Raw genomic sequence first — 57,671 nt, 5'->3', positions numbered from 1 at the left:
GCGAAGATCATCAGATGCGGCTGCGCCTCGAAATCCAGTACCACCGGCTGCAATTCGGACTCGCCAAGGCCGAACACCACGCGGGTAGGGCCGTCCTGGATCCCGATGCCGTGCGCGGCAGCCAGCACCTGGGAGCGCGGTATCCGTTCGGGCAGCATGCGGACCTGGGCAGCCCGCTGAGCCGGATACAGCTGTGCCATAGCCTCTTTCGCCCCTACGACGCCCTCGGCGAGGGTTGCCGAGTCGCTGTCCGAATCGAGTCGCGGCATCGCCATCAGCATGTGAAGGCCCCCCGGGGTGATGCCGCGGCCCGGACGGCCCGGCGGCACCATGACCGCGGCCCGGCGGTTCATCTCCGAATCACCCGGATCGCCGAGCCGCAGTTCGAGCTTGGTGCCGAGCTGGTCCTTGACGACCGGTCGGATCTCCATCCAGCGCGAGGCCGTCAGCATCAGGTGCACACCATAGGAAAGCCCCTGTGTGGCAATCGCATTGACGACCGGCTCGAGCATCTCGAATTCCTCGCGGAACGCGGCCCAGCCGTCGATGACCAGGAATACGTCGCCGTACACGTCCGCGGACAGCGGATGCGCGGCCCGATCGGCCTCGGGCAGCGCCGCGAGTTGCGCCTTGCGCCTGCGGAACTCCTGCATATTCTCGATTCCGAGGGCCAGGAAGCGTTCCTCGCGACGGCGCATCAGCGAGATCAGCTCGGCGAGCGTCCGGCGCACCCGGTCGGCCTCGAGCCGCCCGGCGGCGGAGCCGACGTGCGGCAGGCCGTTCAACGCCGCGAGCGTGCCGCCGCCGAAATCCAGGCAGTAGAACTGCACCTGGTCCGGTGTGTGCGTGGCGGCCGCGGCCATGATCACCGTTCGCAGTGTGGTGGACTTGCCCGACTGCGGGCCGCCGACCACCGCCACATTGCCCTGCGCCCCGGCCAGGTCCACGACCAGCACGTCGCGCTTCTGCTCGTACGGCTTGTCGATGACACCGATGGGCATCTGCAGGCGCCCGTTGCGATTGACCGGCGCCCGCCAGTCGGGGTCCGGAAGCAGCATGTCCACCGAGGGTGACACGTCCAGCGGAGGCAGCCAGACCTCGTGGGCCGGGCGTCCGTGCCCGCGCAGCCGCCCGACGACCACCTGCAGCAGCGAATCCCCGACCCCACCGGCCTGCGCATCGGCGATCAGCGAATCCAGATCCGGCAGCTCGACCCGGGCCGGCGCTGCCTGCTCGGCGTTCCCGACCGCGGCGGCGGTGAAGCGCCGGGGCGGCTGTCCGGCGATTGCGAGGGTCCCGGCCTGCCGTGCCCCGCGCGGCGGCACATAGAGCCCCGACACATAGGAAGTGTTGAACCGCAACGGATCTGCCGCGTCGGTCTTGAGGTACCCCGCGCCCGGCTGGCTGGGCAGATGATAGGCGTGGGTGATGCCGAGCACCTGGCGGGATTCGTTGGCCGAGAAGGTCCGCAGGCCGATCCGGTACGACAGATGCGAATCCAGCCCGCGCATCCGGTTCTCCTCGAGCCGCTGCGAGGCCAGCAGCAGGTGCACGCGCAGCGACCGGCCCAGCCGCCCGATCATCACGAACAGCTCCGCGAAATCTGGTTTCTGCGAGAGCAACTCGGAGAACTCGTCGACCACGACGAACAGCGCCGGCAACGGATCCAGCGGCGCGCCGACGGACCGGGCCCGCTCGTACTCGGTGACATTGGCGAAATTGCCCGCCGAACGCAGCAGCTCCTGACGACGGTTCAGTTCGCCCGCGAGCGCGTCGCGCATGCGGTCGACCATCGAGAGTTCCTCTTCGAGGTTGGTGATCACCGCAGCCACGTGCGGCAGCGGATCCAGCCCGAGAAACGTTGCGCCACCCTTGAAGTCGACCAGCACCAGGTTCAGCTGATCGGGCGAGTGCGTGGTCGCCAGGGACAGCACCAGGGTGCGCAGGAATTCGGATTTGCCGGAACCCGTTGCGCCGATGCACAGTCCGTGCGGCCCCATGCCGTTCTCGGCCGCCTCCTTGATATCCAGTTCTACTGGTGCGCCGTCCGGTGTCACTCCGATGGGCACGCGCAGACGCTCCTTGGGCGTGCGGACGCGCCACACCTGTCCCGGATCGATCTGCGCGGCGTCCGGAATCCGCAGCAGCGCCATCAATCCCGGATCGGCCCGCGGCTCGTCGCTGAGCTGCACGATCTGCATGCCGGTGGCCACGTGATAGGGCGCGAGCCGGCGGGCCAGATGTCCGGCGAGGGTGACACCGACCTGGTCGGGGGTGGCGAATTCCTCGAGATTGCCCACGGATTTCGCGGCCACCGCGGTCGCGGTCACCACCAGTTGCAGGCCCCGGCGCACGGCCAGTCCGGTCTGCGGCGCGGTGAGGTCCAGGAGCGTGACCGAGTCGAGCCCGGCCTCGGCGACCAGGCGTTCGGAACCGTCGACGTGACCGTCATCGATCACGACCACCAGGTGCCGCCGACCGGGCGTGGCCGGTGCGTTGCGCATGAACCGGCCGCGCTCGAGCAGCTCGTCCTGCAGCGCGTCCTCGAGTTCGGCGAGCGATTCGTACATCATGCGGGCGCTGCCGAGGCTGTCGCGCAGCCGCGGATGTTGCAGCTGCGGAAGCCATTTCGCCCATGCCCAGTCCGGACCGTCGGGATCCTCACAGACGAGGGCCACGGCCATGTCGTCGGGGCCGTGAAAGGTCGCGAGCTCCACCAGCATCGCCCGCACGAGGGCGCGGGTTCGGTCACGGTCGCCCTCGAGGTTCACGGCGGGAAATGCTCGCAGCGACAACGCCGTCGGGAGCTGATGCACCACCGAATGGGTGCGCACGAAACGACGCAGCGCCACGGTCGACACCGGTTCGAGATCCTCCACCGGCGCGGTCTCGGGCCACGACAGCGCGGTGGCGATGCGGTGGCTGCCCATTCCGATGCGCACATGCCCGAAATCCGGGTCGTTGGGGCGGCGCTCCCACATCCGCCGCGTTCCTATCAGCGACGTGAGATCGATCGGTTCGGGATGGCTCCACTCGAGCGACTCGCGTTGCGAGCCACCGGTATCGCGCACATCGTCGCGCAGCTGGTCGAGATAGCGGAAGTAGTCCTTGCGTTCCTCGTTGAGCTCGGCGGCGCTCTTGCGGCCCCCGCCACCGCGATTGAGGACCATGCCACCCATTGACATCAGCATCATCAGGGGGAACATCAACCCGAAGGGGTTGGTCAGAATGCTGCGCCCGCCGGTCAGGAACATCATCGCCATCATGCCCACGACCGCCGCCACCATCACCAGCGGCAGCAGCTTCGGCAGCAGGCCGCCGGGCAGGCTGCGGGCCAGCTCCGGCGGCGGGTTCACCACGACCTCGCCGCCCGGCGGCCGCGGCGGCGCAATCCGCGGCAGACGGACGAAACCCTCACTACCCATTGCATTCACCCTTCCCAATGGTGGGAGCGCCGATCAATAGTCCACACCCTCTGTCATCCGGCGGCGTGCCCGGCGGCGAAAGGGCCCGGTGACCGCGGTTCCCACCGCCACCACGAACAGGCAGATGGACGCACCCGCCAACGCGATTGGGCGCGGGCGCGGATCGACGGCGGACGGCCGCGGCGTGGGTGGCAGCCGTACCCCGATGTCGGAGACCGCGGACACGCCCGGCAGCTGTGCGGTGAGGGCGGCGACCGGATCGACTATGCCGTAACCGATTCGGTCGTCGTGGCCGCCACCCGGGGTGTGGGCGGTGCGCACGATCCGATCCATCACCTCGCGTGCGGACAGGGCCGGAAACCGCGCACGTACCAGCGCCGCCACCCCGGCGACGAAGGCACTGGAGAAGCTGGTCCCGTCGACCGGAGCGGGCCGGCCCTCCTGTCCGGGGATCGCGTTGACCAGACCCGTGCCGCCCGGCGCGCTGTCGAGCGAGTACAGGTCCACGCCCGGCGCCGAGACCGAAACCCACGGTCCGGCAAGGGAAAACTCCGACGGCGAGCCGTCGGCGTCCACCGATCCGACGGTCAGCACGTAGGGGCCGAACCAGGCCGGGCTCGCGACGGTCTGCACTCCGGTCCATCCGGAACCGTTCTGGGTCTTGCAGGCGCCGGCGCTCTCCACGTTGCCCGCCGCGGTCACCACGACGACGTTGCGATCGTAGGCGTACTTCACCGCGGCGCCCAGGGAGCCGTCGCCGAGCTCGGTTCCCGCTGCGGCACAGGAGACTTCGGAGATGTTGATCACGGTGGCGCCCAGATCGACCGCGTGCACGATCGCCGAGGCCAGCGTCCGCACCGTGCCCACTCCGCCGGGGGACATGGCGCCCGCGGCGTCGTGGTTGCTGTAGTCCTTGTTCTCGTACTCCAGGCTGAGCTGCCGGATCGCCAGGATCGTGCTGTCCGGTGCGACGCCGGCGAATCCGTCGGCGGCGCTCGGCTGCGCGGCGATGATACCGGCCACGAGGGTGCCGTGTCCGTCGCAGTCGGTGGTGCCGTCGCCGTCGGACACGTAGTCGCCGCCCGGAATCAGCCGGGGCAGCCGCGGATGGCGGCTCACCCCGGTGTCGATCACGGCCACGCGCTGGCCGCCGCCGCGGCTGAACTGCCAGGCCTGCGGGAGATCCAGCGCCGCCTGTGCGGCGGGCGCGGCGTCCGGTAGGCGGCCGGTAAGCGTCGGGCGCGCGCACTGCGCCCGCTGTTCGGTCGCCTCCGGTGGGTGGGCCGGCAGGCCCGGCCGCGGCGCCAGCACCGGATCGACCGCGGGGGGCGCGACCGCCTGCCGGGTGCGGAAAATCGGCGAATCAGCCACCGCGGGAGCCATATTCATGCCCGTCGCGATCAGTGTCACCGCAATCGCCGCGCACCATCGGTGCACCCGCGATGCGCGCCTTCCAGCTATCGTCCTGCTCGGTCCCGCGCGCCCGGACCAGCTCATACGCTGCGCGCTAGTGCGTAGAGGTCCATGGCCCACAGCGTCAACGGCACGATCGCCACGATGAGCGCGTATTCGACCAGTTCGCCGCCGCGCCGCAGCACCGGGGAGGGGTCGGCCGCACCGAAGGTGAATCCCCCGGCCAGCGCGCCCCCGACCAGCACCAGCAGCGCGATCGCCGCCGCAACGAGGGCTGTCTCGCCGTGCAGGCCCATCCCGATCACCAAGCCGCACAGGGTGATTCCCCCGCCCGCAAGCAACGTCGAGGTCTGCATCAGGTCGGCGAAGGCCCGCGCGCGCAGGCACAGCACCACCCCCGCCACCGCGGCGAGCAGCATACCGGGAAGCCGGTGGTCGGCACCGGAATTCGCGGCGACCAGGGCGCTGGTCGCCGCGACGACGGTGGCGCCGATGACGATTCCGGAGTGGAATTGATTGGCCACCCGCGCGCGGTCGGCCAGGCCGGCCGCCTGGGCGACCGCCGTGGCGCCCACCGCGCCGATGCCCTCGATGGTCGGGCGCGGTTCGTGGTCGGCGGGATCGATACGCCCACCGGCGGTCGGCACCGGCGGCACCGGAAGGCGTGAGGCCGCCGCGGCCAGCCGGGCCGCACCCGACAGCAGGACCAGGCCGATCGGCAGCGCACCGGCGCCGATCGTGCTCGCCGGATCGTGCCACAGCAGCACCACCAGGGCGGCCAGCCCGCCGCACACGGTCACCGTCATGGCCGCGGCGGTCAGTGTGGCGCCCACCCCCGTCACCCGGTAGGCCAGGACCGTGACGACCAGCGCGACGGCACACGCGAGCAGCAGATGCGCGCTGCCGAAGAGGGTCGGCACGAACAACGCGGCGCCCGGTCCGATCAGCAGCAGCGCGCACCACGTCAGCACCGTCGCCGGGAGCGCCTGGGCGTAGGCGCGGGCCACGATCACCGCGGCGACCAGCGCCGCCACCCCGGCGCCGATCGCGACCCCGCCTGCGGTCCAGCCCTGGCCGTGATCCTTGGCGAGTACCAGCAGCACCAGCGCGGCGGGGGTCCCCAGGACCGCGGCGATGGTGGCCGCCCAGCGCGCTGCCGCCGGGGTCCAGGCGCGAAACGTCTGCTCGGTCAACCGAGCCACGGCGTCGATGACGTCGTCGAACAGCGCCGGGGCGGAGCTCGAGCCCATCGCACGCAGCACCAGCAGCTCACCGTCGCGCACCCCGGCCTCGGCGAGGGTTGCCTCCGGCTCGATGGGCTCCTGCCCGATCCGGGCGAGAGTCCAATGCTGGGTGGGAATCGGCGCATCCTCCGGTTCGGCCCAGTTCGCGGTGCGGCCGTCGATCAGCGCCGCAATCTCGTCGATCATGGCGACGATCGGCACCGTCGCGGGTAATGCCAAGTCCACCTGGGTGTTTCCGCCGACCACCGACACCCTGGACAATTCGGGTGCCCCGGCCGGGCGATCTTGTGCAGTTTCGATCAAGGCCGTCCCCGGTGTCGAAGGGTTCTCGAACGCGCCGAGTGTATCGACGGCGGCGGAGCGCGGCCCTCAACTCTCACCACTGCTGGGAAATCACTGTCCCGCAACGACTCCTAGGGTAATCAAGCCGCCCTGTGCCAGTAGACCGACGCATCCCGCGGGTCGGGCGCGCATCACTGGGAGCTGGAATTCGAATGAGCGGAAATCGGCAGGCGCAGAGGGTTTTCGACGCCGGTGTCATGTCGCTGGGGCTCGTCGTGAACGGCCGGCAGACCACGCCCGATCGCGAGTACGCGCGAAAGGCGTTCCAGCATGCCGCCGAATGGGATCCGGCGATGGCCGACGCCTGGCTCGGACGCGCCGCCGCCGGCGACCTTACGCACGACGTGCTGTTCAACCTGTACCGCGCGAGCTCGGCCTTAGGACGCGAGCAGCGGCGTCTCGGGCTCGCACCGCGCCAGCTCGCGGGCCGATTCGTCATCGGCGCGTACGTCGACTACCCGCTGTGCAGCGCGGTGGAGATCGCGGTCGCGTATGCCACCTCGCTGGTCGGCGCGGGCGAATACGACGAGGCCGAGGAGGTGCTCGACCGGCTCGACCTGCAGCGGCGGACCGACGCGGCGACCGAGGATACGGTGTTCGACGACCACATCTGCGCCTATGCGCGGGCGCACCTGCACTACACAACGCAGCGGTGGAGCGACGTGATGACGGTGCTGTCCGGCTCGGCCGACTGGGCCGACAGATACCTGGCGACCGGCGCCCACGTCATGGTCGGCTCGGCGTGCGCACAGCTGGGGTTGTTCGGCGAGGCGATCCGGCGACTGGAGCTGGCCGAGCAGGGACCGATCCCGGGCGCCCGCACCTCGGCCATGTACTGCCGCGGGCTGTGCCTGCGCGAGCAGGGCAACGAGGACCAGGCCCGCGGCCTGTTCGAGAAGGTCTATTCGGAGGCGCCGGACTTCGAGGCCAACGCCGCGGCCCTGCGGGACCCGAAGTTCCGGCTCACGCTGACCTCCCGCGAGCAGATCGCCGCCCGCACCGACCGCTGGGATCCGGCCTCGGCGCCCGACCCGGCCGAATCCGAACGCCTGCGGCAGCGCGACAGCGCCGACGAGACCATGCGGCTCGCGCGGACCGAACTGGACACCCAGGTCGGTCTCGCGGCGGTGAAAACCCAGGTGGCGAAGCTGCAGTCGACGGCGATGCTGGCAAAGATTCGCGCCGACAAGGGATTGGCCAGCGTGCCGCGCGGGCAGCACCTGGCATTCACCGGTCCGCCCGGCACCGGCAAGACCACCGTCGCCCGGGTGGTCGCCAAGATCTATTGCGGCCTGGGAATTTTGAAGACCGACAAGGTTGTCGAGGCCAAGCGGATGGACTTCGTCGGCCAGCATCTGGGCAGCACGGCCATCAAGACCTCCGCGCTGATCGACACCGCGATGGACGGGGTGCTGTTCATCGACGAGGCGTACACCCTGATTCAGACCGGCCTGGCCGGCGGGGACGCATTCGGCCAGGAGGCAATCGACACGCTGCTGGCGCGGATGGAAAACGACCGCGACCGGCTCGTGGTGATCATCGCCGGATACGACGGTGAGATCGAGCGCCTGCTGGCCGCCAATGACGGTCTGGCGTCACGCTTTTCCAAGCGCATTCGCTTCGACTCCTACAACCCCGGTGAGCTCGGCGAGATCGGACGGGTCATTGCCGGTCAGCGTGACTCCACCCTGTCCGAGGAGGCGTTCGCGGTGCTGGTGCAGCGCTGCGAGAGCCTCTACGCACAGCAGCGCACCGATGCCGGTGGGGCCCCGAGGCGTGCCATCGATATCGTGGGCAACGGCCGATTCATCCGCAACGTGATCGAAATGGCCGAGGAGGAACGGGAATTCCGGCTCACCGGCGAGGGTAGCAACCTGGATCTGCACGATCTGGACGAGACCGCGCTGATGCGGATCGAAGCGCAGGACATGCGCCGCGCACTGGACGAAGTGATGGGAGCGCTGGGGCTGTGACCGGCCCCACTACGGACCGATCGGCAAGGGGTCCTGCGCGACCGCGGCGGCATCGTTGGAACGAAGTGATGGGAGCGCTGGGGCTGTGACCGGCCCCACTACGGGCCGGTCGGCAGGGTGTCGTGCGCGACCGCGGCGGCGTCCTTGCTCAACATGGGCCCGCCCGCCAAGCGTCCGATGATCTCCCAGGGCGCCGGTTTCGGGGTCTTTGGCATGCCGAGAATCGCGGCCGTCGCCGGATCCGTTATGCCATACCGGATCCCGGTATCGCTGATGTAGCACAGGCCGTCCTTGCGGACGCTGTCGCTGGCAATTCCGGTGATGCGCACGAACTCTCCGGAAAAGGGCGGCAGGTACACCGCGTCCACGCGGTCGGGGCTGCCGTTGCCGTCGGCCATCTGCACCGGATTCGCGGTAGACGGCAGCGGCCAGGACCGGCCCACCATCAGCGTCAGGGCGGCATCGTGATTGTCGTCCGCACGCGACCAGGACGAGCAGGCCACCGGCGAGGGATCGGTCGGCAGGATCGTCGGTCGCCGCGCCGGGAAGCCGTCGGTCGGAAGTGTGTGCAACACAGGGATACCCGCGAGCAGGTCCGGGGGCAGGGTCACGATCTGGCTGACGCCGAGGGAGTCCGAGTTGCGGATCACCTCCGCCGCGAGCGGTGAAATCCGTTGTACCCCATTCGGCAGCACCACGTACAGCTCGCCCGTGCCGACGTCGCTGACCTGAATCACCTGCCCGATCCTGGTGTTCCGGACCGGGCCCGGTTGTCCCGCATGCGGAATCACCGGCGGGGCGATCGCCGGAACCGGCACGGTGGCATCCAGCAGCGCGGTGCCGATCGGCCGGACCGAGGCGCCCTGCAGTTGCAGCGCCCGCGATACCGCGTCGTTCTCGGGGTCCAATTCCGCACGCTTACCGTCGAACAGCAGATACGTCTTGCCCTGGTTCGACACCAGCAGCGCCTCGTCGTGCCCGAGCGCCCGCGCGCCGTCCGTGAGATCCGGGCGCCCGGCGAAGACCAGGGTCGAGGCGCCCGAAATCGGCGTCATCGCCTGGCACAGTGTCCATTGCGACCCGTCGACCGCCGATCCGGGTAGCGCCGTCGGCGCCCCGGGGATGCCCAGCAGGGGGCCGCGGGGATACGCGGTCAGCTTGGACTCGGCCACCGAATCGGGAGTCTCGGGCGCACCGGCGATCAGCCGTGCGGACGCGAGATTCAGTACCGGGTCGAGCTTTCCGTTCTGGATCACGTACAGCCCGTCGCTGCCCTTGCCGAGGATGATATGCGCGTTCTCGACCGACCCCTGCGGGCGTAGCAGGCCCAGCACGGCGCACGCGCCGAGCGCGAGCATGCCCAGCACCGTGCCGGCGACCAGGGAACGGAACTGCGTGCTCATCGGGTCGTGCAGCATGCGCACGTCGCGGCGGATCAGCGCGTGCTCGAGCCGTTTGATGAGGAACAGGTATCCGTTGACCTGGGCCCTGGTTGTCAACTGGGAGGGCATATTTCTCCGAACCGGCTGGGGAGGTGTGCGACGACCGAAGCGGCGGCCTGCCGGGGCAGACCGCCGCTATATGTGTTGTTCGGGAACTGGGATCAGCAGCCGATCTTGCTGGCGAAGCTGCCGTCGTAGCTGACGAAGTCGTCGTGCGACTTCCGGGCGGCATTGACGCCGTGTCCCGCAGTGGCGATGTGGTTGTTGCAGATATTCGTCAAATGCTGAACCGCGTTGTCACAGGCCTCCCGGGCGGCACCTGTCCACACGTTCTGCAGTTCGCGGTGTGCGCCGTGCACGCCGGACAGGCAACTCTGCAGCTCTCCGATCCATTTGGTCATGGTCGCGTGGTAATCGTCCATACCGCCACTGTCGTAGCGGGTCATCGGCGATGTCATCTCGAAAATCCTTCGGTCGGGTACTAGATCAAGTTGGTGTGAACGTTGTTGAATGTGTGCGCGCTGGCATTCTCGACGTGGGCGGCATTCTGGCCACCGCTGTGCAGTGTCCGGGAAAGCGAGTCGAGGGCCTGCAGGACCTGTGACTTCACGCTCGTTTGCCAGTCCTGTTGAAACTGCTGGTGCGCATTCTGGGCTTGGCCTTGCCAGACCTGCATCGAATCCTGCGAGGTCGTGCCCATTCGCTGGACGACCTGACGCATCGCATCCACCTGATCGGATAGCTTCCTCGTCGCGGCCGCATGGGCATCGACATCAATTTCGCGCATATTGCTGGTAATCACGCTGTTCCTTTCGGTTGTGTTGTGTCTGGTTTCACCCAAGCGACCTCAGAGGGCCAATTCCTTGTCAGTGGGGCCCGATGCGGGCACGGTCGCCCCGACGACCGGACCCATCAGGCCGTCGAGCCTGCCGACGACCTCCTCGCCGTGCTGGGCGTGCACGAGCGAGCTGCGCGACTCGACATCCGCCGCACCGGCCCGCCCGACCATGCCCGGGCCCCCCATCGGGGGCATCATCGGCGTGCCCGACCGCTCGGCCGCGGCCGCCGCCGGGGTGTAATCGGATGCGGCCAGGGCCGCCGGAGCGGTGTGCGCCGCCGGCGCCGGATCGACCGGTGTCTCGATGACGGTCTCCTGCAACGGTGCACCGGCGCCGAGCCCGGGCATGGTGGCCACCCCGGCGAGGCCGCCATCGAATCCCGTGGGAGCCAGGTCCATTTCGGCCGACAACGAATGTGCGGCCGGTGCCGTGATGGGCGCCAGCAGTGAGTTCGGCGACATCGCCCCGAGTTGGCCGAGCTGGGAGATCGGCTGTGCGACATTCTGCAGCGCCTGCGCTCCCTGCGTGGTCCCTGATCCGGCGGTTGTGGCCGAATCGGCGACGCTACCGCCACTCGCCGCGGCATTGGCGGCCGTCGCGGTCGTTGCCTTCGCGGTGGTTGCCGCCGACTTGGCCGTGGTAGCCGCTGTTTTCGCGGTGACCGCCGTCGATTTGGCGGTGGTAGCGGCGGCTTTCGCGGTGGTCGCCGTCGACTTCGCGGTAGTGGCCGCGGTTTTCCCGGCCGCGGGCTGCGGGAGCCGCGGTGGACTGGTGATCGGCACCGGCTGCCCCACCGCGGTCATCTGGGTGGCGAGCACCGCGAGCTCCGCCTTGACATGCGCGATCACGGCGGCCGCCTCGGCCGATGCCTCCGCGGCCGCCGCCGCGGCGAACGGGGCCCCACCCGGCACGGCCACCGCGACAGTGAGCTCGGCGGCGAGTTTCGCCGCGATTGCCGCCAATTCGGCGTTCCCGACCTCGACCACGCCCGCCGCCGCGCCCACCAGAGCCGACATTCCCGTGGCCTGCTCGGATACGGACGCCGTATTAGACTGTGCCGCCGCAGATTTGGCAGCCGCCTGCTGTGCCCCCTGGCCCTGGAGCGATGTCAGCAGGCCCAGGGCCGTAGTGCCCAGCGAGACCACCGACGAGAGCCCATTGGCCACATCCGAGAGCACCTGGGTCGGATCGAGCGGCCCCATCGAGCCGAGATTGCCGCTGCCGAGATGACCGAACGAATCGGTGACCGGCTTCAACAGTGCGACCGGGTTCAGCGTCGGCAGGGGTGGCAGCCCGGGCAGCGGCGGCAACGGGGGCATCTGGGGCAGGGGCGGGATGCCCAGGCCCGCAAGCACCTCACCGACCGGCCGGTGCAGCAGCGGACCAGCGGGACTGCTGTTCAAGATGTCCAGCACCGTGGGTGGCACCGAAGCGGACGCGGGTTGGGTCATGCGAACTCGGCCTCGTCGGATCCCGGTGCGGCGGAGGGCAACTGCATCCTCGGCATCGGCTGTGACCGATCCCCGGCGGCTGTCGGCGCCGGGCCCGCGGTAGCGACACTCCCCCGAACCCCGGCCGGCACGCTCGAGCCCGGGCTTTCGTACTCGCTCGCCATCGCCTGCCGGCTCGCCGATTGCTGGTTCACCGCCGCCACCTCACCACCTGCCGACGCGGCCAGCCCGATCCCCTGGCCCGCCACCTGTAACGCCTCCTGCGCGATGGTGGCGAGCTGGGCGGCCGAGCGAGACGCCGTAGGGGAAACAAGTGACGCCGCAGCCGAATTCGTCTCGAGGCTCGCCGCCGCGAAGGGGGTCGACGATTCCAGCTCGGTCAGGTCGTAGCCAGCGGCACCCGCGTGCGCGGCCGCGCCGGTGGCCTCGTACACCTCGGTCAGCTGCGCCACGGCCCGGCTGTGATTGGCCTGTGCGCCGGCATACGCGGCCAGGAACTCCGACCCGATCGGACCGAACACCGGAACCGCGGCCGCAATGGTGGCAGCCTGATCGATCGCCCCGGCGGTCTGCGTCATCGCCCCCTGGGTGAGGTGCAGATCTCCGAACTGCCGCAGCAGATCGGCATCCATGACTACAGCCATCCCCGCTCCTGTTCATGCTCAGCCCGATCGGCGACGGGCGCCATCGATGTCGGTTCCCCGCCGCCGAATTCGGCGATGAGACCGCCGTGCTCGGCAAAGGCGCGCCGCGCCGCATGTTCGGCGGTGGTGACCAGAGTTCGCTCGAACTCCTTGGGGGACAGCCGCATAATTGCCGTGGACAGCCGCAGATCCACCATCTCGCCGTTGCCGTCGACGGTCACGGTGACCGCCCCGTCGGGCGAGCGCTCCTCGGCGCGGATCGCACGCAACCGGTCCGCCAGTGCGTTCAGGCGCTCGGCATTGTCGCGCAGCTGCTCCACCACGTCAGCGGTGCCCGATTTCACAAGCCCCCCAGCAGGCTTCGCGGCGCGTGATCGTATTCGTTTTCCGCAATCAGTTCCGCCAACGCCACCTGTTCGGTGGTGGGCAGCCCGAGCGCGTCCAGAATCTCCGCGTCCACCCCGGTCGCGGTGAGTTCGGTGCGGCGCGCCAGCCGAGCCCGCGCGGATGCCTGCCGACACAGCCGCAGAATCTCCCCGGCCAACTCGTCCGGATCTCGCCGAAGCTGAGCACGATCCACGGACACCGCTGTCGGCAACCCCATCTCGGTCGTCTTCACCGCAACGCGCCCCGTCCTCGATGTTGCTGCGCCAGTGATGAATTGCCGTTCCGGAACCGACATCATGCGTTCCTCGCTCACCCGGCCGAACACCGGATCCATCTGGTCGAGCACCGAAGATACAGCGATGGCAACCGCCCCGTTCCGAGGCGCCTTCCCGGGTCTGGGGAGCTGGTTGCAGACGAGAAAGCCGCTCCCACACGACGCCTGGCCGAGACGGACGGAGCGGCCGCCGCACAGTGAGATTACGGATTCTCCAGGAAATCGTGCGCATCCAACCCGGCGTCGTGGAGAACATGCGCCAACGCTTCCGGATCCACCGGACGCTCCGCTACCTCGTCCGGCAGCCGGTTCTCTCGAGCCAATGGAAGCAACTCGTCGTAGCCCGGATCGCCTGGCTCGAATATCTCGTAACCGTCGAACGAGATCCCGTCATCGGTCACGCCACCCACCCGTCGCCCGACGGTAACACCGTCCCGAGCCAGTACGGGCCGGCTGAAATTATCCGAATACTCGTTCAAAATATGCCTCCAATTCTCCGGCGATCTCCCGATTCCCGCAAGCAAATTTGCGCAGCGCCTTGGGGCCGGCTATCCATGCCGCGAATGCATCAGCGAACGCCTCGACAGGGTCGTCACAATAATGGTCCCACTTACGGTTTCTACCGACTGCCGCGAGCACTCTTGCATGCAATTCCTGCCACTCCTTTTGGCCGCTCACGCGGTGCCCACCGACGCCGTATGCCCGGTCGGCGGCATGCCCGAACTCGTGCATGACCAGGATTCTGTCGTCGAACAGACCGAGCATTCCGGTATCGACGAACAGCCGCCGTGGTCCGGCACAGAACAGGCCGGCACAGTTTTTCCATTTCACCTTCTCATTTGGCCCCAGAGGATTCTCGCGCACAATGGTTTCGAGTCCGGGCTGCATTTTTACCGAGCGCTTGCCGACAACGATCCCGCCGTGCGGAGCACCGTTGAGATACTCACTGATCCGATGGTATATCTGCGGCCGTTCGGCCCGCAGTCTGGCAATGTCTTCGAGAGCCCGCTTCGTTTCGGGTGTCTGGTCCAGGATGTTGATGAAAGGAGTGCCGTCGATCGGAGGAAATGCGACTGTGAATTCGACACCCTCCGGCGACAGCCGCACGCGATCCCCGGGGCGCACCAGCACCTTGGCACCGGGGTCGATTGCCTTGCCGTTGAGATAGGTGTGGTTCGACGAACCCTCGTCGCGGATCCACACTCGGCCCGATGGATACACCCCGACACTCAGGTGCCGGGCAGAGATTTCTTCACGTTTTGGCAGATCGGCGGGGAGCTCCGGGCTGTTGCGGCCGAGCAGCATCGGCTCGCCGCCGCGCACCGGATCGAGCGATACGTCGCCGTGGGGGCTGTTCAGCCGCACGCGAACGGACATGTCGCGATCGCGTGCATGCTCCGCGGTGAATTGCGCAGACCCGTACCAATGACCGAGACGAAGCGGGTCACCTGGTTCGAGGACAACCGGTCCGGCGTCGGGGTCCACCCGGATACCGCTCCTCCATGTACCGAAGCGGGAATGCACGTCACGCAACCACAGCACCCCGTACGCGTCACGCTCGATTACGGCATGCCGACGGGACACCGTGAGCTCCCCGGCGAAGTAGTCCGACATGGGCGAGCCGTCGTCGCGCCCGATCGACACCGCCTCACCCCGCCCCAGCATCAGCGGCTCGACGTCTTCCTCGTCGGTCAATCGGAGGGCCAAGGGCTGTTCCTCCCCCACGCGCAGATTCGCCTCGACGCTGCCGAAAAGGAGGCTGTCCGCAGGACTGATATACCGCTTCTGGTCCAGCGCGAGCAGCTCCCCGCTCACCTGGATCCTGTCGACCCCTTGCCTATCCGCGTTCTGGACCCACACCCGTCCGTCGAGGTCCCGCCCGACTACCGCCTCCCGCGGTACCCGTGGACTCCCAGCAGCATTCAGAAGGATCGCCCAGCCGTTGATGCTCGCGAGATCTAGTCGGACCTCCCGGCCCGGCTCGAGCCGGATCGGAAGCCGTGACCAATGCTCGAAATGCAGTGCCACGGGCGGAAGTTCAGGATGCTGCTCTTCTCCCAGCCGGACGATGCCGACGAACTCGTGCCCGAGCCCAATCCGATCACCCGCGGTTATGGTCACTCGCTGTCCCGGAGCAATCCGGTCTCCGTTGACCCACACCCCACGCGACCCGCTGCGGTCACGAATCCACACCCGACCGTCATGATCGGCACCGGCCATAGCGTGTATCGAGTCGACACCCGCGATGCCGTTCAACTGCGCGGCGAAGGGCGAGCCCGCCCCGACGCCGACCGGGACCTCCTGGCCAGGCGCAAGCCGCACCGGAATCGCGGCCGGTCCGCTCCCGATCCGTATCTCGATCGACTCCGGAGCGACCGGCGCCTCCAGGGGGCGGAACTGCACTTCGCAGCGGTACTCGTTGAGGTGAACCGTATCGCCCGGTTCGAGGGGGCGCCGCTCCCCCTTGGGCAAGCGCACGCCGTTCACCGAGGTGCCGTACGTCGAGATGTCCTCGATCCATACTCGCCCGTCGTCGTCCATGCCGATTCGCGCATGACGACGAGATACGGTTTGAGCGAGCGCATTCCGCGGCACCATGTCTCGCCCGATTTCGACGAATTGTCCTCGGTACAGGGAATATACGGGCCCGTCGGCTCCGAACAGCCGGAGCTCGGTCAGCTGACGCCGGAAGTCGAGGTCGAGCTCTAGTTCGGGCCCGAGCATGACCGTCTGGCCGTCGTAAACCCGTACCCAACCCTCGCCCGTCAGCTGCTTGCCGTCGACGAATGTGCCGTGCAGCGAACCGTTGTCGCGGATCAGGACATGGCCGAGCTCGTCGACCATGATCATCGCGTGGTTGTGCGAGACCCCCGGCTGGTTTGCGATATCTCGTATCGGAGAACGATCGCCACTACCGAGTGCATATTGCCGTCCCGGAACGAGACGCAGCTCGACACCGGGCCCGCCCGATCCGGTGATAATCACATCGACATGGCCGTCGTCCCCGTGACGATAAACCATGGTGCCACCGGCCGCAGGTGGGTTGGGAGGCCCGGTGATCTCGCCACTGGGCTTGTCTTCGACGACCTCGATGGGCGTGCCGCCGTCGGCGGCCCTGGCCTGCAACAGATCCCGGAGTTCGGCAGGGGTGAACGCAGCCCCGCCCGGACCGCGGTGGGCGATGATCCAGAGGTTGGTGATTCTACGGTGGGGCTGTTGGTTCTCCCATCCGCGTGCTTCCTCGTCGACCTTATGGAACGAGTTGGTGCCCATGGGGACATTCGGGTCGAGTACGTAGACGTCGGGATGCTTGTCGCCGGCGGTGCGCGTGCCCGCGCGCGGGGGCAAATTCGTCAGCAGGGCAACGTGTTTGGTGCCATCGACGTTCTCCATGACAACGGTGACGGAGTCGACTTCATTGTGGTCCTGGACAAGATCCGCCAGGTCGGTGAGGGTGGGGGGTATGGCGCGTCCGGACCGGCCTGGGGTCCGGACACGAGCGAATTCGCCATCGGTGAGTCTCTCGATGTATTCGGCGTCGAGATATTCCCGGCCACCGGCGGCATTCACATCGTCCACCGCATCCGGTCGCCGAACGGCGGGAATCGTCGCCGGGGCACCGGGCGGACCTCGGGCGATGTCCACCGACCGGGCGGCTTCGCTGTACCACCCGACACAATTCCGCGGCCGTCCGGCTCCGATCAGACCGTGCACAAAAGCAATCGCCACCAGCATTTCCCGATTACGGGCGCCGAATATGCCGAGCAAGTCTCGAATGCGGGCGTTCAGCTTGTGCGGTGTACTCCTCCAGCCCACCTCCTCGGCTATGTGGTGATTATTCATTCCGACAGCTATCCGCTCGAGTATTTCCAGGTCTCGATAGGAAAGACTCGACATATCCGCCACCGGGAACGACCGCTTGTCGAGGGTCACTATCTCGGCGCGCAGCGCGTGCACCACCATCGCAGCCTTATCCATCGTGGCCCTGTCGTCGACCCCGAACACGTATGTGATCTCCCGCTTCAACCGCTGCATAATCGCCTTGGTGAATCCGAGCGACGCCGCGATCTCTTGGTCGGTGCGCCCCGTGGCAGCCAGTTCCAGATAAGTGCGGTGGAACACCGTCGGTTCCACGGTTTGCCGCCGGGAGGCAAGCTCGCTGTCCGATATGGCGCGACCGCAATATTCTCGGGCGAAGGCGGTCGCCACCAGTGCCCCATCGTTTTCGATCCCGAACACACTCTCGAGATCCTCGATGCGACGTCCCATCTCCGCGAGACTCAGACCCATATCGGCAGCGATTTCCTTATACGTCCCGCCGGCGGCAATAGCGTCCAGCAGCTCCGTATCGCGCGCCTCGAGTGGCCGCGTCATCAGGACACGCGCACGCAGACTCTCCGGCGGAACGAGTCGATTACTCAGGGCCATCACCATCGTGTCGAACACCCCATCGACACCGAGCCGACCCTGGAGATAGTCGATCTCGTGTGCCATCGCCTCGACGGACACCTCGAGCTTCTCGGCGATCTCGGCAATCGGCAATCCTTCACCGATATACCTGATCAGCAGGGAAGAACGGCCCCTCAGCCCCCGAACGATCGGGGCACGTGTGAGATCGTTCGGTTGCTCGTCGAGCGTGACGACTCCACGCTGAGGTGCACCGGCTCCGGCGGAATCCTCCTGCTCCTGCACCGACGTTACAAACTCGGCGGTACCATCCGATTCGCTGGCGTACCCATTTTCCTCACCATGGAGACCCGGCAGCCGTCCGAGCCACCGCACGAGGGGAACGACACCCAGCGTTGCAGCATTGATCGTCACGAAACCGTCATCTGTGCCAAGGATGCGCTCTCTGTGCTTTTTCCGAATGTTTCGCCCCAGCCGCCTATATCGCTGTGCCGCTCGGGATCTCGCGGACCGAATCCGGTCGCCGGCGGTCGCTCCTCGGAAGAACCGACGACGCCGGTCCTGCAACTCGTCAAGAGTTGTTCCTTGCTCTGCGGCCTGGTAGCCGCCCACGACCAAGGAGTAAACCATTTGCGCCCAGCGCGATTCGAATGTGCCGAGATCTCGGACGTCCGTGAACGATTCGATGAACAGCGACTCTGGGGCCCGTCCCTGAGCAAATGCTTCCGTGTCGAATTGCGTCTCGAGCTCCATCTGGAACGCGCTCTCGAACTCCGCATCGGGCAGTCCCGGCCTGCTACGAGCCAGACTTTCCTTCAGATCTTCCTTCAGCATCGGCTCTATCCGGGCAGCGACATTGCGGCCACCGGCCAACCAGACCGCTTGCGCCAGCCGGCGAAGGAATTGCCTGCGAACGAAACTCAGAAACTCCCTGTTCTCGACAGTGTCTTCGGCGGACAAATTCGACATGCGTCGAATTCCGCTTTCGGTGAACAGCGCCTTATTCACAACAATCCGGCTGGATTCCCGCCACACATCCTGCCTACGAAGACGGCCTCTCGCTGTATATGCACGCAAAGCAAGAGCGGCGACGAGGGAGCCGCTGAATTCGACACCGAATACTGCACCGGGTCCGAACACGGCCCTACCTGCGAGCATCGACAGAAATACTCCGGCACCTGCAGCCAGAGTTCCGGCCCACAGGCGGAGTACCCCGCTACGCGCCATCGGGGTGCGGTCTCGCCACGGCTTGGTATAGCTGAGGTATTCCATATCTTTCGCCCGAATCCGATCCATGCGCAGATTCGAGAAATCCTGTTTCACCATCGCAAGCGCCTTGACAGCCTCGCGGAGAAGGGCCGGATCAGCCTCGACGTCCCACAGCTCCAGCCGCACACCGAACTTGCGGTCCAGCCATTTCAGTATTCGCGGCGTGTCCCACTCGGGATCGAATTGTTCATGATCGTGTAGATGACCCGAGACTTCATAGCTCTCTGCCGAGATGTAGTGGCGCAGTAGGTATTCCGAGTCCACGTCCTCGGGCTGCCAGTCCTCGATCGAATACGCGCCCCGCTCCGTCACCGAGATACGTTTGTACTCGATCTCAGGCCAGTCGCCCATGCCCGGGATGAACCGATCGAGCAGCGGGCGAGGGTCGCGCAGCACCGAAAAGACCAGGATTCTCCCGTCGCGGGTAACCCAGGCCGGTCCATGCTTCCCCGCGCCCAGCCAGGCTGCGTATTGCCGTTCCAGCTCCGTCGCACACGCGGTCCGGACCAGCAGTGCCTTCCAGCAATTCGGCAGCTCGTTCACGACCCAGCTGGCCAAAATCCGCGGTTCCCGCGCGAGCGAGTTCTTATCGTATTGCCGCCCCTGCCTGTCCTCGATCTCGGCAGCGAACAGTTGCTGGACGGCCATTTCGACAAAGTCCAGATTGCCGGGCACTGCTTGCCGTAGGAACATGTCCCTGACCTCTGCCATGCGCTTGTCGGACTTGTGATTGTCCAGATAGGCCATCAGTTCGTCCCACGCACGCCCAGCGAACTCGTCCAGGGCGATCTTCAGTCCACGGGGTAGCTCGACGGCGCTCGCCGGGTCGCCCGGCTGATCCTCATCACGCCCGGGGAACAGATCGACAGATCCGTCCTCGAGTGCACCGTCCATACGCGCCCCACGACCGGCTCGCGGATTCTTCAGCCTCCGGCGTATCCAGTTCCCCACCAACGACAATGTCGCTGCCCCGGCAACCACGCCGACCACAGTCACGGCAGTGTGCCCAGCCCCCGGACTCCCGGCGGCAACCGACGCACCGACCGCAATCTTGCCCACTACGGCGGCCTTTCCGACTGCGGCGGTCTTCCCCGCCACAACTATCGCCGGGATACCACTCCCCGCGCGGCCCACCCGCTTACCCCGATTCCGCCTCGCAGCGCGCCGATTCCGCAAATCACGGCCACGCCGGTCCCGCAACTCCTCGAGGGTTATCCCCTGCTCGGCGGCCTGGTAACCATCCAGGACCAGGGAGTAGACCATTTGTGCCCAGGGTGATTCGAAGGTGCCGAGATCTCGGACATCCATGAACGCCGCCGTGAACAGCGTCTTGGCACTCGTTCTGTCAGCGGCATAATCCGCGTCGAACTGGACTTTCAGCTCCGCCCTGAACGCTCTGTCGAGCTCCACCTCGTCCTCGGCCAGCTCAGGCCGTCTGCGTTTCAGCTCGTCCTTCAGCATCGGCTCTATCAGGGCGTCGACGCTGTGGCCACCGGCGAACCAGACCGCTGAGGCAAGGAGATCGAGAAATTCCCGGCGAACTACACGCTGGGCGCCGACCGCAGGGATTCCGAAATACGACGTCGTGATCAGCCGGTCACTAGTTCCCCGTTCCGTGAAAATCGAACTATTCACCACGATTCGACTCGAATTCTGCTGCCGATTACGACCTCTCGCTGCGTAAGCGGACAGCCCGGAACTAGCCATCAGGAGGCCGCCGGTAAGCAAGCCCTCCGCGATTCCGATCCCGCGGAGTCTCGCGGTTGCGCTCATCAACAGAGACAATCCGGCACCTGCCGACACCGCGCCGGCCAATACGCGGCCGACGGCTTTCCGCGCCACCGGGCTGTAGTCCCACGGCAGCCTTTCGACGGTGCCCCTGAGGCCGAACTCGGGCATGAATTTTGTTCGGATCCGACGGATACGAAGCTTCGGGAAGTCCCGCTTCGCTGCCGCGACCACCCTGGCGGCCTCACCGACAAGCTCCGGCACAGCTTCGGTGCCCGGCACCTCCAGCCGCACACCCGACCTGCGGTACAGCCACTTCAGAATTTCCGGCGTGCTCCACCTGAGATCGATTTTTTCCCGACGGTCCAGATAACCGGCGACGTCATAGCTCTCGGCCGAGATGTAGTGGTGCAGCAGGTATTCCCGGCCCACATTCTCCGGCTGCCAGTCAACGATCGAACACACACCCCGCTCCGTCACCGAAACACGCTTGTATACGATCTCCCGGTCCTGCAGGCCCGGCAGGAAACGATCAACCAACGGTCGCGGGTTGTGCAGCAACGAAAAGAGCAGGACCTTCCCGGCACGGGTCACCCAAACCGGTCCGTGTTTCCGAGCACCGAGCGCCGAGGCGTACTGCCGTTCCGCCTCCGCCGCGCAGGCGGTACGAATCAGCAAAGCCCGCCAGCAATGTGGCAGCACGTTCGCGACCCGGTCGGCCAGGGCCCGAGAGTCACCGCCGAGCGGATCTCCTTCCAGATGCATAAATGCGATCTCGGCAGCGAACAGCTGCTGTACGGCCATTTCGACAAACTCCAGATTGTCGAGATCCGGCTGCTGCTCGCGCATGTCCCTGACCGCGTCCAGGCGCTCGTCCTCCGGGTGATTCTCCAGATAGGCCGTCAGCTCGTCCCACGCAATCCCAGCGAGCCTCATCAGACGGTTCTTCAGCTTGTCAGGTAGCTCAACAGAGTTCGCCGGGTCGTGCGGCTGATTCTCAACACGCCCGCCGACGGCCGGATCATGCTGTTGCACAACCGGATCAGCGGCGACTGCGAGTTCTTCCCTGCGAGCCGAATCGGCACCGTCGGATGGCATCGGATCGGCGGAGCCGTCCTCGGTCTGCTCCCCAGAACTCGCCCCACGGCCGGCACGTGGTCTCTTCAACCGCGCATGTATCCGTTCCGCCGCCATTTGTACCGCGACCACACCTGCGACGACGGCGACCACGGTCAGCGCGGTGTGCCCTGCCCCCGCCGTCGGCGCAGCGACCGCAATTTTCCCAGCCATCGCCGCCTTTGCAGCGGCGACCTTGCCGACTGCCGCAGCCTTTCCGACCGCGCCCGTCTTTCCCGCCGCAACTACCGCTGGGATGGCGCTCGCTGCACGGCCCGGCTGCTTGCCCCCGCGATCCCGCCTCGCGGCGCGCCGATTCCGCCCCACCCCGTCCGGCGCACGCGGTTCCGCGGGCTCCGAATTCGGATCGCGGAGAGCGGCTGCCCGGCGTTCGAAGAGCTCGCCCAGCAATATGCCTTCGCGACGGGCCCGGTAGACGTCCACGATCCGGTCGTGCACCATTCGCTGCCCGGGCGTTGCCGACATATCGGGGTCACGGACGGCCATGAACGACTTGTTGAAAAGTTCTGCGTACCGGGTCATTTCATCCGAGGGCTGCCCGTCGGCCTGCGGCAGCCCCGCCGCTCCGGGTTTCGCGACGCTGTCCTCACCCAACAGGTCGCCCGACAGCCCGGCCCGATCCAATGCCTCCCGCAGAGCCTCGATATCCGCGTCGCTGACCGCACTGGCTGCCCAGATCGCCGCCGCCAACTGCGCCAGCACGGCCCTGCGAACCAGACTGCGTGGACCGGATTCGGTGATCAGCTTCTCGTCCAGCACAATTCGAATCGAACCCGGTGTCGGATCTACATCACCGTTCGCGTCGCGCACAGTCGCATCCGCGTCCGACGGATCACCGTGTGTGTCACCGTCGCTCCGGTCACCGCCGGGCGCGGTGCGGATCGAGATCGGTCCCACGCCGGGATCCAGCATCGTCTGCGCGACAACGGTTGCCACCTCGGCAAGAGCCGGCTCCTGCAGATCCGGTAGGTACAGGTCCAGCTGCGCCTGGAACCGGTCGTCCATCCAGTTCAGGATCTCCAGAGGAAGCCAGCCCTCGAACAGAAGTTTGTGCGGGGTGTAGTCACCCGAATAGGCGAAGCCTGACTCGACCTCACCCGAATGGAATTCGCGGAGGGCGTTGTCCCCCAACAGTCCGGTGACGAGATGGTTCTCCGTCGGAAGGTGGTAGCGCAGTGCGTATTCCGATGCCGTCGGCTGCGGGTCCCAATCGTCGATCGAATACGATCCATTGACCGATACCGTGATTCGCTTGTATTCGATCCCTGGTTCCTGGGACAAGCCCGGAATGTACCGATCAAGCAGCGGTCGCGGATCGCGCAGCTCCGAGACAACGAGAATCGTACCGTCGGGAAGCACCCATACCGGGCCCTGTCGGCGCGCACCGCGCTTGACCGCATACTCGCGGGCTTTCGCCGTGGCGTAGGCGGCGCGCACCAGCAATGCCCACTGGCACTTGGGAAGTTTGTGCACAAAACCGTGGGCGGACGCCTGTTCCACCGCCACCTCGGCAAGTTCCAGCCAATCCGAGTGCTCAGCCATGTCAAGGATCGGCTGCATGCTCCCGTCCCTCGGCGGGAACTTCATGAAGTCCCACAGCTCGCTCGTCGCAGAATCCGCCGTGTGGTAAAGCACCCGCCGCAACCGATGACGTTCATACAGCCGGCGCGTTACCCGGTGCGCGGCGAGCGCGACGGCTATCAAGCCCGCAACCCCGGCGCCCGCGGTCAGCAGGGAACGCCCGACCATCAGCGCGTTGGATACACCCGACGACGCCACCGCAATGTGCCCCGACAACGCGACATGTCCAGCAACGGCAACCGCCGGAAGTCCCCCGCCGCGCCGGGAAGCTGTGCGCCCGCGGATTCCACGCAGCACGCCGGTGAATCTGCGCCTGCCTCGTGTCGCGCCGGGCACCGCAGCCCCGTCCGACATACCTGCGGAACCAGGCACCGCGGACGAACCGTCTTCGTGCAGCCGGGTGTCCGAGTCGGCGACGTCGTCTTGCGACCGGCTCGCACGGGCATTGATCGGATCTTGCTGTTGCCCCACCGAATCCGCGGCACTCTCGGTTTCCTGCCCGAGGCGCGCGGCGTCAGCCCCGCCGAGTACCGAATGCTCGGCAGATCCATCCGATTCCTCGCCGCTCGAGGTGCTCTCTCGACCGGCCCGCCGCCGCCGCGACCGCCGGCGATTCCGGTTTCCGAACGGCGGCAGCCTCTTCCACGGAACATACAAGTCCGCCCAGACCAAGCCGTGATCGGACCAGCCCGGGCGCTTACCTTCCCACTGTTCGCCGCCGGCGATATAGCGCAGACCGGTGTCGGTCCTGGTGAGCACCACAGCGCTCTCCTCAGCACGAAGAGGGGCGGAGAAGTAGATCTTGTCGGGGGCACCGTCCCAGTTCTCGTGTGGAACCGTTGTCTGCTCCGGCGGCAGGGCGTCGCTCATGCCGAGCGCTTCCAGCATGCGACGGTATACCCGGCCCGGCCGGTCGGTGTTCATGTCTGCGGCAAGCACGGACCGGCCGCCCGCGAGCAGCGAGAACAGTTTTTTCGCAAGGTCACCGGCGTGCTCGATGCCCGGCCCCTCTTCGTAGCTCTGTCCCAACGCTCCGAGCGGAGTCGGATGCATGGTGACGAACTTCAGCCCATTGATCCGCACGACGTGCGCGGACCGGTTCAGCGGCTCGACCTCCTGCCCCCGGAAACTCAGGACCATGTTTTTCGGCATGGGCAGCCGATGGTCGGTCGCGGATTCGATCGGATACCGGCTCATCGTGACGATGTGCAGCTTCTCCCCCTCGGTCATATGGGAGTCGCACATCTCGGTCTCGTGCACGTGGCGGTACCCCAGTGCCTCGGCCAATCGCCGCGCTACCGTGCCGGCGGCGCTGGTCTCCGACTCCTGCAGGCAGATCACATCGGGGTCGACCAGTTTCAGCAGGGTGACGAAATACTCGATGCCGCTGTGATCATCGGAGGCGTAGTCGAACGCGTTGTCCGATTGTGTGAGCTTGCCCCCCGCGACGTTCCACGTCGCGACCCGCAGTGTGCGCCGCCGCTTTTTCGCTCGCCCGCCGCGGGCATGAGTGGGGTCGAGCACCGCGCGACGCCGGTCGGTGGGCAATGCGGCCACCAATGCAACGAAATCGGCGGCCGCATTCTCGCCACGTTCCGCGAGCACCTGCAGGTACCAGCCAGCGAGTGCAGCGTCGCTGCCGAGTTCGGCGGGGATGCTCGGCCGTTCACCGCGCCACGGATCACCCGCACGCGGTGATACGGCCGGCCGGTCCGCGATTTCGGGCCCGGTGCCGCCGCGAAGGGTGGTTTCGGCGACCTCATCCACCGCGGCCAGAATCAGCGGAATCTCCCACCCCCACGCCCTGAGGGTGAACTGGGTGACGTGCGGTTCCGCGGCTTCGCCCAGCCGGAACTTCACGTCCGTACCATCGTCGCTCATCCGGTTCGCCAGCATCTCGCTGTAACCGATGATCTCAGCGCGCATCCGCTCCGGCAGCTTCAACGCCACATCCAGATCGACCATGCTCGTCGGATCCCGCCCCAGCCAACTCTCCGGAATCGCCTGCACCGGACGACGATCCCGACCGTGCAGGTCGTCGGCGAGCGCTGCGAGCACCTGCCCGACAGCGTGCCACATCCGGCCGCCCGCAATGCCGATCCCGTTGTTGTCCGGCATCATTCCGGGCTCGCTGACCACGATCCGCGGCCACCCGTGCTGCTCGGCATGATCGATGATCGAGCGCAGCACCGGGAATTTCTCGGCACACCCACGCAGGTGCGCCCGAATCGCCTCCTGCTGCTCCGCGGACATCTCGCCGGTCTCGGGGTCGGTCCGCACCGGCTCCCCGAGCCGCTCGGCCAGTTGGCGCGCAACGTCATCCGCGGCCGCCTGCTCGCCGGATTCGTCGCGCACCTCCCGGAACCGCGCGGCAATCTGCTTTCCCTCGTCTTTGTCGTCCACCGGCACCGGCAGCATGTGCCGGGCGAGGTCACGAGAGACCGGCACCATGACGTACAGCAGACCGCTGTCTCCATCCGGCTGCCGTGTTTCGATCGACGGCTGCTCCCCTACCGGCGGCGCACGCCGTGCCCGGCGCTTGCCTACATATCTCGCCACCACCAACGCACCCACCGCCAGCGAGAAAACTCCAGCCACCGCCACAACTGGCACGGCGAACGGAACCCCAGCCACCGCGGCCAAGCCCGCGACTGCCACACTCCCGCTTATCGCACCCCCAACCGTGATCGAGCCATCCTCGGAGTCGGTGTCGGGCCGACGCGCCGACTGCCCTGGCCTGGACTCGTGACGAGGGGCCGCGCGGTCCGTATCTGGAGCCGGCGGCGCACGATCGAGCGCCGATGCCCCTGCTGGATCATCCCCGAGGGCAGACTCATCCACAGTCCCCGATGCCTGATGTTGCCGGTCATTCTCGCCCAGTTCGAACCACACCTTCTTGCCAGCATGGCGGTGCGCCGTCTCGACCGTGATGTTCGAGCCCAGCCCGGTTCGAACGTCATCGGTAAACCATTGCCCTTCCGGGCCATCATGGCCGTGTACCGACAGACGCAATTTTCCATCGACCATCCGCCACCACACCTGCGCCGGGCCCTGCTCGAGTGCAGCACCCAGCAGCATCGACAGCTTGTCTACCGTGTCCTGCCGGGCGTGGTCCGACCATCTGTTGTCGGCCAGGAGTTTCGAGAGGCTGGCGACCAGGTCCGGCACCAGCGCCTCGGCATCGGCCGGAGCGATATGGAAGGCAGTGAGATATTCCACCGCCAGGCATGGCGCGATAAGGTCGTAGTACTGCTGCTCTGTGACGAGGTCACCGCGCGGGTTGATTGCATTGATGTAGTCCTGCAGCTGATCGAATTGCGCAGTCGACAGATTTCGTTCCAGCCAGGCGGCATGCACCGGGTCGCCCACGAAATTCAGCAGCGAGCGCCGCACCCTGGCGAGGTCCGGATTACCGTAGGCGTCCAACAGGTCTTCGAGATCGAAATCATCACCGAGCGCCCCGCCACACAGGAGCAGGTTGAGCAGGATATCGACCGAGATCGTCGCCGTGATCGCATTCTCAGCGGCCAATTCCGGGGGCAAGTGCGCGTCGATGTAGTTGCCGATATTTACCTCCCACGCGCCACCGTCAGTTCTCCGGGCGTGAGCGGGGCCGTCGGTAGCGTGCTGACGCAGCCACGGCACATTTTTCTTCTTCAGGAGCTTCCAACGCTCTTTGAAGCTTCCGTCAGGTTTGCGCCGCCACAGTTCGTGCATACCGCCACGGACATAATTCTGGGCGTCCACGACGAAGTTCTTCAAACCTCTGATTTCGGTTTGCCCGTCACCGAAGACAAATTCCGTCGTCGATCTGAAAAGGTCCTGCGGGAGGTCGGACTCCAGCACGAAGACGCGCCCGGCCCCGTCGACCCGAAGCTGCACCTCGAGCACGTCGAGATCACGGTTCATCAGCTCGCGCCGCATGCTGAGGTCGAGCCGTTTCGCCGGGCCGGACCACACGTAGAGGACAAGGTTCTCCTCGGCGAGGTAACCGAATCCCGGCATATCCCGGACCTGCCGTGCACCCGATGCCGCGAGATGCTCACTCGCCGCATAGTTCTCGGCCGCTGTCCGGGCAGCCCGCATCGCACCGACTGCCTGGTTGTACCGGGCGAAAAGCGTTCGCATATCGCCCTCGTGCGGTCCGTCCTCGACCTCCGGCAGCACCAGGGCTTCGAGCTCGTCGTCGAGATGACTGGCGACCGGTACCCCGAGCAGCTCGGCGCCCTGACGAATAGCCCTGGCCATCACCCGCGCTCGCTTGGCATGTCCCTCGACCTCGGACATCAGTCTCGCCAGCCGGCGGCGTATCTGCCGCGGGAAACGCCGTCTCGCCTCGACAGTGGAGTGGACACGCCGGCGACCGACGCGATCGGGGCGATCCGGCAGCGGGCGGACATCGGACCATTCGACTTCCCCGGGGCGTTCGTTATCACCGGCGTCATCGTCGGCACGCCGACGCCGGCCGACATACCGAGAAATCATCGCCGCGCCCGCGGCCAGCGAGGCAACACCGACCACCGTAATCACCGGGACTGCCGCTTGGACTCCTGCCACCGCGGCCAAACCCGCAACGGCCAGACTCCCGGCAATCGCTGCCCCGACAGTGGTCGAACCGTCGTCGGAGCGTTCGGGCCCGGATTTGCGCCGTCGGCCGAACAGGTTGCCTGTGAATCGTCGCCTGCTCTTCGGTGCGGGTGAGACCGTCTCCTCGGAGCCATTCGACTCCGCGCTCACACCGGGACTTGCCGAGCCGCTCGGGTCGCCGAGAGCTTCGCGACGGGCGCCGACCCGGAAGTTCGGGGACTTCTTCCCGGTGTTCTTGTGCGCCTCGAGCGAGGACACCGCATACGCACCCTCGGTGAGACCCGCCCACACCTCCACATTCCGATCGCGGTGATTCTCCTCGCCCGGATCGGCCTCGACCGAAAAGTAGCCGCGCTTCCGGACAACCCGAATTGTGTCCCCCTCCGATCCGACCGTATCGATCAGATCGATTCGCGGTTCACCGTTTTCCTGGCGCAGGTAGACCAGACGATATGTGTGCCCCAATTCCTCGCCAGTCCTCGGCGGAACCGCCACGATCACCGACACACCGTGCTCACCGAGCAACCCTCGGTCGCGCAGCCACTCTCCCCATGTGCGCAGACCATCACGTACCGCGAATATGTCGCGATAGAGCTGCGCCTGCCCGCCGAAATCCTCGAACACCTGCACCGCCGGCGTGCCCTCGGCCGGATCCGCAATCCGCAACGGGATATCCGGACGTCCGGTCTCCCTCGCAAAATTGGCCAACAGCAGCGGCGCGCACTGATTCGCCAACCGCGAAATCAACCCGTCATACTGCTCGGTCCACCCGGCGGTCTCGAACAACGGGCGCAGATCGGAGAGGGCACCCAGCCACCGCACCGCGTCCCCGTCTCGCGCGGTTCCGTTCAGCTTGATCAATTCGATCAGGTTTCTCAACAGCGCCTGGGCAACCTCGACCTTTGCGGCGGCGGATTCGGCCCGATCGATTTCTGCCTGGTCCCCCCCAGGGTCGGCCGCCGCGCTGGAACGGCCTCCGCTGGGCGATGGCACATCCGAAAGCCGCTGCTGCCGTGCCGAATCCGACGGCCGCCACGGAATCGTGCCGTCCTGCCCGATCGGATGTAGGTGAGCACCCAACCACCTGCGCATTCTCGGCAAGGCGGGCAAATGCGGCCCTCTCAGCGGATGCGGCAGTTCCGCCCAGGGAATCCGGGCTCGGAATACAGCGCCACGGACTTTCACGACCGGGAACGCGGTGATGACCCGGTTGCGTGCGGGTTCGAACACCACGCGAATCCGTTGACCATCGACTTTGCCGTCGATATGCATCACCGAAAATTCCCCGGCATCGGTGTAGAACGACCCCGACTTTCCCTTGCGCCACGTCCAGGTGCTGCTCGGGCTGGTCGCCACCTGCGCAACCGCCTCCAGTATTCGCTCTGTTCCCCAATCCGGAGGAAACACCGGCTTTCCCGGCGCACCCGGCCATTTGTGTCCACCGCCGAATCTGTCGCCGGACACGATATGCAGTTGGGCCTGCCCGTCCATGAGATCGTCGAGACCGCCGTAGGGTGCACAGGATCGTCGGGCCATTCGTTCCAGACCTGCAACACCGGGCCGCCGACCCGGCAAGGAAGGCCGCGCGTCGTCCCAGCTTTCCCGGAATCGTTCGCGGAACTGTCCGAGCCCGAACAACTCCACCACATCTATATCCGGATCCGATGCAAGGGCCTGCGCCCACCGATCGTAAAGCCTGCTTCCCGCTCGGATGGCTTGCGACCACGCCCTCGGGCTGGAGTACAGCGCACCATCGGCATTCTCCAGAACGCTCGGGCTCAACCCACTGGACTCGAGCGACCAACTCATCAGCCAACGCGCGACCTCGTGGCTACTGCTACTGAAGGGATACAACTCGATGAACCAGCGGTGGATCTCGGCGGCGAGAACTGATGGGGGGGCTTTGCGCTCCACAGACTGGTTGTATCGCTGGCACATGGCCTCCAGCCGGCCGTTCTCATCGAGGAAACGCGGATGGAGGAGCGCGCCGTGCGGGACGGTCTGCGGATCCGAAATGTAGTAGGCCCGAGGGTGGTCGGCGACAGCATATTCGGCGGCCGTCATCGGCACCGGCGAGGGCCGGTACCAGGACGATCCCTCATGGGTAGCGATCACGTGCCCCACCAGTATCCCGTGATCACCGAATTCTCCCGGCGGGAGGAAGGTGACGAGCGGATTCTTAGCGATCTCCGCGATCTCCCCCGGGGTCAACGGACGCGGCAAAGGCTCGAGGGCCGCGCGGAGTTTCGTCTCGAGTTCTTCGCCGTTCACCGGATCTGTTCGCGCCGAGAACCGTTCCTGCAAACCTCGAATAAAGTCCACGGTCAGCGGCTGCGAGCCATGCGCCCGGGAATGCGCGCGAGCAGCCAAATGTCTCGCCCACGCTTCATCTCCGAGTAACAATTCCGGATGCGGCTCACCGGCAGCGATGGCGACCTTCAGGAGCTCGGGGTCGATGAACAGCCATGCCTCCAGTAGCCGCTGTGCCGGTGTCTCGATCCCGAGATCGCGCTCCAGACGGTCGATCTCGGTGAGGTCGGCACGAGCCGGGTCGGATTGGCCGATATTCGACGTCAGTGGGTCGGTGTCATGCTCACCAGTGCCTTGCCAGGGCAGCCAGTTCCCGCGCTTGTCGAAGAAGCTGGCCCTGGTCGTGCCGTACGTGGCGACTTGTTCGCTGGTTTCGCTGATGTAATCGGTGACGATGCCGTTGGCGGGGTCCTCGACGACGACGCGGCCGTTGCTCCCGTCGGCGTCACAACGGTAAACGTACCGACTGGCGTGGTGGCCCACTCCGTGCTGGTCGACGATGGGTTCGCCATCACCATCGACCCGTTCGTCGACCACCACGGCGAAGACGCCGTCACGACGCGCGGGAGACATGGATTCGGCGATCGTACGGACCCACTCAGCGATGTCGTTGTGGTCGGCGAATCCTTGGAGTGCTGCGCCCCAGGCGGTTTGGTGTTCGTCTTGCGTCGCGCCGCCGATTCCGATTTTGCCGAAACCGGTAAAACCATGTCCGGTTTCAGCTTCCGCTCGTTCCAGCACCAGCCGATCACACTGATTCACCAACTCCGAAGATGCGGTGAGGTTCTCGCTGGCCCCAAAGGGAGCACTCACCCCCGTTTCGACCGCGGCTGCGGGGCTCGACGATTCCTCGGCTTCGATCGGATCAGCGACTCCGCCGACGCCATCCGAGAGGGATTCGGCGCGCCCGTCGGCCACATCAGTTGTCGCGGGCCCGTCCGCCGGCTCGCCGAGACCGTCCTCGGGCGGCGCCCGTTCGGCACCGGGCGATCGTATCGGGCCATCCCCCGGATCGTCCACCGCCGTAACGAAGTAAGCGGTACCGTCCGGTGAACTTGCAGCCCCCTCACCAGTCTTGGCCTTGTCCGCCGCGTCGGACGCGATGCCCGGTGGTCGAGCCAGCCTGCCCAACAGTCGGTCGTGCCAGTGCAACAGACTCAAGGCCCCGAAGTGCGGGCGCAGCCCGGCGACCGCGGCCTCGAGCTCCGACAGCTCCGCATCCACCACTATCGAGTCGTCGGCGGCGATGCGCTGCAGGGCCTCGACAATCTCCGGATCGAATCTCGTCTGCAGAACGGCGCGCACCTGCTCTGCTTCACGCGCCTGAACCTCGAAGGCCCAAGGCAAGTGCCGCATCCAGTCGGGTGAGCGGCGTCCCGCTCGCGGAGCTGAAATGGGGGCAGGGGTGGCATCCACCGGCTGTGCATACGATGGAAGCCGCGTACCGCCGTAAAGCGGATCGCCGTAAATTAGGCAATTCTTGACCGCGAGGACCAGTTCCTCCAGACTGCTGAATTCCTCGCCGGGGGACGGTGCCAGATAATGGAAATTCGCAGCCATCACATCGGCAATGCCGACTGCCCCGCGTCCGGCGGCAGGACGGGGGGTCGATACCCGCCATGCGCCCGTAGCGCTCTCCTCGACGGGGATGACCACCGATTGTCCGCGGATTTGCATCACTTCCACCAGCCTGCGGTTGTCCGGTTCAGGTTTCGCAGACTGCATGTATTCCCATATCGCCCCGCTTTGAACCAGCTGGAGCGCAACCTTGTCCGGGCCCGAATTGAAGTCGCTTTGCAACCATTCCCCAGCACTCGATTCCACATGCGTACCCAACCAGTCGAGCACGCCGGGAAGCCAGTTCCTCTGATATCTACCCGGGAATGCTTCCTTTCTCCGAGCATCGATATACGCATTCAACAGCGCCGGTACCAGCAGCTGCTCGAATACTGCACGATATTCGCGCTCCACCTCGATCGGGTCGGGATCCCGGGGCAGCAGTTCGACTCCGAGCGACCCGACGGCGACCGGAATGTATCGAATGTGCCACCCTCGCAGCAGGGCCTCGCCCAGGCGCTTAGTACGTTTGATCGCATTACTCAGCGCGGCGATGAAGTTGTCAGTCTCGGCGACAATCCACAATTCCGGGGTGTCGCCAGGTCCGCTGAATTCGGCGACGTCATATCCGTGCGGGGTTCCGGTACGCCGGTTCAGCTCGGCGTCCAGTGGCCCGCGCGCGAACTCGCCGACCAATCGCAGCCTCGCCGTGTGGCACCGCCCCACAAGAGCCGACAACTCATCCAGCGCAGCCAGGCGGGCGACCAGCGCAGCACGCCCGGGAAGCCCGTCCGCTCCGGTGCCGGACAGCAGAGGTTCGGCTACCGTGCGCAGGGTCGTCAGGTCGACCTCGAGCGCTGCTTGCTCGGCCGCCTCGCGCTGTAGATCGGCGAGCTTGCGATCCACCCAGGTCAGATCAGCAGCAACCAATCGACGAGCTCGGTCGATCGCCACCCGCCAGGCCCGCAATGAATCATCATCAGGCAGACCGATATCCGCCCGTTCGGCCAATGCCGCGCGGCTACGCCGCAGATACTGAACGTATTCCAGCGTCGGAACCAGCGGTTCTCCGTTCGGATCGAATGAAACCGCCTCCCATCCGATGACGTCGGGATCGGCTTCGTCACGCTCGAATTCCTCTCTCGTACCCGACTGAGCGCCAACGCGATCCATCTTCCACAGGAATTTGGACAGACGGAACTCGATCGGAGCATCACTGCGGAACTCGGTGACACTTAGCCAGGACCCGAGCTCCAAGTGTTCGAGCTCCGCCTGCAGTTCGGCCCGCCGCGAATACCGCTGGGCAACACCTGCTCGCGAATCACCGGGGTCGATCCGGTCGCCGCTCGAAGGCCGAGCCAGCTCGGCGGCGGCGACGGTACTCTCGGCAAACCGCTCCCGAAGGATGAGTTCGTGGCTCTCCTCGAGCAGTAGGTTATCGGCAACGACACGGGTCTGCCGTGCACCCCAGACCCCGGTTGTCTCGATGATCACGCGTAGGGTTCGAAGGCTTCGGTACGATTGCCGCTCCAGATTTACACCGGCCAGCTCCAGCAGCCAATCGGACACCTCTGGGTCCGGAACCGTGACGCCGCGCTGCCAACGACTCGCGGTCAGACCCAAAACCGTGTTCGTCACCTTCGCGATGTCGTATCCGTCTTTCTCAGGGGTCACGTCGAATTCGACAACTGCTTCGGGAGGCAGGTGGCCGGCAAGGCCCGCGACTGCCAGGGGATGCGAACGCAGGCGCAGCACAATCCGCCGCGACAACCACCCCTGCATCTCCACCGCGAATTCCACACGGCCGGACTCGAAGTGGGTGAATCGCACCGTCACCGCCGTCGGTGCGACGGCACGGTCCGGCAACGTGCGTGGCTCAAGATACGCGAGCAGAGTTTGGAATTTTGCCGATAGCTCGTACGGCGAGATCCCAGCGAAAGGACCCCCCGCCGACATCGCCGCCAGCCTGCCCAGCGCGGGTGCGGCAGCGCGGACATCTGTCACGGCCGTCATCACTTCTGCCTCGAGCCGCCAGCCATCCCTCTCTCCTGGCTGCGCCACAGCGAAATGGGTGCGCAAAAAGGCCTTCCACCCCTCGGCGACGTGTAGCGCCAACCCACCATCCTGGGTCGGCTCGACGTCTACCGGCCGGTCTTTATCCGGCCTGAGATCTTCAGCAAACCTGATCGCCGCATTCACGTACTCCTGCCGCAACGCTTCTGCCTCGGCCGACGGGATGCTGCCGGCCCCCTCGGTTTCTGGGTGTTCCAGCAATTCCGGGTCGAGCTGTCGCACTGCTTCGATCACCGAGCGCTTATAGGTCGTCAATTCCTCGGGGTTGCCCTGTGAGATTCCGTGGGCCGGCTCGTCGGTTGCCGGCTCCGGCGCCTGTCCGCTACTCGGTCCGTAGGAGTTATCGACCGGTACCGGATGGCCTTCTTCATCGAACAAAACCAGCTCGACCGATTCGACCGACGGGTCGTCCGCCACCTGGTGCAGCAGCCGGACCTCGTCGCCATTCTGATCAATCTCGACCGTCGGCTCGCCGGCGACCTGCTTGCGCCAGACGAGCGGAGTCGGAGCGCTGCCCGTGCGGCGAACCCGCATGACGATGACCGTCCCGGGCCGGCTGGTCCGTATCAAGTCGAATGCGTCAGCGAGACTGTCGAATACGCGGCACGAGGCGTCGAGCTGCTGATCGGTCTCGACGCCGAGCGGTCGCAGCGCATCGTGAAGTTGCCGAGCCAGCTCGCGATTGTGAAACTTTCCCGGCGGGAAGGGCTGTGGCAGGCCTCCCATCCATCGATACACCCGCCGCATCGATTCCAATCCGAGCATGACGATCGGATCGGCCGCCGGGTCCGCCCGTATGGCCTGCCACGCTCTGAAATCGTCGATTCCGTCGCGGACCTGTCGGTAATAGTCCTCGAACAGACCGAACATGTCGTTGTCGAACTCCCCGACGATCGCGCTGGACGCACTGTCGTCCCCGCTGAGCTTCTTCAGCAAGAAGTTCAACATGATTCGGCTGACCCGTCCGCCGCGTTCGGTGTGGACAAGGTCATGTTTGCTGACGTACCGCACCTGCACCTCGGTAGCGATCCGGAACGGATCGAAGTCGGGTCGGTTCACCTCGTCGCGGTACCAGCGGCAGATGGCCCCCAGTTGTTCCCGGGCGGCCTCGACAGTGCCGTAATAGGGATAGAGGAGCAGGCCGTACTGGCACGTCGGGGCCGGCCACGTCTCGGTCGCCTCCCGGTACCCCATGAGTTTCGACAGGTCCGCTTCGGCGGCGGCCTTCCCCTCCGGGGTGAGCGGTTCCGCCTTCCGGGGGCCAGGCTGGCCGTTTACCAACGGCGAAAACAGAATTCCGAATTCGCCCGGGTCGAACGGCCCTGGGACGTACGTCAGTCCCTTTTCCTCGAGGGCGGCGATCTCCTCCGGAGTCAGCTGCCGCTCCAGTACGGCGTAGCCCCAATTTCGGCTCGGCTCCAGATCTCCCCGGATCTCCCCCGCCCGCGGCCGCACCCGACCCCCTATCCGCCGGCTGAGCTCCTGAATGAACTCCACCGTGAGGTCACCATCGCTGGTGCGATGGCATTCGGCGAAGACGCAGGCATCAAGCCAACTGACATACCCTTCGAGATCGTCGAACAGGTACTCCGGGTGCTGCTGCCCGGCCACATCAGCGATATCGGCGAACTTACGCTCCATCATCAGACGATCGAAAGCCGCGCGGTCGGCAGGCGTCTCAATACCCAGCCTGCGCTCCAGGATCTCGCGCTGACGTTCCAAATCGAGATCGCGGAAGCTTGCATCGGCCCCCGGATCGGGCCCGAATCCGTCATTGTCGACGGTGGGCGCCGGCGCTGCGTTTCCGCCCGGGACATCGCCCCTATCGGAGAGAAGCTCGTCGACGATCGCAGCTGTGAACCCGCCAAGCAATACGGGGGGGTCGCCGCGCCCGGTCAACCCCGAGCCGCTCCGGCCGAACCGGAAGTCCTGATCCCAGAAGGGATAGATATGCAGTTCTACGCTCTGATTGCCGAACTGGCAGACGACGTATATCGGTTCCACATTGTGCTGTAGGGCATTCAGCCGACCGTGGTTGATGCGAGCGCGGTGCCGCAGCCCATGATCAATATTGTCCTGCACCACCGCCAGCGGCGATCCCCGGCTGCCGAACGGTGCGAGTGCTTTCGCCAGCCGCTCGAACATCTCGGACGGCACAGCCAGCGCCAGCCCATCCGGAATATGCACGCGCACATGCCGAATCGGCGCCAACGCCGTGGCGAGCCAAGCCGGCCAGTGCAGTGATTCGCTCACCTCGAAGGTCGAATCGCCAACCGACACAACGGCGCGCCGGTCACCGGCCGCACCGCTGATCCCGACCCGGATCCGAACCTCGCCCGCAAAGCGCAACGCGCGCTCAACCCGGTCGGACGCCCCCCAACCCGCCTCATCGATCCGATCGGCCGGCCATCCGGACAGCACCTCGGACAACCAATCCCAGACTCGGGCAGCCGCGGCCAGCCGAGATCCCTCGTCCCCGGAATCCGCCTGGATGGTCAGCGTGGCCGGCTCCCGATCGGCATCGCCACTCGTCACGGCGTTCGCACCGTCCCCGCCCACGAGTACCGAACTCAGCAGGACCTGCGGATGTGCGAACTCTCGATCGTCGACGGGGTGCAGCTGCTGTTCGATATAGGCGGCCAGCACGCGGACGCGCCACGCGATGTCGTCGGCGGCGATCGGCTGGTCCAGTAGTGCACGCAGCTCGTGCGGACGGTAGCTGTCAAGGATCTCCAACCGAAGCTGCAGCACCCCCTTGGCGACCAGCCCAGCCCGATGACCACCCCGCTCGTCCAGTTCCAGTGCAGCGGTGAGCATGTCGTCCGTGACGTCGTCGCGGCCCGCGAAATGCTGCCGCAGCAATGCGAGCACATCATCATCCGAGGCGACCGGCCCGACCGCCTCCGGCGACAGCCACACCATCTGCAGCTGAGACGCGTCTTCCTCGCCCAGGTAGTCTCCCAGCGGTGGAGCGGGTGCCGGCCCGGCCGCGACAGCGCCCTGCTTCCGGAAGAACTCGACGGCCGGGGTGTCCGGGGTGACGAACCAATGCAGTTGCCCCGCAGCTGCATTCCTCGCTTGCTCGAACAAGCGCGTGCCGATGCCGTGGCCGAGGCTGCCCTCGAAAAGGTAGAGACCGTTCAGGATCGTGCCGACAATGCTGCCGGTGCGATCCCTGAGCGGTGACCAGGTGGCCGAACCCCGGACGAATCCATCCGAGGTCACCGCGACCCAGCTGACAGCAGTGTCATTACCCCGAATGGCTGCCGACCGTTGCCGATAGAGCTGATACAGCCCGAACTCGTTCACTCCTTCGTCAGGCTTACCGGCGTACGCGATCTTCAACGATCCCAGGATCTCGGTCCACAGTATCGATAGCCGATCCTCGTCCTGCGCGGGCCGCAGAGTCACCGCACCGATATCGACCGGCTGTCCCATATCGAAAACGGCTGAAACAGCGCAATGCCCGTCCGCGGCATCAGTGGACAGCCGGACACCCGGTGTGCACTCGAGCAACGTCAAATCGGCGGCCGGCTCGGATCCGTTGGCGGACAGGGTGATTGTGACGCGCTCTCGGGTCATCTCGACCTTCAGCAGTCCGTCGCGCTGAGCCGAATCGGCCGTGAACTCCCGTTGTGGATCGAGCAGCAGAGCAGTAACCATCTCCATGGCGACCATCGCCGCACGATCGGCCTGATCGGGCCGCCGCCCGAGCACATCCCGCACCGTTGCGTAAACCCGTTGGAACAGCATGTCTTCGGCGGTCATAGCCGTTCCGCTGTCCCCGTCCCCGGATTCACTGCCGTCTCCGACGACTCGCCGGGCGAGCCGATCATCCTGCATCACACCCTGATCGGTGAGACCGATCTGCAAGGTGCGGCTCGATGAGAGTCCGGTCGTGGCAATGAGCTCCCGGCGAATTCGCTTGACGTATGCCCTCTTGTCTTCCATGGTCGACAAGCTCGTGTAGTCCTGCCAGATTTGCTGTGCCGCAACATCGTCGACGTCGGCATCCGCCAGCAGCGACCGGAGCTTGACGACCACATGCCGATCGCCGCGGCGCACAAACGAGTTCAGCAGCTCCGCGAACAGCGGGTCGATCTCACCACCGGAGACCCATGACCGGAGCGTGGCCACCAGCTTCCGTTCGGCCCGGCCGGCCTTTGATCTCCAGCCCCGGCGCCCGGTGGAGTGTCGAGCGATGTGCTGCAGCGCCCAGTCGTTGACGGCGCGGAATGCGGCGTCCTGCACAGCAAGGCGAACCTTGGGGTCCGCGAACTTCGGCGCGAGCAGAAGCGGGTTGATTCCATCGACGGGTGACTCGGCGGGAGGAATCTCGTCGGTGCTGGTCGCGGTGCCGCGGGGGCCGTGCATCAAACTTTCGAAAGCGGCGAAGATGTCTTTGTACGACCAGGTCTGGGCCAGGTCGGCGGGTAGGTCGGTGACCGTCTTGCCGCCATGGCTGTGGTCGGCATCCAGGTGCATCGCATACCCGGTTTTGGCGGCTGGATGGGGGTCGCCGGGATGGGCGTCGTACACCAGGTATTGGCCGCGGAATTCGATATCGGGATACAGCGCCGCCAGGCATTCCTGGATCGAGCCTTGGTAGCCATCGTCGACCAGTACGACCAGCGCGCCGGGACGGTCCACCGGCACACCACTTTTCGTCAGCAAGTTGGTGAGATTCGACATCGCACCATCGATCTCGTTCTCGGACACGTACGACCGCAACTTCCGGAACTCCTCCGGCAGGCTGAACACAGCACCGTCGCGTTCCCGCTCCTGCAGCGCCGCCTCCACCAGCCGGCGCGACAGTGGAATCACGGTGCAATGCTCGCCGACAAACACCGGGTCGTACACGGCCGCAGCCTGCGCCGGCGGGTAACCGTCGCGGCCCAAGTAGGCCACCACAACGTCGTTCCGCCCGGCCGCCCATGCTTTCGCGGCCTTCAGCATGTCGACCGCATGCTTGGCCACGAACGGCGCCATCCACCGATACAGCGCGTCATAGCCCTGCCGAACCGCGGCGATCCCCTCAGCCGACTCGACGCCCCATTTCCGGCACAGTTGGCTTACCGCCAGCTCGCGGTCCGCGAGGCGTTCCTTCCCGGAGTCCGATCCTCCGGAACCTATTCCGCCCAACCAGCTTCGCAACCGGGCGGCACCGCGCATCGCCACCGGGGCAACCACGAGCCGCACCGCTGTGGCCACATCGGCGGAGCCAGGGCGGGAATCGGTGAGGCTTGCGATGTACCTCCGCAACCGCAACTCGCGTAGTAGCCTGCGCCATTGCTCGACCTCGTCCTCGACACCGGCGAGTTGCTCTTGCAGCCGTGCAATCCCGTCACGTACGACCGCTTCATCGGCGGTGGAATGTCTTTGCGCGAGTTTCCCTTCCTCAGCGCGCAGTGCAGCCACGATGTTCCTGCGGCGAGCCTTCGCTGCCCCCAATGACGCCCGATACTCCCGCACGACTGCGCGCACGTCGGCTGGATCGGCAGGCGACGCCGCATCGACGAACTCGGACAAAGAACGCGCACCCAACCCTGTACCGCTCGCCCGGCCCGGCTCGTTCGTGTCCTGGTCGTCCTGCCGTCGAGCGAGCCCCATCCTGCGGGCGCCGACCCACCGAGTGATCCTGGCGATGCCTACGGCCAGCGTCACAACTGCGAGTGTCATTCCCGCCGCGGCAGCCACGGCACCCGTGGATACCCCGGCGTGCACATGAACGGCAGAAGCCACAGCGTGCATATGCGCTGGCTGTGCCTTCTGCAGCGCAGGCTTGGTCGCCGCAAGCGGGATCGCACCGCGGAACATACGCCGGAACCACGGGCGGCGCTTCGGCTTTTCGGGCTGCGCTTGTTCGGTCGTTTCCAGGGAAGGGGTCGAGCCGTCGTCCGGCTCGGATTCGTGTTGGTCGCCCGCGCCGCTTTCCCCCGCCGCGCGGGCCTGCCGGTTCCGCTCGGCCCCTGCGGTTTCGGATGCCTGATGCGCGTCGAAATGGTTGGCGGTCACCAAGAGTGCACGAATGTAGGCGAACTCTTTCGGATGTTCCAGGTAACGCCGACCGTATTCCGGATCATTGTTCTCCGGCAGCTGGGCTGCGGCGTATTTCTCGACCGACTCGCCGGCGAGGTTGGCGACCCGGATTGTCCAGTATTCGACGGGGTACCCGGACGCCCGCAGCCCGGGGGCGACGGCATCGATGTGCTGGATCGGATCGCTCAATATCGAGAACACCCGAATGGACGGCTCACGTCCGCTGGCAGGGTCCGCCGCAAGGAATACGATCCCTTCGGCGATCCATTTCGCCGTGCGGCCCGCCGACCGCTCGCGCTCGATCAGCGCCGCACCTTCCCGGCGCGCCCGTGCCAGTGCGAGTGCGGCGCGATCCCGGAGTGCGCGAAGGATCCTCGGCAGATTATCGGTCGGGATTCCCGCGCCTGCGAGGAGCGTCATCACCTTCTCAGCGAAATCAAGCTGCTCGGCGAAATCGAGTTCCGGCCGATTTTCAATAATCCGCCATTCCTGTTTTATCCGCTTTATAAGCTCTTTCGCGTCAGGTTCGCTGATATCCCGGTCACCGAAGAGTGAATAGAGGTCGACGATGAGCGAGTCTTCGCCAGCACCGATAGTGAATGCCTCGATATCCTCCCGCAATTCTGCAATCGCCTGCTCGTCCGGAGGGACGGGCGCGGCGTATGACCGATCTTCCGCGTCTTCGGACAGAACGGCCTGCCAATCGACAGCCCCTTCGACAAGCCGCAGGTGCGGTGTGCGCGCCGCGTCTCCAGATCGCTGGCGATGCTGTTGCGCCGGCTGATGGGATTGATCGTGGGCTGCGGTCCATGCCTCCTCGGCGCGCGCAAGATCAACAGACGCGGAAGCATCGTCGCTCTCGGGGATCTGCGCTAGCAGGGCTGAGATGAACGCATACTGCTCTCCCGTGTAAGCGTCGAGCCGGAAGTCGTCCGGCTGAGATGCCTGGTGAGAGTCAGGCTGCCAGGGCTCTATCGTGCCGGTCCGGTCCTTACCATTGATCTTGTGGATCCGGTAGTACTCGATCCTCGGGTCGTCCGGATCAATATCGGGAGCGAGCAGCCTGATGAGCTGGCGGGGGTCGGCGGCGGCCGTCACGACGACATAGCTGCCGTCCGGCCGTCCACCGATTCCGTCCGTCACCTCTGAAATCCGCTCAGCCCCCAGCGCAGCGAGATACCTGCGCCCAAGCAGAATTTCGGCTGCCCTCCAGACCAGCGGTTCCTGATACCGAAGGCCCCAGAGCGCCTTGGGGACCTGCAGATCAAGTCGGGGGGCCTCCCCGGCTCGATCGCCGGGTGGCTCGTCGCCTACCGGTCGCTCGGCTCGGTGTGGCTGTTGCCCGGTAGGTCCGTTGGGTCCGGCGTCGTCGACCACCGGCGAATCGGGCGCTCGCTCGGCCGAAATGTAATCGGCGGAACCGTCATTCGGATCCGCAGGTGAGGGGGGCGCGGCGGCGAGACCGCGGTCCAGGAGGGCGGTATTCAGATACGGCCGGTCGCGATCCACACCGGAAGCCTCGAGCTCGTTCAGAACGATGCTGAAGAAATCGTCGAAGGTCACGGTCAGACCCTCACGCTGCATCTCCCTAGCCGTTTTCAGCGCCTTCGTAATGGCACGGACACGCTCGGCTCCGAAGCTCGTACTGGGGTCCTTCTTCATCATCTCGGGCGATGGCTCCGCAGCGATACCCACACCCCTGCCCCGGGAATAGCTTAATGCTGGAGTATCCCAACCGAACACAATTTCCGGATGACTCTCTTGTAACGCGAGTACCCACTCACAAACCCGCTCCGCGGCCTCGATTTCATCCACCCAGATGACAATTCCGTCGCTACGATCCTGGATCGGTCCAGCGATTTTGGCCTTGAGTACCCCCCGGAACTTCTCCTCGTCGTTGATTAGTTCCTCGAGTACGCGCCCCATCACCCCGAGCCTTTCGGCATATGCCACGTTCAGATATACGCGAAACTTGATATCGCCGGGTTGCACTCCAGCTCGCGCGAGGTGCACCCACGCAGCGGCCTCGACGTGGTCAGACAGAGTCGGATTGTCCGGGAGCATGAAATTGCTCTCTTGACGGCCGACCTCGATCGGGCCACTCATGCACCGTTCTACAAGATCGACCAGGGCACCCAGGTACGCCGCGTAATCCCCCTCGGTGATAACTGAAGATTTATCGTGATGTACGTACTCCGCATAAATGTCCTGGTAGTAACGGACAGAATCTGGTTTCGACCAAATACTCAGAAGGAAATATTTCAACCTATCCAGCGAGAGGTCCGGCGGTTCGACACCATTCAACCGATGGGTCAGCTCCCAAACCGCCACCAGGTCGTCGTGCGACATGTCCGGCAGCAATTCGCGCAATTCCTCGAGATATTTCGGCCGACCGAATACCTCCGGATAATCAGCAACCGCCCGCGCCAGCAATTCATCGCGCTGCGCACGCAACGCCCCGAGTCGGCCCAATAACCGTTCGAGCCGATACGTCAGATCGCCGGGCATGTACCGGTTTTCCTGGCCTACCGGACCGGGGTTCTCGCGGTAGTGGGCTCTCATCTCAACGTTGATCAGCTCGAACTGCCGCTCGAACCGCGCTATCTCGGCGTCGAGTTCCCGCATCTCGGCCGACAGCAGCGTCCACGTCTCCTCGTTGAATTCGTCTGCACTGTGCGCGCTTTCGGGATCCACGGCTGTCGCGGGCGGGTCCGCCGGCTCACCGGAACCCTCCCCAGGCAGTGCCGCAATGCTTGACAGTGGCGTGGCTTCGAATCGCCCCGTGAGCTGTGTCATCCGGATGAAGGCCAGGAGGCTGATCGCACGCGCACGCTTCCCGGTAACCCGGCCTCGGCTGAGGTCCTCGTCAGCGCCGGTGGCCGCCGATTCAGCGAGCCACCGCTCAGCCGCTGACTGATGCTCGGCTGGAAGGCCATCGATGTTGCCCGCCAATGCCTCCGGATCGTCGAGGCGAGCCGCATCGACCAAGGCGGTGGCAAACGCGTTGTCGGCCAGGAGCGTGCGCTCGATGTCCTCGACGGCCTCCACATCGACCCCGAGCGCCATCGCGACATCGGCGGTCGACTTTCCCTGGCGCAACCGCAGTTCGACATATTCTAGCTGGCCGGGGTCGAGATCCACGGCGTCCAACACCGCCATCGTCGCCGGCCCGACCACCACCGTCCGCCCGGCATGCACCCGCTGGAACGCAGCCGCCAGCGCCTGCACCAGTGCGCCGAACGCATCCCGGTGCAGAAGATTCAGTTCCGCCGTCGTGATACCCATCGCCGCCCGCGCATCCGCCCGCGACAGGCCCCGCGTGTACCGCAACGCGAGGTAGCGCCGGTGATCCGGGCTGAGCCCAGCGATACAACCCGCCGCCAGTTCGTCGGTCGCCAGCGCGACGACCTGCTTGCCATACCCTGCATCAGCCGCCCGCATCACATCGCGTCGCAGCTGTTCCAGCTCCAGCGGCGGCCCACGAGTATCTGGCACGAGCCGCGAATCAGTATTCGGCAGAGGCGATTCCGTGCTCGGATATCGCGCCGAACCGTCCGGCTGGGAGCCGGTCGGCTTGTCCGGGTGCTGCCGGCCCGAAGCCGGCCCCGACTTATCTCCCGTCGAAGCGGAGGACACCGATCCGGGGTCTGCCTGGCTGAGGCCGAGGGATACCAGCAGTGCCTCTGCCATCTGCAACTCGGCTGCCGCAGACCACAATTCGGAGGCAGCAACGCGCAGCAGGCCGATCTCCTGCTCGGTTGCTTCGAGTCCGGCGATGGCGGTGGCGAAGCCTTCTGGATCAGTCATCTGAGCGATGAGATTCATAACTCCTGTGGCCGAATCGGACTCGTCGTCACTCGAGGTCTGGTCCACCTCGCCCTTGCGACGCTCAGCGGCTCGGCCGTAGACAATGGCTTGCAGGCGGTTCCATGCACCGACCCAGGCCATCGAGGCCACGGCATAGCCGAGCACCAGGCCGGATCCGTCGGCACCGGATATTATCTGCTGAAGTCGACCGAATTGACGAGCGACTGTCTGCGCGACGGGCTTTTCACCGTCTTGCGTCATGAGAATATTCAACAGGGCCGAGAACGTCGCTACGAGTCGGGAATAGAAGATGGCGTCGGACGGCGAAACGGTCTGCGGCGAAACGGATTTCCCGTCAGCTGCGGGTTCTGCCTGCTGTGACGTCGTCGCCGCTGCTCGAGCGTCTTGATCCACGTTGCTTTCCGAATTGGCCACACCATGTTCCGAGTCATGCTCTGTCGCCGAATCCGGCTGAGCAACAGCCGAATCCGTCTCGCTCTCGTCATGAATCGGCGCGTACCAGCCGTCCTGTTGGGCTCGAGCCTCCAGATCGGCCAGCACGTCGTAGCCGCTCGCATCGCCATTCTGAGCCCGCAGATACGCTTCGTCGGCCGTTCGGAGAAGCGTCTCGCGCCGCTGTCTTTCCTCCTCGGGCAGTCCAGTGGTCTCGGTCCGGTCGGCGAACTCGGCAAGGCTGGCGACGAACTCGTCGGCGCGCTCCTGCAGGGTCGGACCACTGTCGGCCTGGCTCACCCGACCACCCGGCTCTGTCCGCTGTCCGGCCGTACTCCGACTACCGTTACCGACGTGGGTGGGACCGGAAAGTGCGCTGCCGGAAGGCGTTTCGGCCAGTGCGGGCTGAAGCTGTTCGAGTGTGGCAACGGGCGCGCCCGCACGGGATCCGGTCCTCTGGTTCGCGGCAGCGGATGCGGCGGCCTCGGGTGTCGCGTGAACCTTTTCGGCACGGCGAAGTTCCCGGACCGCGCTCGCGTGCTCCTCTGCCGCCCTTTCGGCCTTCCGGATCATCTCGTCCTGGGCAGCCGCGGCGTGCGTCTCCGCCACAGCGGACTTGTGCTGGGCGACTTGCAAAGCCTCCCGGGCCGCGCGCTGCTCGGCCACGACGGCCGGATCGCCGGGCGCCTGGGCGACCGACGCGGTGGCTGCGTCGTACTCGGCCTGCGCCGCATCCTTCTCGGCGTCTGCCTCGGCGGCGGCATCGGCGGCGATGGCGTGATGGGTGACCGCGACCCCGACCCCGGGATCACGTGAGTTCGTGTACAGCCAGTTCGTCAGTGAATCGATAATTTCGGCCATACCCGGATCACCATTGCGCCCGGCACGCGCCGGACGCTGGATGTTCTCGGCCGGCGCGTCGGGATCATGCCCCACGACCAGGACATAGAGCCCGCCGAGTTTGCGCACCTCATCACTGATCGGGATATCGGCGCCACGACCCAGCAGCCCGGTAGCCACCGTGACCTTGTCCAGTTGTCCGGCTTGTTCTTGAATGTGTATCAGGTGCAATTCCGCCAACGCGTTCGCGTCGCCGGTCGCCACCAGGTGGCCGTGCTCATCCGGGTTGAACCAATCGCTATTCTCGGGCGACTGTACCCATTCCATATTCTCATGCTTGAGGAACCACGCCATATCGATGCTGTTGTGGACCTCTAACCCTTTTTCGGCGAGCATCCCGGTAAAGGTCTCAACCATGTCGTTGTACGGATTGATGACCAGCACCGCACGCCGTTTCGCGTTTTCGGCCACCACCCGATCGACGCCATAGGCGTACATCTGCTCGTCGGTTCGCTTGACATTCTTCTGGATTATCAGCTTGGACTTGAAATAGTCTCTGATCTGCATCATGCCATGGACCGAGAACCGTCGCTTGATCTCCTCCGCCGATTTACCCCACAGCGTTCCCGACATTACGAATAGGGTGTCGTAATTCTGCTCGCTGTAGCACTCGTCGTTCGTGATCACGACCGTGTCTTCGGAACCACCGATGGCAGTCATGTGCGCATCATGCTTGGCCTGCACCGCCTGCTGCAGCCCATCCTGCCACTCGCTCTGCGACGACTGTTTGGCATCGCGCATCGGCTTGCCGTCCACATCACCGAGCACGATCACCTTCTTACCGTTCACATCGACGTGCACCGAGTAATGACGCTTTTCGATCATATATTCGGCACCGACGGTCCGAGTGAATATATTCTTCTCGTCGGCGGTAAATTTACGGCCGGGTTCTTCGAGCCGTTCGGCCCATAGCTTTTCTGCCTTGGTAACGACCTTGTCGCCCACTGCCGGATTACCACCCATCCGACCTCCGAGCATGCCGAACATGCGACGGGTGATTCCGAAGTCCTTATCGGTCAGGTTACCCGCTTCCTTCTGCTCGACCAGGAATTCTCGCATATTCTTCCAGAGCGCCTTCTCGGGTTCGCCCATCTCCTCGATCTCGCCACGGCGCAAGTAATGTGGAGTGTCCTGCGTGACGAGGACCCGGTCCCCTTCATCGATGATCGCGAAATGCCCGGGCGGAGGATTCTCGTACAATCTGCCGGTCTTGTTTTCATCGTCGGTGAGCAGCAGAATCGTCGGCACATAATTCTCGTCGGCCGGGCTCCTGGCTCCCTCGAACGTACCGTGTGGATCCCAGCGCTCGACCCGGTATCCCAGCAGCGATCCCGCCTCGACGTAATACTCCTTGAGCGCACGGTTGGCCAGCGTCTCGGTGGTCGTAATGACCTGAACGATCCCCTCACGGGCCGATACCCACAGCGACAGGCCCAGGGCCACCATGGTTTTGCCCTGAGCGGTGCTCATCTGAGCCATCACGCCGTCACGCCCGCCCAGCATCGCCCAGACCTGGTTCCACCGCATGACCTTGCCGGTCGCCCGGCGGACCGATTCCACGATCGACAACAAAGCCGTCAGCTCGTCACCATGCTGCTGCATTTCCGCCAGTTCGTCGCCGGACAGCTCCCGCATCGCGTCGCGCTCCACCTTGTAGTAGCGCAGCAGCCGGATAGCGGCCCGTCGATACAGACGGGTTTCGCGGGAACCCGGATCCTTGGTCGAATTCCTATGGGAATCACTGAATTCGCGAAGCCTTCTCAATGCGTCCTCCGCATTGTCCAGGTGGACTTCGTCGGATTTTTCGAGGCCGAACAGTCGAGCCAGCCGCTCCCGCAGACGTTCCGGCAACGACCGGTCGGGCTCGTGGCGCTCCGGGCGGGTGTGCACCTGCTTCGGCGGCTCGGCGGCCGCGTGCGCCTTGTCTGCCGTTGCACCACGCTCGGTTCCGCCCTGATGCGCACCGGCGTCGCCTTCCCCGGCTTCGGCCCGGGACACCGCCGCCTCGGCATCCCCCCTCTCTCGAAGGGTCTGCGTCACCCGCGGGTCATCCGCAGCGTGCAGCTGCGCTTCCATCTCGGCCAGCATCGGGTCGAACGGCTCGCCCGCGGCCTCGGCCTGGCGGCGCAGGGTGTCGACGTGTTCCTCGACGGACTTCTCGACCGCCGTCTTGTAGGCCGCCTGTGCCTGCTCGAGCGCCTCCCGCGCACGCCGGAGGACCGGATCCTCGTTCGCCTGCCGTAGCGCCTCGTCACGGGCGGCTGTGGCCTGGTCGAGCACGGCCCTGGCTTCGTCGACCGCCTGCTGCGCCTTTGCCAGGTCTTCCTCGGCTCGGCGCTGGTCGGTCGCTTCGCGTAGGGCGGATTCCGCCCGGTCGAGCGAATGCCGCAGCGGCGCCGACGCCAGCTTCTCGTCTTGTACTGCGAGCTTTTCAACCGGCTCGGCGCGCTCCTTCAGCTGGTCTGGGGATGCCTCTTCGTCGCCGAACATCTCGTCGCACCGCGCTTTTGCCGAATCGAGTGCGACTTGCCTGCGGTCCAGCTCTGCCTGCGCCTCGTCGACCTTGGCCTGGGCGGCGGCCAGCGCCTGCGCCAGCTCGTCCTGCTTCGCCTGTTCCGGGTCTACTTCCCCGGCCTTGTCGGCGGGCTGATCCGCGCCGTCGTATGGGGCGCTCCCGTCGTGTTCGGGCTTCGTCGGGTCAGCGCTGTTTGCTTCAGGCGCAGCGTTTTCCGTTGCGGTGGCATCGTGTTCGGCTGTGGCGGTCTCGTGCCCCGCCGTGGATTCGGTTGCGGTCGCATCCTTTCCGGTGCCGGTTGACAACCGGCTTGCGTCAGGTTCGGCCGTGACCAGCACGATGACCGAATCCTGGTGGGCAGCATCGGAATTACCTTCGTGCGTACCATGCTCGCCGGATCCGGGGTGCGGAGCGGGGGCGGCACCGCTCCGGCTCGTCGCGCCGGTCGCGGTCAAGGTTGCGTCGCCGGTGGTGGAATCAGCGGGCGCGCCGTCGATCGGGTGCTCACGTCCGGACAGATCGGACGGTTCGCTCGATCGTTCGTGAGTGATCGGTTCGCCAGCGTCGGGTCCAGTTGCCTCGGTGCCGGCCTGTGGGACATCCCCACCAGGATGAGGAATTTCGGCAACTTTCCCGGTGGGCTGTGTGGCGGAATGAGCGGGCTGGGTGTCTTCGGGCGTTGCGGCAGCTGACGTAAGGGGGTTCGGGGCGGCCTCGACCGGATCGCCAGCGGCCGTTGCCTTTGCGCCGGAATTGGTCGAGACCGCATTCGGCTTGCGGTCGGCGGTTATCTCGCCCGCTCCTGGATTTGGTGCGCGAGTCTCCACTGCCCCACCCCGGCTCTGCGCGCCCGCTGCCGAACCGTCGGTGGGGACAGTCCTTCTGGCAGGTTCGGCGCCGGGAGCGCCCGCGCGGGTATGGCCGCCCTCGGCGGTCGGGTGTGGGGTGCCGACACGCGGTGCGGGCTGCGGCTGTTCGGCGGCGTCCGCCTTCGGGCCTTCCGGTGCGCTCGGCGAACCGGCCCTGGGCCGCGCCGGGGTCGAGCCGTTGACGGCGTCGGCGGCTCGCGGTGAAGACGACGAATGGGACTGCGGCACACCGCTTTCAGATGACGAATCGCTACCAGACGCCGACGGGTCAGCGGACGCCGCAGAGCCGTCGAACGAAAATTGTGCACTGCCCGGAGGCGGTCCGCCGGGCGGTGCCGGTCCACTGCCCGGTCGTATCCACTTTTCATCGACACCCTGTTGCCAGAGCGTTTTGTAGTTCTTGTCGAGCTGGTTGAAGGTCTCGATGTCGGCCGGATCGGCGTTCTGAAGCCGGGCCGACGCCTCGAGCAGATTTTCCAGATACACCGACCGACTGGCCCGCTCGTTGACTCCCCCGGCCCATTTCCTCCCCTGGTCGACCGCCTCCATGCCCGCCGTAACCGCCAACGTAGTAAGGCTGAAGGAGTAGTCGATCTTCGACGCGTTGATATGACCGGTGTCGACCAGTTGCTGCAACGCCTGCCCCGCGATGCCGCCCGCCCACATCGCGCCCGTGGATGCCGCGGTCCCGATCCCGAACTCGACGGCGCTGGTCATGCCGTGCGACAGGTCGATACCGAACCGATCGAGAAGCGCCGGCATGCCGAACTCGACCAACGGCCGGACCCCACCGGCAGCCGCCCACGTCAGCCCCTGGCCGAGCATCTCGCCCAGGTCGAAGCTGTGGCCGTGGTCGACTGCCAGCTGAATCCCGGTGTTGACGGCCATGCCCTTGAGGCCCTCCTCGAAGGCGCTCATCGCGAACTTCTTCAGGAGTGTCTTGGCCACGCCCTCTTCGAGCATGCGGGCAAGGACGGCCTCCAGCTTGGTGCCGAGGTCCGCGCCGGCCTGGCGGATCAGGTCGAGCCCCGCCGCCTCGATCGAGGCCATCGCCAGCGGCCGCATCGCCATCCCCCATGGCGTGGTCGACAACGCCCACCCTGCCCTGATAAGGCTTTGCAGCGTCTGCGCCGCAATGAACTGCATCTGCCACTGCGTGCTGCTCATCTGCTTGCCGGCCGCCTGGGTAGCGGTCCCGCTAACCGATCCCCCTCGAGCAAGGGCCTGAACCGACATGTCCCCAGACAACATCGGCTGTGCCGACTCGTTGAACGCCTCCGCGGCGGCGCCCGTGTAGTAGTCCTGCACCTGTCCCAGCGACGAGTCAATCTCGGAGTACACCTGCCCGCCCAGCCGGGATGCATAGCCGCAGAGGTTGCCGCCGTACTCGATCAGGCCCTGACCATCACCTTTCGGAAACTCGGAGCAGTTCGTGACATCGGTCACCCACGGGGCAATCGGAAAAAACTCGTTCGCCACTACGGCCTCTGCCCGCGCCTGTCTTCGCGATCACCGCGGCCGACGCAGCCTGCCTTCGAGCGCAGCGAATCACCCACTACCGGAACGGAATCCGGGCACGTAGGGACCGCTGCGGTAGGCACCCCGGAAGCATAGGAAGATCGACTTCCGTTCGGGCGCGCGGTTAATCCGACCTTAAGATCGCCCACGCGTCGACGACGACCGCCGAAGCGAGCAGCGGTTGTCACAGGCCAGACCGGAATCGCCACTACTCCTGCCGCTCCCGGAAGCGCTCCTCGAAATCGGTGATGTACCTCGAGGGCGCGGTCGAGGACGACGATTGCTCCAGAACACCGTCGTCTCCCACGTTCGCCGGAATTCCTGACGATCACCAGGACCGACGCAGCACTCCCCGGCCGCCCGGGTCGTCGACTCCGCCGTCGCCCGACTGCGCTGCGGGCGTCGTGAGCGCGGACAGCGGATCCAACGGGTTGGGCATTGCGGGCACCAGATCCTCGAGACCCACCCCGGCCATGGCCTGCGCCTGAACGGGACCCATCAATTCCGCTGTCTTGCGGTGGATTTCGGTGACGGCCTGCTGGTGTGCCTGCGTCACCGCGGCGGCGATCTCGGGGTAGTCGAGATCACCGATGTCGTTGGCGAAGGTGGTCTCGGTGATCACGCCGTTGGCGTTCACCACCACGGTGACTCGACTGTTGGCCGCCGTGCCGGTGGCGGTGAGCGCGGCCCATTCCCGTTGCGATTCGGCCAGCGTGGCCATTTGTGCCTTGAGCTGGTCCATGGCGTCGGCGAGGCGGTTGCGCGCGTGTTCGTCGATGACGATGTCGTCGTTCATGGACGCCTATGTCCCGATCGTTTCGATGGAGGTGATGATGCCGGAAATGTCGTCGCATTCCTGCACTTGCTTGATGGCCGAGCGCAGGCCCGCAGCGTATCCATTGGTACCGCACAGCGATTCGGAGATATTCGACAGTCCACCTGAGAAGCCCTGAACCTGAGCCTCGAGTCCGCTGGGACCACACCGGATCTTGTCGCCGTACGAGTCATTACCGCACAGACGCGTCAGCTGTTGGCCGCCGGATTCACCATCGAAGCTCGACTTGAGATCCGCGACATCCTGGCCGGCCTCTTCGATCCGAGTCGCGGTTCTCTTCATCATCTCGATTTGGATCTCGATGGTTTCACTCATTACGCATCCTCCTCGGTTCGCGCCGGTCCGACCGTCAGGCCCGCGATCTCCAGCTGATACAGCGCGGCGTCGATATCGCTGGTACCGACGTCGAATACGGTTGTCAGATGGCTCGGGGTCACCGTCCGGGCTTCTGCGGCGGCCACCAGCTCCTCGATCGATTCCCTATGTGCGGCAGTCGGTTCGACCGGGACGCACTGCAACAGGAGAGTCGTGAGTACCTGTGGGTCGCCGACGCCGGGAATCGCGGTGCCGAAATCGTGTGGCTCCGGCGACTGCCCGCGGCGCCAGCAACGACCGTCGTGCCAGTAGCAGAACGACAGCAGCCCCGTGCCCGCCCTCGAGTTGAGCACCGGGTCGGCCACCCAGCTCGGCGCCCCGGCATAGAGGTCGGGGAGTCGGTCGTTGTTGTTGTAGGCGGCATCGAGTTCCGGTGCGTCCCATACCCCTCCGGACAGCACGGCACGCCCGCCGGGCAGCATGTACATCGTCGAGCCGCTACGGCCCGCCCCTTCGAACACGCCCAGAGAGGGCAGCACCCGAGGCCCCATGGGTGAGCCTGCGGCCACGAACGCGGCCGACAGTACCGCCCACCGAGCCCACATCACCGCGGGTTCGGGCAGGAGATGGCTCGAATCATGTGGCCGCACACCGTTTTCCGCATCCTTGCGAGCGTCGGCCGCGGCACGGTACGGCATCCGGGTCTGTCGCCCGCCGTTCCGTAGGTAGGCGGCCAGCCAGACCGGAAGCCTGTCTCGCGGATAGCGCGCGAGGTCGGCCTCGTACGATTCCGGGGCAAACAACCACCCCTCCGGAAAGGGATTCTGGCCACGGTCGTATTCGATGGCGAGTTTGCCGCTGTCGGTGAGCCGCAGGATCATCCGCCACCACGGTCCCGCGGCGTCGGCCGCGGTGAGCTCGCGCTGTTCGCGGGCCATGCGAATCGTCTCCGAATCCACCCCGAATTGCACCGACCGGTCCTCGACGTCGAACGAGACGCGCGCCAGGCTTTGATCGACGGTGAGCGCGAAAGTGACCGTCAGCCGCTGCCACCCGGCCGGCGCCATCGATACGACCCGCTCGACGATCCGTACCGCCATGTCCTGGGCACGCGAATCGAAGGCAGTACCGAGTGAATCGGAAACCACCGCATCGGTTTTCGGCTCTACTCCCGCGGCGGTCGACACGGCTGCAGCGTATAGACGCCGGCCTGGACTCCAGCGGCGCCTTAGTCGAACCTTAAGATCGCACCAGCCCGTTCCCACCGCCGAGAAAACCCGGTCCCGCGCCTACGATTCCGACGATGTGTAATCGGAGCGGCTGACCGGCGAACAACGGCGCCCGCAACGACAGTGGAGGCGGTGCAGGCGTGCGAATAGCGGTCGTCACGGATAACACCAGGATTTCCGATCCCCTCATCGAGGTATTCGCCGCACACGGCCACCGCGCGACCCGGGTCCATCGCAGTGACGAGTTATTCTCCGCGGCCCGCTGGCTCGATGCCGTCGTGCTCGACACCAAACTGCAGGATCTACCGGGAATTCATGTCCTGCAACGACTCCGGGAGTTCAGCGATGTGCCGGTGATCATGCTGACACCGAAGGGCGATGAGCACCCGATCGTGCGGAGCCTGCGCTCGGGCGCCGACGACTGCGTCACCAAGCCGCCGCGACCCATCGAGCTGCTGGCGCGGCTGGAGGCGATCATGCGGCGCTGGATGACGCCGATGTCGATGGAATCCGTGGTGGTCACCGGCGATGTGCGAATCGATCTGGCCGCGCGCAGCATCGACGTGGCGGGCACGCCCGTCGGGCTCACCCGCACGGAATTCGACATCGCCGCCACGCTTGCCGAATCGGTGGGCGCCGCCGTGAGCCGCGAGTATCTGACCGACCGGGTGTGGGGAGATCCGCGGGGCCCGGTCTCGCGGCCGCTGGACGTGCATGTGGCCGCGCTGCGGGCGAAATTGAACCGGCCCGGGCTGATCACGACGGTCCGGGGGTTCGGGTATCGCTGGGGCCTCGAGCTTGCCGTCGCGGCCGAATGATCGACCGCGACGATCCCCCCGCTCCGGCTCACGCGTTCCACATACCGGCTACTTTATTGTCGGCTCCCACAATATCTGTGTGCGCATTCTCCCGGAGCGAGTTGAGCCGGTCGCAGTGGTCCTTGAGTAACGCAACATGTTTCATCAATGTCTGATGCTTGTACTGGAACTGCTCATAGGCGCTCCCGGACCACACGGCGCCGAGATTGTTCGCGGTCGAGTGCAGGTCGGACTCGTGCCGGCCGATATGCTGATGACCTTTTCTGAGGCCGTCGTTGGCGTCCTGATGAGTACTGGCGTTGTGCCGGATGAGACCAGCCACGATAACCTCGCTAGCTCTGCCGAGGCAGATTGACGAATACGCTGCGACTCTCGGCCTCGGTGGCGGTGTAGCCACCGCGACCGTGGTCGAGCAGTTCCTTGAGATCTTTCAGAGCGGCCTGCGCCTTCATCCCCTCGGCCATCGCGCTTTTGGTTGCCGAGCTCCAGGATGTGCTGAACTCGCCCCGAATGCCTGTGCTCGATGCCTCGGCAACCAGATTGCTGACGGTGTGGATGGTCTCCGCCAGCTCGTCGAGGTGGCCTCCATACTTGGCCGTGAGCGCAGCGTGCTGTTCCGGGTCGATACGGTGATCACCGGCAGGTTGGCTCATGATGCGACGGTATCTCCTCGATCGAGGCGGCGATGCTTCCTTAATGCAATCCGAAGATCAGGCGGGACGCTCGTCCCGAAGTGCCTGCACCACCGCGGCAATCCGCGTGTTGATCTGGGCCAGTAGCTTTTCCGCGTCAGCGGGGACGGCCACCGGCGGATTCTCGTCGGTGATGAGGTAGCGGCCGTCGTCGGCCAGATCCCGCCAGGGGATGGAGTATCGAGTGCAGCCCTTCGGCCCGAAGGCCGAACGTGCCTGCGCGATACCGACATTGCCGATCCGCTCGATCGGCGCATCGAGAAATCGGGCCGCCCGGGCACTCGCGGATTCCGCGGCGAAGGCGTTGTTGCGCACCGCGGACCGGCCGTAGGAGTAGTCGAGTCCCTCCCCCTCGCCGACCAGCACGATATTCCCGAGCCGCCCCGGACTCGCGCCGGGTAGTTGCGCCACCACGACCCGCGCCAACTCCACCGCGGTGCAGAATGTAACAACGAATCCATCGCTGTAGCAGGGCTCCTCGCCCGGGATCTGCCGCACCACGACCCCGTGGGGGCCGCGGCGAGCCGCATGGATGCGGACGAGGTCGTCCTCCCCGTCATCGAGGGTGCCGGAGCTGATTGCCTCGACGGTGATATCCGGATGGGCCAGCGTCTTTCCCAGCAGGTCCACATCGAGTCCGGGTATTGCCCGTACCTCGCGAAGCGCGCGCAGCTGCTGGGCGTGGTATTCGTCGGCGTCCATAATTCGGCTGACGGCGCACAGCGGCGAAGGCAGCCACCCGGCGTTGGTCTCCTCCCACAGGGCGCAGAAATCGATATCGCTGAGGGTCCAGACCGCGTTCATAGTGGTGAGACGCTCATTTCTCCTCGACCACCGGAATGGTGGTGACCGGCGCTTCGCCCATTACCGCGTCGAGATGGCGGCGGCTCAGATAACCGGGACTGCGATGCGGTTTCTGTTCGTTGCCGCGGCCCGCGGCGGATGCCGGTCCGCCCATGCCGCCGGGGTAGCCGGTGCCGGCTCCCTCGGGCTCGGCCGACGCGGCGCGTACGGAACTCATCGTCTCCTCACTGGCGGGCGACATTGCGCCGGCGCGGGGGAACAACCGCGCGGTGGCCGTCGCCCCCTGCTCGGATTCGAGGCTTCTGGACGACTCTCCGGCCGCGAATCTTTCGACCCCACCGGCCCCCTTGCCGCCTTCCGTAATATCGGCGGGCCGGGCACTCGCAGCCCTCAGAAGATCGGCCGTATTTTGCGCGGCTTGCGCGTATTGCTGCTGCGAACCCACCCCCTGCGCGATCGGGCTCAATGCCTGTTGGGCGTCCTGTCCGAGCCCTTCTGCCATATTGGACAGGGTGCCCGACTGACCCGAAGAATCGGGTGTGTAGGCGGCCGGGGTCACTGCCGCACCCGCATTGGGGTCCGTCGAATTGACCGAATCGGCAATGGTCGGGGACGAGGCGGAGAGATTTTTCAGGCTCGGTGATTCCAAGCTGTTCAGGCTGGGCAGGGCGCCGCCGGGAGAGGCAGGCGCGACGAGCGTGCCACCCATTGTCGGCATTGACGGGACACCCGCAGTCGGAGTGCCGGTCGGAACGGACACCACGCCGTTGGCCGATGGTGGTGCCGGCGCGGATGGGTTCTTGGAGGGAGGGGGCGGGGTCGGATCGCCGGATGTTCCCGCGGTGCCATTCGCCGCCGCCGTGGGGACCGGCAGCGTCGGCGCTTGTGAGGAAATCCAGTCATAGGGTTTCTGATACCAATTGGCATACTGCGCTACGTGATATTTTAAAAGAGCAGTTCCCACCGAATCAGCATGGTCCGGCCCCGCTATTCCATCCTGGTAGTATACAGCAATCTTTCCCGATGAAGCCGGGATCGAAATAATCCCCGACAGATGGGTTGTGACGGCAACTTTTCCGTATGACGTTCGATCAACGGAGGTCACCGCATCCGCAGGAACTACCACGGTGCCTGGAGGAATGTATTTATACCCAGCCCCGTAATTTTTACTCGCTGGTTGCCCATCGAGATATGGCATGTACGCGATAGTCGTCGAAAGGTAATCAGCGGCCTGCTGTAGCAGAAAGGCGGTGTACATCATAGGGCTGAGCAGCTCCGGCGACGAATTGATATATTTCTGCATCGCCGCGGCACACTGATCCTTGCCATTGCCGGTCCACACCGTCGGATCGGACTTGCTCGCCCCTACCCTCATTGCCCCCTGCATTTCATTGCTGAAGCGGGCGAACCCGTGCTGCAGCTGCGTGGCGAGATACGACCACCCGTGGGCGGAATTGGCCAGGAGTTTCGGCTGAGCCTTACTGAGACCGTATAGATGCGTCCATTGCAGAGCACTGGGTGATTCCGCTTTGTGAATCTGCGGCGCGAATGTGCCGCCATAGGATGGACTACCTTTTTCCTTATAGCTTTCCCAGTTGCCGTTGTCGGGCAGTTTGCTCCACTGAGTGACATTCTTACCGCCAATGGAAGCAGGCGGGGTCGTCTCCCATTGCGTCGGCGTAAACGCCCGATAGGCCCCGGTACCGTTGTCGTTGAACGTCGGAGCGTCACCGAGGTCGAAAGCTGAGAGCGGAGGGTTGTTAGCAGACGACGACAGACTTGTAGGGTCCGACTGCGTCATATCATTCAGCAGGTTCTGAAAGCTGGAGGTAACCTGCTGATCAATCGTGCTGTTCGCCGTCGACGCACTGGACTGGTCGGTATATACCAAAACCTGACCCGCGTAACCCAGCGTGGCGGCAATAGTCTTGACGATATTGATGTGCGCATTCAGAATCTGATTCAGATTTGTATCTGCCAGCTCATTGAATTGGTCAGCCAATCCCATCAAAGATGGAAGCGACGAATCACCGCCACCACCGGCCAATGCGCTGGGATCGATGTGCAGCAGGTCATTGAGCTTCTTTTGCGCACCCTGGAGATACTCCAAGAGCGTATTACACGCACGAATCGGCTGGTCGATGGCGTCCGGGGGGAACTGGAGTTGCTTGCTCTTATCGGTGGTCTGAGTGTTCTTGAACGCCGTGTTCCAATCGGATGCCAGCGTGTTCAGGTCGATAGTCGAACCATTGCCGGTAGCCCCACCACCCGCGGCCGTCGATCCCGCCATCGCTCAAATCCTCGCCATCGTCGGACTCGCCGTGCACCGTGGTGGCCGATCCTGCTCAGTCACACCGGGATGTTAACCGGCACAACGCCAATCGCTGTCGGCACCGCTTCCCATCGGTGACAATCACTTGCTCAGCCCGCGCGGCCGGCCGACGACTCGGCCAGCACCCCGTGGGGCCGGGTGCGTTCGATGAGCGGCAGGGTGCGCAGCTGCCGCTCGAGGTGCCACTGCAGGTGAGCGGCGGTGAGGCCGCTGCACTGGCGGCGGATGCCCTCGGGAACGGCGTCGATGCCCGACCAGTCGCCGCGACACAGGGCGCTCATCAGTTCCAGCACCCCCTGGGCGGGGGTGGCCGAGCCGGGTGGGCGGCAGTGCACGCAGACCGCGCCGCCGACGGCGACGTGGAAGGCGCGGTGCGGGCCGGGGGTGGCGCAGCGGGCGCATTCGTCCAGGGCGGGGGCCCAGCCCGCGAAACCCATGGCGCGTAACAGGAATGCGTCCAGG

Annotated in this window: 22 protein-coding genes (2 of these 22 cut by a window edge); 2 read left to right on the top strand and 20 right to left on the bottom strand. The window is 65.6% G+C overall.

The genetic code is table 11. The features are described 5' to 3' along the window. From eccCa to eccD, 3 genes are all read right to left on the bottom strand, one after another. On the bottom strand, nucleotides 1-3,425 hold the 5' portion of the coding sequence (gene eccCa / locus KO481_RS15805) for a type VII secretion protein EccCa (RefSeq protein ID WP_215917846.1). It extends 601 nt beyond the left edge of the window; only the first 3,425 of its 4,026 coding nucleotides appear in the window; its start codon is at nucleotides 3,423-3,425; the stop codon falls past the left edge of the window. 33 nt (nucleotides 3,426-3,458) lie between these two features. Next, entirely contained in the window at nucleotides 3,459-4,814 is a 1,356-nt protein-coding gene (gene mycP, locus KO481_RS15800; RefSeq protein WP_215917935.1) for a type VII secretion-associated serine protease mycosin, read from the bottom strand. Between the two features lie 104 nt (nucleotides 4,815-4,918). After that, nucleotides 4,919-6,328: a type VII secretion integral membrane protein EccD gene (gene eccD, locus KO481_RS15795; protein ID WP_308166634.1), complete on the bottom strand. Its 1,410-nt coding sequence runs from the start codon at nucleotides 6,326-6,328 to the stop codon at nucleotides 4,919-4,921. A gap of 248 nt (nucleotides 6,329-6,576) precedes the next feature. Between eccD and eccA the strand changes: the two genes are divergently transcribed. After that, nucleotides 6,577-8,397: a type VII secretion AAA-ATPase EccA gene (gene eccA, locus KO481_RS15790; protein WP_215917844.1), complete on the top strand. Its 1,821-nt coding sequence runs from the start codon at nucleotides 6,577-6,579 to the stop codon at nucleotides 8,395-8,397. Nucleotides 8,398-8,495: 98 nt separating this feature from the next. On the opposite strand, the gene eccB is transcribed toward eccA, so the two are convergent. The 12 genes from eccB to KO481_RS15730 form a co-directional block, all read right to left on the bottom strand. Then, on the bottom strand, nucleotides 8,496-9,896 hold the full coding sequence (gene eccB / locus KO481_RS15785; RefSeq protein WP_245400917.1) for a type VII secretion protein EccB: 1,401 nt from the start codon (nucleotides 9,894-9,896) through the stop codon (nucleotides 8,496-8,498). A gap of 104 nt (nucleotides 9,897-10,000) precedes the next feature. Then, nucleotides 10,001-10,297 carry a WXG100 family type VII secretion target gene (locus KO481_RS15780; protein WP_215917842.1) on the bottom strand — a complete coding sequence of 99 codons (297 nt, stop codon included), beginning with the start codon at nucleotides 10,295-10,297 and terminating at the stop codon, nucleotides 10,001-10,003. Between the two features lie 23 nt (nucleotides 10,298-10,320). Further along, nucleotides 10,321-10,641 carry a WXG100 family type VII secretion target gene (locus KO481_RS15775; RefSeq protein WP_215917841.1) on the bottom strand — a complete coding sequence of 107 codons (321 nt, stop codon included), beginning with the start codon at nucleotides 10,639-10,641 and terminating at the stop codon, nucleotides 10,321-10,323. Between the two features lie 45 nt (nucleotides 10,642-10,686). After that, complete coding sequence (locus KO481_RS15770) at nucleotides 10,687-12,129, bottom strand: hypothetical protein (protein ID WP_215917840.1); 1,443 nt, start codon at nucleotides 12,127-12,129, stop codon at nucleotides 10,687-10,689. Then, nucleotides 12,126-12,773 carry a hypothetical protein gene (locus tag KO481_RS15765; protein ID WP_215917839.1) on the bottom strand — a complete coding sequence of 216 codons (648 nt, stop codon included), beginning with the start codon at nucleotides 12,771-12,773 and terminating at the stop codon, nucleotides 12,126-12,128. The genes KO481_RS15770 and KO481_RS15765 overlap by 4 nt, the downstream gene beginning before the upstream one ends. Then, nucleotides 12,764-13,117, bottom strand: coding sequence for a YbaB/EbfC family nucleoid-associated protein (locus KO481_RS15760; protein ID WP_215917838.1), 354 nt, complete (start codon nucleotides 13,115-13,117; stop codon nucleotides 12,764-12,766). The genes KO481_RS15765 and KO481_RS15760 overlap by 10 nt, the downstream gene beginning before the upstream one ends. Next, nucleotides 13,114-13,392, bottom strand: coding sequence for a hypothetical protein (locus tag KO481_RS15755; protein WP_308166622.1), 279 nt, complete (start codon nucleotides 13,390-13,392; stop codon nucleotides 13,114-13,116). Before KO481_RS15755 ends, KO481_RS15760 begins: the two co-directional genes overlap by 4 nt. Nucleotides 13,393-13,637: 245 nt before the next feature. Then, nucleotides 13,638-13,835 (bottom strand): hypothetical protein, encoded by a 198-nt coding sequence (locus tag KO481_RS15750; RefSeq protein WP_215917837.1) that lies wholly within the window; start codon nucleotides 13,833-13,835, stop codon nucleotides 13,638-13,640. A gap of 58 nt (nucleotides 13,836-13,893) precedes the next feature. Further along, entirely contained in the window at nucleotides 13,894-50,112 is a 36,219-nt protein-coding gene (locus tag KO481_RS15745) for an FHA domain-containing protein (protein WP_215917836.1), read from the bottom strand. A 400-nt stretch (nucleotides 50,113-50,512) separates the two neighbouring features. After that, on the bottom strand, nucleotides 50,513-50,980 hold the full coding sequence (locus tag KO481_RS15740; RefSeq protein WP_215917835.1) for a YbaB/EbfC family nucleoid-associated protein: 468 nt from the start codon (nucleotides 50,978-50,980) through the stop codon (nucleotides 50,513-50,515). Nucleotides 50,981-50,986: 6 nt separating this feature from the next. Next, nucleotides 50,987-51,334 carry a hypothetical protein gene (locus KO481_RS15735; protein WP_215917834.1) on the bottom strand — a complete coding sequence of 116 codons (348 nt, stop codon included), beginning with the start codon at nucleotides 51,332-51,334 and terminating at the stop codon, nucleotides 50,987-50,989. Next, a complete protein-coding gene (locus KO481_RS15730) occupies nucleotides 51,334-52,521 on the bottom strand; it encodes a hypothetical protein (protein ID WP_215917833.1) in 1,188 nt (395 codons plus the stop codon). Before KO481_RS15730 ends, KO481_RS15735 begins: the two co-directional genes overlap by 1 nt. A gap of 182 nt (nucleotides 52,522-52,703) precedes the next feature. On the opposite strand from KO481_RS15730, the gene KO481_RS15725 reads away from it, so the two are divergent. Further along, a complete protein-coding gene (locus KO481_RS15725) occupies nucleotides 52,704-53,381 on the top strand; it encodes a response regulator transcription factor (RefSeq protein ID WP_215917832.1) in 678 nt (225 codons plus the stop codon). 28 nt (nucleotides 53,382-53,409) lie between these two features. On the opposite strand, the gene KO481_RS15720 is transcribed toward KO481_RS15725, so the two are convergent. The 5 genes from KO481_RS15720 to recO all read right to left on the bottom strand — a co-directional run. Next, nucleotides 53,410-53,703 carry a WXG100 family type VII secretion target gene (locus tag KO481_RS15720; RefSeq protein ID WP_215917831.1) on the bottom strand — a complete coding sequence of 98 codons (294 nt, stop codon included), beginning with the start codon at nucleotides 53,701-53,703 and terminating at the stop codon, nucleotides 53,410-53,412. Between the two features lie 10 nt (nucleotides 53,704-53,713). Then, entirely contained in the window at nucleotides 53,714-54,034 is a 321-nt protein-coding gene (locus tag KO481_RS15715; protein WP_215917830.1) for a hypothetical protein, read from the bottom strand. Nucleotides 54,035-54,091: 57 nt separating this feature from the next. Further along, the gene (locus KO481_RS15710; protein WP_215917829.1) at nucleotides 54,092-54,877 is read right to left on the bottom strand and encodes an ESX secretion-associated protein EspG; all 786 of its coding nucleotides are present in this window, start codon (nucleotides 54,875-54,877) and stop codon (nucleotides 54,092-54,094) included. Between the two features lie 13 nt (nucleotides 54,878-54,890). Continuing rightward, a complete protein-coding gene (locus KO481_RS15705) occupies nucleotides 54,891-57,167 on the bottom strand; it encodes a hypothetical protein (RefSeq protein ID WP_215917828.1) in 2,277 nt (758 codons plus the stop codon). A 131-nt stretch (nucleotides 57,168-57,298) separates the two neighbouring features. Next, on the bottom strand, nucleotides 57,299-57,671 hold the final stretch of the coding sequence (gene recO, locus KO481_RS15700) for a DNA repair protein RecO (RefSeq protein WP_215917827.1). It continues 404 nt past the right edge of the window; only the last 373 of its 777 coding nucleotides appear in the window; its start codon lies beyond the right edge, outside the window; the stop codon is at nucleotides 57,299-57,301.

It is taken from the genome of Nocardia albiluteola (assembly GCF_018860155.1).
In the GTDB taxonomy this organism is placed as follows: Bacteria; Actinomycetota; Actinomycetes; order Mycobacteriales; family Mycobacteriaceae; genus Nocardia; species Nocardia albiluteola.
This window is presented reverse-complemented; position numbering and strand designations above follow the sequence as displayed.

Bases quoted from the DNA above. Each gene is read 5' to 3' on its own strand.
- mycP (WP_215917935.1), bottom strand. From the start codon at position 4,814: ATGAATATGGCTCCCGCGGTGGCTGATTCGCCGATTTTCCGCACCCGG.
- eccA (WP_215917844.1), top strand. From the start codon at position 6,577: ATGAGCGGAAATCGGCAGGCGCAGAGGGTTTTCGACGCCGGTGTCATG.
- KO481_RS15780 (WP_215917842.1), bottom strand. From the start codon at position 10,297: ATGACATCGCCGATGACCCGCTACGACAGTGGCGGTATGGACGATTAC.
- KO481_RS15770 (WP_215917840.1), bottom strand. From the start codon at position 12,129: ATGACCCAACCCGCGTCCGCTTCGGTGCCACCCACGGTGCTGGACATC.
- KO481_RS15765 (WP_215917839.1), bottom strand. From the start codon at position 12,773: ATGGCTGTAGTCATGGATGCCGATCTGCTGCGGCAGTTCGGAGATCTG.
- KO481_RS15740 (WP_215917835.1), bottom strand. From the start codon at position 50,980: ATGAACGACGACATCGTCATCGACGAACACGCGCGCAACCGCCTCGCC.
- KO481_RS15735 (WP_215917834.1), bottom strand. From the start codon at position 51,334: ATGAGTGAAACCATCGAGATCCAAATCGAGATGATGAAGAGAACCGCG.
- KO481_RS15715 (WP_215917830.1), bottom strand. From the start codon at position 54,034: ATGAGCCAACCTGCCGGTGATCACCGTATCGACCCGGAACAGCACGCT.
- KO481_RS15710 (WP_215917829.1), bottom strand. From the start codon at position 54,877: ATGAACGCGGTCTGGACCCTCAGCGATATCGATTTCTGCGCCCTGTGG.
- KO481_RS15705 (WP_215917828.1), bottom strand. From the start codon at position 57,167: ATGGCGGGATCGACGGCCGCGGGTGGTGGGGCTACCGGCAATGGTTCG.